Below are 46,192 nucleotides of genomic sequence, written 5' to 3'. Positions count from 1 at the left end.
ACGCTCCTCCATTTTTATCACCTGACAGCCTTTTAATCCTGGGATATTCATGATAGAATTCATAGTACACGCAACTCCATTCTTTTTGCTTGTTTCTGGACAATTCAAGTATAAAAGAATGACGGGGTTGCGTGTCTTTTTTTTGACCAAAATTGTATGAAAACCCCAACATTTATTATAGAGCCTTAATAAAAGGATGTGAGTGGGATGGAATTTTCTCTTTGCAGTCTGGATAGTGCTCTCCCTGTAGAAGTTACAATTGACGATGACAATGGAAGGTATACAATTCGTAAAAGCGATCGGAGCGGAGAATATTTTAATAGTCCGAAGGAATTAATTGCCTGGGTAAAAACAAACTTTCGCGAGGAAGAATTTTGCCACCCGCACGAATTTAATGGGATGCTAGCAAAGTTAGAAGAATATGAATTAACATACTAATGCGATATAGGCTAGGTCATTAGTTTTGGAGTTAATAATTACCCGAACTACTTTGTAATACTCTGAAAAAGAGTCCAACAATAGTTCGGGTTATTAATTGTTTAAGTTTAATCCTTTAGTATTAATCCAATAACTGTGTAACTAAAGATACCTAAAACTGATTCAAATACATTAACTTCTCATTTTTTACGATCGTAAATCCTAAATTCATAATCATATGGGTTCATTTCATCCTTGATACCTTTTTCAATGGAGACAAGATTCCATTCCTCTTCATTAAAATTTGGAAAATAGGTATCCCCTTCAAACTCTTCGTTAATAAATGTGATGTAGAGCCGATCTGCATAAGGAAATGTTTCTTTAAAAATTTCTGCTCCACCTATCACGAAAATCTCATCGTTTTGCTCTTTGCAGTAGTTAACAAATGCATCTATAGAATAAAACATGGTACAGCCTTTGCATTTATAATCCTGTTGGCGAGTAATAACGATATTCTCTCGGCCAGGTAAGATTCGTCCAATCGACTCGTGTGTTTTTCTCCCCATGACAATCGGATGCCCCATCGTTACCCTTTTAAAGAATTTTAAATCCTCCGGCAAATGCCATGGCAGCTGATTATTTTTTCCGATCAACCGATTTTTGTCCATTGCGACAATAAAGGAAATCATATACAGGTACCTCTCTTCTTAATTAAAAATTACACAGCAATGGGTGCTTTAATGGTAGGATGAGGATCATATCCAATGATTTGAATATCTTCCATAGTAAAGTCAAATACAGACTTTACTTCAGGATTAAGTTTTAATGTAGGAAGTGGTTTTGGTTCACGACTAAGCTGGGTCTTTACTTGTTCAATATGATTTAAGTAAATATGGGCATCACCTAATGAATGTATAAATTCACCAACTTGTAAACCACATTCATGGGCAATTAAATGGGTGAGAAGCGCATAGCTTGAAATATTGAATGGAACTCCTAAAAAGATGTCACCTGAACGTTGATATAACTGACAACTCAATTTTCCATCTGCAACATAAAATTGAAAAAGTGTATGACATGGTGGTAGCAGTGCTTCCCCATGTGAAAATTGATTTGCATTCCAGCTTACAACTAAGTGTCTACGGCTATCAGGATTGGATTTAATTTGTTCAATGACCTCTTTTAATTGATCAGTTGATCCATAAGGGCCTTGAAAACTTCTCCATTGTGCACCATATGCTGCAGGACCAATGGATCCCCATTTCTTTGCAAATTCATCATCCTTTAAAATCCGATTGCAAAACTTGTCTTTCTCCTCTTGATAAACTTTAGCAAATTCTTTATCTTGCTGTGAACGATGGGCAAAGTTTGTCATATCTGGACCATTATATTCCTCTGACTCTACATACTTTTTAAATGGCCACTCATCCCAAATATGATTATTATGTTGAAGTAAGAAGCGAATATTGGTATCACCTTTTATAAACCACAGTAATTCACTTACCACTAAACGGAAAGGAACCCTTTTAGTGGTTAATAAAGGAAAACCTTTATTCAAATCAAACCTCATTTGATAACCAAAAACCGATAAAACCCCTGTTCCTGTTCGATCATCTTTTTTAATGCCATTATCAAGTACATACTGACACAAGTCTAAATAGGCATACTCTGGATGTTGCAAAAAGAATCACTCTCCATTTCTATTGAAACACCAATGCTCTTCTAGAATATCATATAACTCTCCATCTAACACTGAAATCATGTAGGGATTAATGAAGACTTTCCATCAACTGATAGGTTAAAGGTGCCTTCGTTTTTAGTTGTTCCTTTGTTTGTTTATTTAAATAATACATGGCAAAGGCTTCAGCAAAATATTCCTCATGATATTGAAAGTATTCGTTATTAGGAAATAATTTTTCATACTCCTGCTTCCATATTTCATTAAATTCCTGAGTTTTACTTATATTATTAAATACGAGATTATCTATAGAATGGGCCAATTCATGTAATTCCAAATTCACTGACCCATGTCCATTTCCTTTTTCACTCGCACCAATTTTCACATGTACAACCTTAGATCCGCCAATACCAGGTACATCATCCCAAGTTACCTCGTTTTGATAGCCTCTCGGTGTTTTTCCTGACAAATGGCGGGTAGTCGTGTGATCCGTAAGTTTTCCAGAAAATAGATTTACGATGATACCCTCTTGATAAATTTTTTCAATGATTGATGACCTTATTGAACCAATTCGATTAATCATCAACGCAACATCTTTATTATTGAATGACTCACGTGGAAGATAGATTATTTCCTTTAATTGTTTTGGTAAATTGGGATTAAGAGATTGAAAGAGAACCGTATCACTAGGAAAATCGCCTAAAGCAACCCCTTCAATCGATGCCTGGGATGTTCGAATTGATAGAAGGTACAAGCTTATTATGAAAAATAGGATAACCCATTTACGCATGATTATTTCCCCGTCTTATATAATATAATATTATAATTATAACATGCTAAATAGATTGATAGTTTTCAATAAAAATAGGTAAGTTGAGGAAAATTGAAGAAGAGAGCAAGCCCTCTATTCAGCTCCAAATGACTTGCTCAACAAACAGAAGATAAAGTATACAAGACGGGACGGAATGGACGTACCTTAGATCGTTCTCGTAGTCAAATACTACTATTTATTTAATCGAGTAGGAGGGGGTGACTAACCCTCGACTCTTCCAATAGGAGTTGTCGAGGGTTTTGTGTAGAATGGGACTGCAGGCAATCCGCCAATATTTCTTGCGTGTATTGCCTCTTGAAGTCCCCCGTGGAATTCACCACTTCCTTCTTCTAGTAAGTCCTATCGGATTGTCTGCTTCAACACAGAAGATGAATGCCTAGCGATTCGTTCTCCTTAATTGTTCAGTCCTTCCTCTTCCATCTCGGGATTGAAAGAGTACTATGACTTCAGCTGACTTCTGACTGTTTAGCTATCTATCACTAGATAGGTTACCAAGGTTACTTGGCGTGCCAGCCAGACCTCCCCGGGTAAGAGTGTAATCTTTCCTTCCATCCATCTGCTTCATTTACTCTGTATCACCTTCGGCAGAAGGGGCTTCATTTTGATGTGCAAACTCAGCCAGTGATACCTAGCCTCATATGAAGTTCGTGTTCCTCAGACCGGAAGTTTGCCGCTCGCTTCCTTCAGATTCCGTGTCGCCACGGACACCCTTGCGTTAAGCTAACTGCTACTTCTGCCTTCGCAGCTCGGGACTTTCACCCTATAGATTACACCCATGCCGGGCGCACACAAAAAAGGCTACTAAAACTAGTAGCCTTCTATAAACTTTAAACTTGTAATCCAAAATTCCGGCATAAAGCAGCAAGTCCACCTGCAAAACCGCTCCCGACAGCGTTGAATTTCCATTCACCATTATGACGGTACAGCTCACAGATAACCACTGCTGTTTCTACCGAAAAGTCCTCTCCTAAATCAAATCGGAGGATCTCACGTCCTGTTTCTTCATCAACAACACGAGCAAAGGCGTTATTTACCTGACCAAAATTTTGTTTTCTTGCCTCTGCCTCATGAATAGTTACTGTAATGGCAATGCGTTGTACATGGGAAGGTACCTTTCTAAAATCAATACGAATTTGTTCATCATCGCCATCTCCATATCCTGTTCGATTATCTCCTGTGTGCTCAACTGCCCCGGACGGATCAGATAAATTATTATAGAAAACAAAATCTAAATCATTAATCACTCGACTATTTTCATCGGTCAAAAATGCGCATGCATCCAAGTCGAAATCATGTCCGCCATGGTAGCGGTTGGTATCCCAACCGAGACCGATAATAACTTTTTTTAATCCTGGATTCGTTTTGGTTAAATCAATTCTTTGTCCTTTCGTTAAATTGATGGCCAATTGTATCACCTCATCCTGAACTTTATTCGTTAACAGCTAACACCTTCTTAAACGGGTGCACAGTGTAACTAAGTATTAGCTGTACGAACGAACAACTTCGGCCAATCCAGTCGCATTTGTTCCATTACCAACAGCCGCAAATTTCCACTCGTTTCCATGCCGGTAAATTTCACCGACTACAAGGCATGTCTTACCACTATAATCATCGGTCAAATTATAATGAATTAATTCTTGACGGGTATTAGGATTCACGACACGAATAAATGCATTTCGGATCATTCCGAAGTGCTGTTTTCTTTTTACACAATCATAGATATTAACCACAAATACGAGTTTTTGAATATGAACTGGTACACGACTTAGATCAATCATAATTTGCTCATCATCACCGTCACCAACTCCAGTCAAGTTATCACCGGAGTGCTGTACGCTACCGTCTATACTTCTTAAGTTGCCAAAGTATATGACATCCTTGTTATTTTGCAGTTTATCATTGTCTCCCAACATGAGTACGGAAGCATCACAGTCCACATTCGGGGCACTGCCACCACCAAATAAAGTGCTAAAAAAGCCTCCACCACCACTTTTTTGAACAGGATCCCAACCTAAGCCTACCATAATTTTTGTCAGTCCCGGATTTCCTTTCGTTAAATCTACACGCTGTCCTTTTTGTAAATTAATAGCCATTTCTCTCACCTCATAAATATTACAGCTTTATCTTTTTAAAGTTTTCCTGGAGCTGTTCCAGGCGTTTTGTTCCTTCTTGGCGTAAACGTTTATTTTCTTCTTCGATTGCTTTTGTTTCCTGCAATCCTTTAAGGATTATGTTCCAAGATTCTTCAATCGTTTCCATTTTAATGCTCGGTCCACCAGCAAGTCTTGCAATATTGGTGCTTTGCTGTGAAATATTTTGTGCATTTCTAAGCAGCATCTCATTTGTTCGGCGATCAAGTTCACTCATAGAATCTGCAACCAGCTTTTGACGCTTAGCGGCAACTGCTTGAATTAAGCCATTTTTAAAAATTGGAATAGTAGTTACAAATGCAGAATTTATCTTACCTATCAATTTAGTATTTCCGCGCTGAAGCATCCTAATTTGTGGAGCCGTCTGCAAGGCTACCATTTTTGCCATTTCAAGATCATAGACTCTTTGTTCTAATGCCTCAATCGCGTTTCTTAGTGAATCCAGCTGCATTGAAGCTAGCTGATCACCTGAAGCAGCCCTAGTCTCCAGCTGAGGAAGTTGATGATTTTTCAATTCCTCCACCTTTATTTCACCTGCAACAATATACTTCTCAAGGGTCAAATAATATTGGTAGTTCTGTTCATACATTTCTTCAAGCATATTGGTGGCTTCGACCATTTCCTGTTTGTACTTAGAAATTTCTACGTACACCTTATCAATTTCATGACCCATCGTCTGATATTTTCCAAACAGCTTTTCTATCATCTTTTCGCCTTTTTTAAATAACTTGCCAAAAAGACCACCTGGTGTTTTTTGAAAATCTTTTGGATCAAACTTATCCATAATTCTGCCCAGTTGTTTCAACAGTTCACCGGAATCCTCAACCTTAGTCGTCCTCATATTTCCTAAAATTTGATCTGAAAAACGGGAGATTTGTTCTGCCGGTTCCTTCCCAAACTCCAATATTTGGATTTGGTCCCTCTCGTCTATTGACCGGGCTAAATTTTGAATTTCGGGTTCCTTTCGAAGTGCCAGCTTAATATCAGAAACCTTTATTTCAGTTAATTTATCTTCAGCAGACTGCAGAGTAATATCATTAGATGGATTTGGTGATAAATTCAATGGTTAGTCCCCCCTTAAATTTTTCAAGATTCCTTGGATAAGCCCTTTTTGAAAAATGGACGGCTCCTTATACTCCAAATCAAATACAACATCCTCTAGCCAGTGGATATCAAATAATTGGCTGTCCAAGTAATTCTCAATGTCGTTATGGCCAGTTGGATTAAATAGAATGATATCAATACCAAATTGATTAAGTAGTAGGATCAGAGCAGCATCTGACCTGGAAAGCGTTCCGGTTCGTTCATTATTAAAAATAATTAATTTAGGTACATGTTGAGAATAATCGAATTTCTCTAGCAACTGGATGATGTTTTTCGGCATAAACATGGATTGAGTAAACAGATAAATTTTAACTTCTTCCATGTTTTCCGTAGATAATCGTTTTAATCCTGGATTTTCACAAAGTCTCCTAATGGCTTCTGCCAAACCGTATTGTAAACCCTTTGGCAAATAGGAATAAGGCCAATAGTGTGCTTGAATGATTGTTTCCGGATTAATTCGACCATCATTTTCTAAAGCATTACGGTAATGAAATCGAAAGTCGCTTGAACTAGGAATTGAAAACGGAAGCCTTTGAATGAATAGGGTGTGCTCAAGTTGGTTAAGAGAATGAATTCTATCCCAGTACTCTTTTCTGTTTCTGCTAACACCTTGAATTTTTGCGAAAATAGAAGGTATTTTCACCTGTCCATTTTTCACCTCAAATTCAGGGCGAATCATCGCAATCTCTTTCCCCAGAATAAACAATTCATCGTAAGTCGTTTTCAAGGTCAATGATGACGGGATGTATTCTCTTAATTGCCATGGTTTATATAGACCTGAACCTTCCTGGTTTAATACCCTTTCAATTTCCTTTGAAGCTCGATACGCTACCGTTGTTTTCCGACTGCGCCTTTTCGTTGGAAATGGTTCTGGAGTTGACATTTTTGGGTAGCGGAATTCAAAAATATCATCTATTCCCATTCCTTCAAGGAGGTCTTTTCCTTCCGGATGAAAAATAACTATATCGCAACCTAGCTTAATTAAATAATAAATAAAATACTGATGACTTTTCTTAAAATCCCCATACCATAAAAACTTTGGCATTTCTTTTTCGGGATTAGCATCTTTGAGTAGAGGTTGTAGGTGGTTATATAACCACTTGACGAGATCCACAAGAACACGCCTTAGTTCGGAATTATTTAACCCATTGTTTTCCCGGGCAGCAAATAATTCCAATGTTTCCTTCATGGCTTCCCTCAATTTGCGGTGGACCGCCGGCACTCTGGATTTTAATATTAGCTCTTCTCCTTCTAGGAAAGCGGTAAATCGGTTGGGTGACAGTTTCTGTTCCTCGTTAATATTGATTACTCTCTGTATCGATTGAAAATGCAAATTATTTATTGCTTTATTCAAAGAATCCTTACTTAATAGTTGAAGATTTGTTTCCGGCGAGTGGACATAATCAAATAACTGATTATAATACTCATCCGTATCTATTGGAACCCCGAGGAATTTCCCCAACACTTGGCCAATTTGAATCGTCCCATTTTGCAACAAATAATTTGGTCGCTCCGGGAGCGGCTTTTTCAGCATCCCAATCCAATTATCGTATGTGAGGGATACCTGTCGGATGTTTAATTGATTGATTGTTGGTAGCAATCCAATTCCCTTCCCTCTGAAAACGAAAGCTTAATTTCAAACTAACAAATTATGTAAAATTTATTCTTCATCCTAACACAGTTAAGAAAATTGATACATTTGTATATACGGTTATTGATTGAAAATGTTTCGTCATAACAAGAATTTTTCACTTTTATTCACATTTTTCCTTGTCCCAACATAGTATTGAGTACTCAAGTTTAAGTAGGTGACTAACATTGCGATTTTTATATAAACGACCGCAGGCAGAAACAGTCCAAGAAGAATTAAAAACGGTTTTCGAAGTTATGGGATCAGAGCTTTTTATTTATCTCGATTTATTTCTGTTTAGTATTATTTTTACACTACTTCTTTCAACTGTTATAAAATCATTTACCATGGTCATTGTATTTCTAGTTACGTGTTATAGTATTTTTTCATGTCTTTATATACTTCTTTTCAAATTAAAAGTGGAAAAAAGCTAGGCTTTTTAGAGGAATCCCTTCATTAAAATAATTGTAAATTTCTATCCCCCTGCCCTGACCTCCAAATTTTTTCATTTAATCATTATTAACTAAGATTTATCAAACTACCTCTTGCCTCAGAACGATAACTGATCAACAGTTTAGAAAATTCCAGGCAATCATTTTGCGCCGTACTAAGGCATAGGCATATATAAAAACCATGGTCTAGCTTTACCACTAAATAAAAAATGGGAGGTTCCTTACGTTAACTCTCCCATTTAAATAGATACCTTATGACTGATTTTCATTGCTCGTTTTTTTCTTTTTATTCATAAAGTGAACAACAAATGTGGCTCCAAACGTTACTAATAAAATGACGAAGAATGTGACATGCCCTATATCAATGTGGAATACTTTCAACAACATTTTAATTGCAATAAATAAAATTAATATATACGCAGTCGTTTCAAGTTCTGGAATACGATCAATTAACGTAATAAAGATACCGGCAATGCCTCGCATCATTAAAACTCCAAGCATTCCACCTAATAATAGTACCCATACTTCTTCACTAATTCCAAATGCTGCTAGAACACTATCAACTGAAAAAGCAATATCCATTAACTCAACCGCAGCCACTGTACCCCAGAAAGTTCCAAATAAACGGATTAATAATCCATTTTTATTTATGCTGTGTTCTTCTTCCGACTCTGTCGCTAGTGCCTCTTTTCGTTTATCCATAAAGTATTTAATTGACAACCATGCCAAATAACCGGCACCTAATATTTTTACCCACCAAAGTTTAATTAAATAAACACCTACACCAATGGCGATAAATCGGAATAGATAGGCTCCTAATAATCCATAAAAGAGCGCTTTTTTTCGCTGCTTTTCAGGTAAATGTTTAACCATTACAGCTAAAACTAGAGCATTATCTGCTGAAAGTAAACCTTCAAGTATAACAAGCGTACCTATTAATCCCCAGGATACCGGATCTGTTAATACCTCACCCCACATTTCCCAATCAAAAAACTGTGCATAAGTATTTAAAATATCTTGAAAAACAGACATTCAAGTATTTCCTCCTAGATGTAACCAATTTTTCTAAAGACCAGCTAAAGCTGGTCCTTTCCTCTTTTCAAGTTAGCCCACCTGTAAACCAAAATCAGTAGCCAGTGCTGCTAAACCACCTTGATAACCACTGCCGATGGCACTAAATTTCCACTCACCATTGTGACGATAAAGCTCGCCCACAACAATAGCTGTTTCAATGGAGAAATCTTCTCCTAAATCATAACGAATTAATTCCTCTCCAGTTACTTCATTGAAAATACGAACATAGGAATTAGATACCTGTCCAAAATTTTGTTTTCGAATATCAGCTTCATGGATGGTAATGGTAAAAGCGATTCTCTGAATATTTGCTGGCACCATTGAAAGGTTTACACTAATTTGTTCGTCATCACCGTCACCTGCACCAGTACGATTGTCTCCATTATGTATAACAGCACCATTACCCCCTTTAGGATTATTGTAGAAAACAAAATCGGTTTCTGTAGTAACTTTCCCATTTTCTCCTAATAGAAATACAGAAGAGTCTAAGTCAAAATCATACCCACCGTCATATTTATTAATATCCCAGCCCAGTCCAACAACTACTTTTGTTAAACCTGGATTTGTCTTAGTAAGGTCTACTTTTTGTCCTTTTGATAAACTTACTGCCATTTTTACATTCCTCCTAATTTCGTAATAGTTTATTTACGAAATTTCCTTAAAAAAAGTTTCATATGTTCGTTATATTTCTTTCTATTGCTTTGTTGTCCATTCTTTAGTTAAGCTGATAAAAAACATATTATTTCGCCTTTTACAAAAGAAATGGACGAAACAAATTCGTCCTTTTTTATTAACAGTGTGCTTCAAACGCACCGAGCAAATTATTCATGATTGATTCCATCGGCATACCTTCGATGTCATGGCGTGGAATAAAGTGAACGACTTTTTTTCCTTTTAATAAAGCCATGGATGGGGATGATGGCTCAATGCCTTCAAAATACTCACGCATTTTTGCTGTTGCTTCTTTATCTTGTCCGGCAAATACCGTAACAAGATGATCTGGTTTCTTTTCGCTGTTTAATACAGCCTGTGTTGCAGCAGGACGAGCTAGCCCAGCAGCACAACCGCATACGGAATTAACTACCACTAAAGTTGTACCTTCCACATTTTCCATAAATTCCTCTACCTCTTCAGCGGTTATCAACTCCTTAAACCCAGCTCTTGTTAGTTCTTGCCGCATCGGCTGCACCATTTGTCTCATATATTCTTCATAAGCATTTAACATATTTATCACTCCGTTTCAATGATCGCTCTAAATATTACTATAGCTTTTACCCATTTTCCAAATTATTCACTTGATTTTCTCGCTTCCGTCATTTGCTTCCATACTGACCCTTTGGCATCCCCTCCCCCTTCAATCCGTTCAATAGCCATTTTTATTTGCATGCTTACCTCAAATTCAGGATCGTTCTCGGCCTGTTTTAACGCTCGAAGAGCTCGTTCGTCTCCCACCTCATATAAAAACATAGCCGCCCGCCAGCGGACCAATTTACTTGGATCCTTTAAGGCCTCCAACATTGCATCCTGTGCTTCGGGAAATCCTAAATCGGACAAACAATCTCCAGCAGTTCTCCTTACTGTAACCGTCTTATCTTTAAGCGCTTTATATAAAAGTGGTAAAACGGCTTTATCTTTAATCATTCCTAGATAAACAACTGCTAGTCTTCGAATGGATGGCTTTACATCTGACAAAGCTTTTTCAAGAACAGGCAAATCCTCTAGCTGAGGATCATCCATTTGTTCAAGTAGCTGGTATCGGTATTGCCAATCAGGGTGATTCAAATCTTCTAATGTCACTTTTCTCCAACGGTGTTTTGTTTTCGGTTCTGATTCCGATTCTGTTGTTTGTGCCTTTTTGACCAATTCCTCAAGTCGTTCTTTCGGATAAGCTGCAATCAATTCTTCAACTACCTCATGACCTACTTGATCAATATCTCCATACCTTACTCCAAAGTTCTTCCACTTTCTTAATAAAATATAGTTCTCTTCGGGTAGCTGTGCTTTTTCCCGCAAATTTAAAAAGTATTCAGGCATACCAAATCGTTTTTCAATAGAACCATCTGTCAGCTTTACTTGAAGGGGAATATCTTTAAACATTTGAACTTCAACTTTAATCTCCCCGAAATGACTGTCAATAGCTATTTTCGTATCTCCCTGTTCAACTGCTTTTTCGCCAAAAGCCATTCGAATCTTTGGCAGTAGCACTTTCCAATCATATTTTGCATTCCGTTCAACAGCAAGGAAATCTGCTACATGGTAAACACCTTTTACACCTTCTATTTCAAGGATTTTCTTGATAACATCAGGGGCATCTCCTGCTGTTTCTTTTTTATAATTATGGCTCTTGCCCATTGGAAGTTCTTGATCTAGAGTAATTTTCATTGTATTAGGGCTTGGTGTAGGCTCTATGGATATAATATTCAATTCAATCACCTTATTTTTATAATTTCTAATTTCAAGTTTAACATATTGAATAAGGTACATTCATATACAATGCTTTCAAATCGTTTTCACTCATTTTCTGCAAGCTCGGCTAAATAGGTCCATCGTTCAATTAAGTGCTCCAATTTCATATTTAATTCTGTTTCCTTCTTCATTAATTCCTCTAATTTCGCAAAATCACTACCTGCATTCGCCATCTCATTAACAACTTCTGCCAACAGACCTTCAGTTTGAGCAATTGTTTGATCGATTTCCTCCCATTCTTTTTTCTCCATATAAGTCATTTTTTTCTTTTTTACTTTCTCCTGAGTCTTCGTTGCAATCACTTTTGAAGGAGGTGTATTTTCTGTAGCAGATAAGGTGTTTTTTTCCATGTATTCACTATAATTTCCATAAAACGATTCTATTCTTCCTTCCCCTTTAAGGACCAAAAGTTGTTCAACAACCTTATCAAGAAAATAACGATCATGAGATACAGTGATGACAACTCCAGGAAAATCTTCCAAATAATCCTCCAATACTGTCAATGTCTGTGTATCAAGGTCATTTGTCGGCTCATCAAGTAGTAATACATTCGGTGCTGTCATCAAAATCTTTAATAAATATAATCTTCGTTTTTCTCCTCCTGATAGCTTTCGAATAGGTGTTCCATGGGTGTAAGATGGAAATAAAAAACGTTCAAGCATTTGTGCTGCTGTTACTATTTTTCCATCCGATGTCTCCACAATTTGAGCGGTCTCTTTGATATATTCAATCATTCGCATATTTTCATCCATATCTTCGCCTTCTTGTGTATAGTAGGCAATTTTCACCGTTTGACCCATGATGAACTCCCCATCATCTAATGGTATTCGTTGGGCAAGAATATTTAACAATGTAGATTTTCCGGTACCATTCTGTCCGATAATACCAATCCGATCTCCAGGTTTAACAATCAAATCAAACTGATTAAGAATCGTTTTCTTGCCAAATCTTTTTGAAGCATTTTTTAGTTCAAACACCTGTTTACCAAGCCTGCTTCCACTCATTGACAAATCCAGTTTATCCGCAGACGGCTTGCCACTAGAGATCTTTTTATTTAATTCTTCAAACCGTTGAATTCTAGCTTTTTGCTTGGTTGTACGAGCTTTTGCACCACGCCGGATCCATTCGAGTTCTTGCCTAAATAAGTTTTTTCTTTTTTCATACGTGGCTGCTTCATTTTCTTCACGAATCGATTTTGCTTCTAAAAAAGCAGCATAATTCCCCTTATAGCTGTATAGTTTACCGCCGTCCAATTCCAACATTCTATTTGTGACTCGATCCAAAAAGTAACGATCGTGAGAAACAAGGAGTATAGAACCTTTATATCTGCTCAAGTAGTCCTCAAGCCACTTAACGGTATCAAAATCCAAATGGTTCGTTGGCTCATCAAGTATCAATAAATCGGGTTCAGCAATCAAAGCTTGCGCCAAGGCGGCCCTTTTCTTTAGCCCGCCCGAAAGATGACCAATCTGTTGATTAAAATCATCAATACCCAATTTTGTCAGGATTGATTTTGCATTTGTGCTCGCATCCCATCCATCAATCGCATCCATTTGTTTTTGCAAGCGAAAAAGATCCTCTTGAACCCTTGTATCATTTGGGGAAATATTTAGTAATGTCAATGTCCTTTCGTATTCCCGCATAACCTTTAAGATTGGAGCATCTCCATCGAAAACCTGCTCAAGTACCGTTCGATTCGCATCAAAATCTGGCTGTTGGCTCAAATAAGCAATTGAATAGTCTTTTCCTGAAATCACTTTCCCTTCATCTGGGAGATCCAATCCTGCAACAATTTTTAATAAAGACGACTTGCCAGTACCATTTATCCCTATCAGCCCAACCCGATCATTTTCAGCAATGGTAAAGGAAATCTGCTTGAATAATTGTTTTTCTCCATATGTTTTTGAAATATTTTCAACTGATAGTATTTTCATAGTTCTCGTCCATTCCATTCACGATAAAATTGATCTAAAAATGCCTCCATCATTCTGTGACGCTCTTCAGCCATATTTTTCGCTGTTTTTGTATTCAATAAATCTCTCAATTTTAAGAGCTTTTCATAGAAATGATGGATACTAGTGGATTTTCCATTTCGGTATTCTTCTAAACTCATTTCTCGCCTAATCTGGATGCCCGGATCATAGATCGGTTGTCCCTTTTTCCCGCCGAAGGCAAAAACTCTAGCAATACCAATGGCGCCAATGGCATCAAGCCGGTCTGCATCTTGAACAATTTCTGCCTCAACCGTTTCTAATTTAGAAGCGTGACCACCCTTAAATGAAATTGTATAAACTATTTTTTTTATACGATCCTTTTCATTTGTTCCAATCGGCAAGGATTCTAGAAATGAATGAAGCTTTTGCTCACCTTTTTCCAAACTTTCATTTAGCTTTTCATCAGGGATATCGTGAAGTAATGCTGCCATTTCAATAATAAATGGGTCACCTTTTCCTTCTTTTCTACAAATATGTAATGCATTTCTCCGAACACGGTCCACATGAAACCAATCATGTCCTGTGGCATCATCCCCTAATTCTTTTCGAACAAATCTTTCGGTTTCTTCGATAATATTTTTTTTCACCTAGATCCACCTGCCTTTATCTATGATATTTTAACATAAAAAAATGACCTCAAAATATATTGAGGTCTTATTTTGTAACTCTCTATTTCATACCATTGAACCAACTAATGCCTAGGGTGTTTTCTCCTGCATGAACACCTATAACGGCTCCTAAAGGAGCTGTCGAAACTTTAAGTTCAGGATATGCTAGCTCCAGCTCACTGCGCCACTCATTTGCTTGCTCTTCGTATAGACCATACAATAGATATACTTCTTTAAAAGAATGTTTTTCATATGCTTGTTTAAAGTAATTTAAAATTCGTTCTTTTGCTTTATTTTCACTCCTAACCTTATCTTTAACAAATAAGGCCCCTTTATCAAAAGAGATGATTGGCTTTATATTTAACATACTGCCGAGGAAAAATTTTAACCCCGACAGCCTACCGCCTCGATGAAGCTGCTCTAAACTTCCGACTAATACGTAGGTTTCATTCGTATCTCTAATCTCTTCCATTTGTTTTATGACTTCTTGAAGATTTTCCCCTGCTTCTAGGAGTTCCATTCCTTTTTTCATCAGAGCTGACATTGGAAAAGAAAGAATATTGGAATCAACTACAGTAACCGGAATTTGCACCAGCTTGGCAGCTTGCTGACTAGATGATACTGTTCCACTTAGTTTTCCTGATAAGTGAACACTAATCACTTGATCATATTTTTTCTCCAGCTTTTCATACAATGCATGAAATGCCCCTACTGAAGGCTGAGAAGTTTTTGGAGGGCTTTTGAGCTGTTTTAACCTTTCAAATAATTGATTAGGAGTTAAGTTAATACCGTCCACAAATTCCTCACCATCTAAGATAACTGATAAAGGAACGCAATATACATCTGGATGGTTCATTAATTTTTCATCTAAATAGGCCGTGCTATCCGTAACCCAGGCAGTTTTTAGCAATAGAAATGCCTCCTCGTCATTATTAGTACCTACTACTAATAGTAACTTTTAAATTAAACGATGTAAATATTGTAAAAGGCAAAAAATGAAACCAGTTATAAAACTGGTCTCATTTAGCTCGAAGAAATTCATACAATCTTTCTAAGGTGATGAACATATATCTAGTCATTTCAAGTAAATCTTCCATTTGTTCTTCGGTAATCATTCTGTTAAAGTCAATGGTTACTACATTCTTGATTGTTTCCTGTCTATTTAATGGGTTCCATTTTACATGCTGTGTAATTGTTCTAGAATGTCCCCAAATATCTAAAATAATCGTTTCTATTGTTTGATAGTAATTGGTTTCATTAGGATGAAGTAGAGTAAAAAACAGTTTAACGAACGCACCTGAGAGCTTGCCTGAGTTGGATTCGGGGGTAAGTTCTGCTGCCAAATTGGAGATCCCTGAATGTAATTCTATTGTTGCTGATGTAGTTCTTTCGCTATCTTGAGGAAATGTAAAACTAATATTAAACTGTCGGGACATCTTGGCTATATTAACCCAATCATTTCTATCTATAATAATAATATCCCCAGCCATTTCATGATCATACAGGGCACCTTCAATAATAACCTTCATGTTATCAAAGGCTGTTGGATCAAACATTTACTTCGACTCCTTTAGAAAAGACCAAGCGCATTTCCTTTTTCATCTACATCCATCTTTAAGGCAGCTGGTTCCTTCGGAAGACCAGGCATTGTCATAACCTCTCCCGTTAAAGCAACAATAAACCCTGCACCAATAGATGGCTTAAATTCTCTGACGGTAATTGTAAAATCATACGGACGACCCAGTTTGGAAGGATCATCTGATAATGAATATTGAGTTTTAGCCATACAAATTGGTAAATTAGACCAACCAAACTTTTCAAACTCAATTAATTGCTTTTTCGCTTTCGCTGAAAACTCAACATCCTTTCCACCATAAACTTTTTGAACGATCGTTCTGACCTTTTCTTCTATAGAATCAGAAAGATCATATAATGGTTTAAAGTTATTTTCAGCTGATTCTATCGTTGAAAGAAGTCTTTTAGCTAATTCAAGACCACCCTCACCGCCTTTTTCCCAAACCTCAGTAATGGCTGCAGGGACATTTTCTTCTTTACACCATTCTAATAATGTTTGAATTTCTTGGTCCGTATCGGTCATAAATCTATTAATCGCAACAACTACTGGAAGGCCAAAACTTTTAATCGTATTGATATGCTTTTTGAGATTGGCAATTCCAATTGTCAATGATGCAGCACTATTTTCATCTGCTAGTTTATGTTTTGGAACACCATCATGCATTTTTAATGCGCGTATAGTGGCCACGACCACCACTGCAGCAGGATAAATACCTGCACTTCTTGATTTGATATGTAAAAATTTTTCTGCCCCCAAATCAGCACCAAAACCAGCTTCTGTTATGACATAATCAGCCAACTTAGAAGCAGTCATAGTGGCAATAACACTATTACAGCCATGTGCAATATTCGCAAAAGGACCACCGTGAATAAGAGCAGGTGTATGCTCAATTGTTTGAACCAAATTTGGCTTTACAGCATCTTTCAGCAATAAAGTTAATGCACCTTCAACCCCTAAATCCCCAACAGTCACGGGTTCTTTATGAACATTATAAGCAACCACTATTTTGGACAACCGATGTTTTAAATCCTTTAAATCCTTAGCCAAACATAGGACAGCCATTATTTCGGATGCTACTGTAATATCAAATCCATCCTCCCTAGGAACACCTTGAAGAGGACCACCAAGTCCAACAATTACCTTTCTTAAGGCACGATCATTTAAATCCATCACACGCTTCCATACAATACGGCGCTGATCGATTTTCAATTCATTCCCTTGCTGGAGGTGATTATCGATTAATGCAGCCAGGGCATTATTTGCTGTTGTGATTGCATGCATATCTCCGGTGAAGTGAAGATTAATATCCTCCATTGGCAATACTTGCGCGTATCCTCCTCCAGTAGCCCCACCTTTAATTCCCATCGTTGGCCCGAGCGACGGTTCTCGCATTGCAATCATTGCTTTTTTCCCTAACCGGTTAAATGCATCACCGAGCCCAACTGTTACTGTTGATTTCCCTTCTCCAGCCGGTGTAGGATTAATAGATGTCACTAAAATAATCTTTCCTGATTGCTTAGTTTGAAGTCTTGCCAATGCCTCATTCGAAATTTTAGCTTTGTATTTTCCATACAGTTCAAGGTCTTCCTCTGCTAATCCAATATTTTTAGCAATTTCAGTGATCGGCTTCATTTTTGCTGCTTGTGCGATTTCGATGTCTGACTTAACAATTGTTCCGATTCCCAACATAATCCCCCGCATTCAACATAAAATCAATCTACCTCTATATTGTAACAAAAGAGTATTTTCATTCCGACAAAAAAATTAGAGATAGGTTTACTCAAATGAATCTTCCAGTTTATTATAAGTGTATTAAATTTTTTAAATATTCATTGACTTATTCAATGTATCGTTGTATTAATGAATGTATCATACAACCAAATAAGGGGGGATTTTCAAGTGCCTATTAATATTCCAAAACTTTTGCCTGCTAGGGAGATTTTAGAAAAAGAAAATATTTTTATCATGGATGACGAACGAGCTGTCAGCCAGGATATTAGACCTTTAAATATTCTGATATTGAATTTAATGCCTGAAAAGGAAAAAGCAGAAACACAGATTTTAAGATTACTAGGAAATACACCATTACAGGTAAATGTTAAGTTTTTAAAGACAATCTCATACGAATCGACCCATACTAGCAAACAACATTTAGAACAGTTTTATACCACCTTTTCAAATGTACATCGTCAAAAATTCGATGGAATGATCATTACCGGCGCTCCAGTAGAGTTATTAGAATTTAACCAAGTTAAATATTGGACTGAATTAACTGAAATCATGGAATGGACAAAAACAAACATCACATCAACTCTACATATTTGCTGGGGTGCACAAGCTGCCCTATTCTATCATTATGGAATCGGAAAATTTGAGCTACCTCGTAAATGTTCAGGAATATATGCCCACCGCATTTTTGAACAAAATGAAATATTATTAAGGGGCTTTGATGATCATTTTTATGCACCGCATTCCCGGTATACCGATGTATCGATTGATGCCATTAACAACCATCCGGAATTAAAATTGTTAGCTGCTTCTGATGATGCGGGTCCCTTATTAATTGCATCCAAAGATAGAAAACATGTTATGATTACAGGGCACTTGGAATATGATTCAGATACATTAGCACAAGAATATAAAAGGGATTTAAACAAAGGATTAAAAATTCATATCCCTGAAAACTATTTTCCAAATAATGATCCTTCCCAACCTCCAGTTAATCGTTGGCGTTCTCATGGTCATCTCTTCTTTTCAAACTGGCTTAACTATTATGTATATCAGGAAACACCCTATATATGGGAATAAAAAACTCGTCATATTGAGGCGAGTTTTTTTGTCATTTTTAGATTAAATTCTACTTTCTTTAGAAATAATAAAAATGAATTGTAGAAAGGAGGACTTTCTCTGGAAACGATTGTCGCATTACATAGGAATCATTTTGGGGAAATCATCAGTTTCGTAACATCAGAAGGTAGAGTTATATCATACAAAAAAGCAATTATCGAGGCTGAAAATGGCTTACTAAATGGGGTACATACACATATTGACTCAGAAGGACACGTATCCCTATTACCTGATCATGCTCAAACCTTTGATCACTATCCGAATTTATTTTAAAAGCACCTGGCAATTTTTAACCAGGTGCTTTTTTCATTCAACATTTTCATTTTGTCTTTGAATTTCTGCTAGGGCTTCAATTCGGCTTGGTTCTTCTTCAAAAAATTGAACAAGATCACCAATCCGGTCAATGGCATCCCAGCTTAAATGGTGCTCAATTCCTTCCACATCTTTATATATGTTTTCTTCTTTAACACCAATAATTTTAAGAAATTGTTCAAGCAAGTCATGTCTAAAAACGAGGCGTTTCCCAATTTTTTTCCCTTTTGCAGTTAAACTAAACCCTCTATATTTTTCATAAACTAAATATTCATCTTTATCAAGCTTTTGAACCATTTTTGTTACTGAGGAGGGATGTACAGATAACGCTTCGGCAATATCAGATACCCTGGCGTATCCTTTTTCTTCAATTAAATTATAAATTTGTTCAATATAATCTTCCATACTCGGTGTTGGCATCCCTTACCCTCCAAATTCCGTATTCATAAAAAAGTTTCCTATTGACAATATACCTTCAAGTATTGAGCTTGCTCAAAAGGTTTATTTACGCTATATTATTTTAGCCTATGTTTAGGTTAGGGTTCAACCAATATCTTTATTTAAAAAATTTGTTTAAGGTTAGCGATAAGCTCTCAAAATCGCTTAGAAATATCATTACCTAGTATTTTTAAATAGTTCACGATTATGGCCACCTTAATAATACACTTGCTCCCATTTTGTGAATAAATAATAATGAGCAATCGGTTACCTTAGACAAGTAGTCATTTAATAATCAGGTCTAGAAATTGTAGTAGCAGCTAGGGATTTACTTGAGTGGATGATACAATAACCATTTTGCTGATCCATACTTTTTTAACACTTTTAACGTTCTACTTTTCAAGAAATTCCATCTTCCAACTAAAATATTCGTTATCAGGATTTTTCTCATAGCGTAAATTAGCGTTAAACTTATTCCCTTTTTTACTCGTTAGACCTTTGACAAAAACCACTCCATTTTTTAATAGACTCTTTACCATCGTTTTTGTAGGTTTCTTTTTCATAGCGGCTAAATATTTGTCATTTTTCCAAATGACAAATTTGCAACCGTTTTTCCAATTACTGCATCCAAAACCTTTTTGTCCTTCAATAATTCCATGTCCACAAACAGGACATTTTCCAAGAATCTCAACGGATTTCTTTTCCTTTGATACTTCATTTATTATGAAGTCTCTTTCATTTTTTATTGTTTTAACTGCCTCTGTTGTAAAATCAAAAATTAAATTCAAAAAACTTTCTTTACTAAACTTTTGCTTTTCAATATCAGATAATGTTTTTTCTAATCTACCGGTAAATTCTAAGTCAAATAATTCCTTTACCGGAAATGTTTCAACTAACTTTCTTCCCAGTTCCGTACATATTAAATTTTTATTTTGAATAGTAATATAGCCGACATCTTTTAACTTTTTAATGGTTTCAGCTCTTGTCGCTGGAGTACCAATGCTAAAACCACTTAAAATAGCTGCCATCATTTCTTCACTATCATCATCCTCTTTGTCTCTACCCTTACCACATGTTTCCATTACTCTTAATAATGTTTTTTCTGTATGATGCTTCGGTGGCTTTGTCACATGTGTGCTCAATTGGTAATCTTCAATACTAACGATCTCATTTATATTAATGAACGGTAATATAGTATCCTTCGATTCAACATTCTCTACTTTTTTCCATCCTTCAACTAACTGTACTTTCCCCTTTGATTTAAACAGTCCTTTTATTCCATCATTATTCACTTTGGTGATAATTTTCGTTTCTTCATACTCAGCATTAGGCATAAACTGCATAATGAATCGATTTTTAATCGCATTATAAATAATTTCTTCATCCCTCGATAATGATTTTGGAAGTAAATATGTCGGAATAATCGCACTGTGACTTTCTACTTTTGAATTATCAAAAATACGTTTCTTTTTTACAAAAGTAATTTCATTTTCATATGGTAAACCTTTTTTTAAATTATTAAGTACATTAGCTGCCTTATCTACTAAACTTTCTTCCAATACTACACTTGCAGTACGTGGATATGTAATATATTTCTTTTCATAAAGTGATTGAGCCACGTTTAAGACTTTATCAGAAGTCCATCCCTTATATTTACTAGTTATAAAACCTTGTAAGTTCGAAAGATTAAATAAATAGGGCGGATATTCCTTTTTTAATTCAACCTTTTTGTCAATGATTGTGGCGGTTTGTTTTTTTAATACTTGTTGGACTAATTCCAATGTTTCCTTATTCTTAAATTTATCCTCCTCATCTTCCACATAGATACCACTGTACTCATTACCATCCTTAGTTATAAATGTGGCTGTGAGTTTAAAATATTCTTCTGGTACAAAGTTTTCAATTTCCTTATCTCGATCATAAATAATTTTTAAAGTTGGTAAAAGCACTCTTCCAATGTTTAGCGCCTTTCCAGAACCTTTCTGATACTTCAATGTTGCTACAGAGGTTAAGTTTATCCCAATTACCCAATCTGCCCACTGACGGCTAATACCTGCGTCTAGAAGTGGCCTCATTTCTGTATTTAACTTTAATTTTTGAAGTCCTTTTAAAACTTCATCTGGAGTCCATTCGTTCAATAATAACCGATATACTTGTTTTTTTGTCTTGAGATTATAAATAATTGTATCCCCAATAACTTGTCCTTCCCGATCATAATCACAGGCGGATATGACTGAATCAACATCATTTCGTTTGATTAACTGGTATATTATTTTTAACTGCTTTTTTGCACCAAAATCTTCTTTATCTTTATTACGAGGATCACTTTTTACTTTATAGCGAAATTGAGAGGGGATAAATGGGAAGTTTTCCATTCTCCACCTTGTCATTCCCTCATCGTAATCTTTTACATCATAAAGTTGTAATAAATGTCCAAATGCCCATGTAACAATATAATCTTTCCCTTCAAAGTAACCATCTTTCCTATTTTTAATATTTAAGGCATCCGCAATATTTTTTGCGACTGATGGCTTTTCTGTAATAATCAATCTAACCATGAAGATACCTCCATCTCACCCCTTTATTGTTTCATTTATATAAACATGGAGCCAAGCTGGGTCCTTTTCTCTAATTTTTCAGGGGTCATGTATTTTTATCTTTAACAAAAGAACAAAACTATGCCCTTTATTTTATTCATTAATATAATTATAAGTAAAGAATGATAAATACATTGTAAAATCATTTTGTTTCAAAATATACTTTTGTAAAATAGAATAAAAATTCATCTGATTTTTTCAAAATAAAAATAATAATAAAAAAAGAGCAGCCGATTAACTGCTCCTCATATAGATTCATTTGAAAAGGGATTCTTTATTATACCAATTTTCCTCAGAAATAATATTTGATACGGTAATTATAAAAGATGGGATCCTTTCAATTTCAAAAATGATAGCACCAAAATTTTTGGTAAACAGGATAAAGGCACTGCCATGAGAAAACTTTGTTAATCTTGTTCCTATTTGCTGCAATGACATGAATATCGCTTGTTTTTCTGCATCTTCTATAGATACTTGCGGAGAGAATCGTAAGATCCATTCCACACCCTCTATTGTAAATCGGAACATAAATCCCACCCCACCCGAAACGTTATTAATTTACAATATGAGAGAGACAAGGATTTATGTTAGCCATTTTCCTTCTTGAAATATTTTTCATTTTATTGAGAATTCATCCTCTTTTCTTAAAAAAGACCTTTCGTTTCTTGACTGTCTATTTCCAATATTGTATATTTAAATCATCATGTAATCGAATACATAGCAAGTTCGCTGCGTTTTTTATTACATGGTAATTTTTATCTTTGGCACCTTTATTTGGTGTCTTGAAAGGCTTAGGAGGACGAAGTAAATGCAAAACGGTAAAGTAAAATGGTTTAACAATGAGAAAGGCTTCGGTTTTATCGAAGTGGAAGGCGGCGACGATGTATTCGTACATTTCAGCGCTATCCAAGGCGAAGGCTATAAATCATTAGAAGAAGGCCAAGAAGTTTCTTTTGAAATCGTTCAAGGAAACCGTGGGCCACAAGCTGCTAACGTAGTTAAACTATAATTTATAATCATGATGATTAAAGGCTGACCTAAGTCAGCCTTTTTATTGTTTCTTAAAGTCCGTATTCATTTAATTTTTTCCCAAATTCCTTAATTTTTTCCCCAACTGTACATTGTGAAATACAAAAACGATGGGCCGTTCTTTTACCACATTCTTTCTTTAATTGCCTGTGCACAAAACATCCTACACAGAATTCATTCATAATGTTTTCTACTTGGCTTAAAAGTTCCTTTCTGACATCTCGTTCCACAAATAAATCGAAACCTCCGTCTCCTTATAGAATAATTGTTTTTGCATAGATTTCCTTTCCTTCAAGCGCCTGTGTTGCAAGCTTATCCGCTTCTTTGTTATCTTTTCTGGATATAACTGTATAACGTGGCCTAATCCCCATTTTATTTATCTTTTCTTCGATTCGATCCAGCCAACGGTTTAGGACATCTTCATAGCATGGCCATTCTCCTTCAAGCTGTTTTAAAACAACCTGGGAGTCCCCTTTTATTTCACACGTTTTATATTCAACCCCCAATTCTTCCAAAATCCCTAATGCGAAATATAAGGCGGCATATTCTGCTTCATTATTCGTTTCCATTTCGTTGATTAAATTGTTGGCACGGATACGGTATTTCTTTTTTCCTTGATGATAAAAAATCACAGCACCAAGGCCAGCTTGATAAGTTTCCTTTTGAAATCCACCGTCAAAATAGAGGGTAATATCATGAGGTTCTTCCTCTATTTCTGTTAATAATTTTCTCATTTCCTTCATATTCCAGCTGACGCCCATTTCATCGTAAAAATACAAATCAGTTACTTTCCCATTACGTTCAAGCTCCTCACCCAACTGAATGGCTGATTCAGCAGAAATCCAATCCGAGGAGCATTGGACTTTCTCCTTATTCTTTAAGATTTGTTTCCATTCAATTCTATAATTCATTGCTTTCAGCCCTTCTTTAATTACTAACTAATTTCATTCTTTCTCACAATTTAAAGTTCCATATTTCACGTAATATTAAATACGAAAAATTATTTATCCTTATAGTGTTAATATATGATAAACTTCCATTTATATAAGATAAAGGAAAGAATCGGAGGCATATACCAAATGAAAAAAACAATTATTGCAGATTTTAGCTTACTTTTTGTTGCATTAATTTGGGGGATGACCTTTGTTCTCGTGCAAAATGCGATTGATTATTTAGAACCGTTTGCCTTTAATGGTATACGATTCTTTCTTGCAGCCCTATTACTACTAGCAAGTCTACTAATTTTTGATAAAAAGGCACTTAAACAATTCGATTTTAAAATCATTATTACTGGCATATTTATTGGTTTTTGGCTTTTCCTTGGCTATGTCACACAAACGATTGGTCTACAATACACCACTTCCTCTAAGGCAGGTTTTATAACTGGACTAAGCGTTGTACTAGTACCATTGTTTTCCATGATTTTATTAAAACAGATTCCAAGTAAAAACGCGATTTTCGGTGTACTTACAGCAACTGTTGGCCTGTTCTTTCTAACGATGATCGATGTGACAGCAATTAACAGGGGAGATGGATTTGTGTTTGTTTGTGCCATAAGTTTCGCCCTGCACATTATTTTTACTGGTAAATTTTCGAGTAAATATCCTACACTTTTATTGACTATTTTACAAATCTCGACAGTTTCAATATTATCCCTAATATCCTCTTTTATATTCGAAGATTGGAAAAAATCAATGAGTACTGACATGTTATTTACAAAATCTGTAATCACTGCGCTAATTATTACAAGTGTATTTGCGACAGCATTAGCTTTTTTTATCCAAACTAATTTTCAAAAATATACCTCTACAACTCGGGTGGCGATTATTTTTGCAATGGAGCCCGTATTTGCAGCCATTACAGGTTACTATTGGGCAAATGAACACCTATCTTCCAGTGCTATTATTGGATGTTTTCTCATTTTTACCGGAATGATCTTTGCAGAACTTCCTAAAAAGAATTTTTCCATTCTAACCAAAGACAAAAGTATAGAAGGATAATAAAAACAGAACTCCCTTTTCGAAAAAAGAGGAGTTCTGTTTGTTTTATATTGCAAGTAGTTCGTGGTCTTTTACAAACCTAATGGCGTCCCTTCTAGTATGAATTTGATTCTTCACAAACGTTTCCAGCAAAGATACATAAAAACTGCCATCAAATTTTTTTTGAGCTTTTAACGTTAATTCGATTGCAGTATTGATAATTTCATCTGATGCATTTGTATAATGCTTTCCAAAGTAAATAAAACCGACAACATCTTCTTGAAATTGAAACCCTTTCCCTCTCAAGTATTGCAAATATTCATCCACAGTTTGCATGGAAAAAACCAACCCTCTCCAACTATGTTGAAAATCCCTTTAAAATTTTAACTTAAATTTCGACAATTTTCTATCTTTTTCTGTGAAATGGTGTCCTATCAGTCCAACTAGAATACCTAGAACGGCTCCTCCAAGGACCTCTTCAGGTTCATGGCCTAACATTTCTTTTAATTTTTTTGGGGATTTTTCTTTAAATTCCATGCTTTCTTCCTTATGAATTTTCTCAATTAACTCATTTAAGGAATTAACTTTTAATGTTAATTCCCCTGTCTGTCTTCTTACTCCTTGGGCATCATACATAACAATCAATCCGTAGATTAGTGATAAAGCAAAGTCTACTGTCGATAATCCTCTTCTTAACGCGATAAACGTTGTTAAGGTAGAGACTCCTGCAGAATGAGAACTAGGCATTCCTCCAGTACCAAAAAACAATTCTGGTCTCCATTCCTTCTTTTTTAAATAATGAATTGGAATTTTTAATCCTTGAGCGAGCCCAATGCTTAGCAATGCTAAATAAACACCTTTGTTCATTTTATCCCCCCTTATGTTAGTGTGAGAAAGCGTGAGTTTTATTATTCTAACTGGAAATACTACAAACATGGAGGTGAATCAATGTGGGTAAAAAGAAAGGAGCAAGCCGGGGAGTAAAAGCTTCAGGTGTAAATCCACAAGGGTACGGCCAAGATGCTGAATTTGCTGAATCACCCAAAAGTGAACTAGAAAACAGAGCAAAAAAATCAAATACAAAAATTTAAATTTTAAAAAGTGCAAGTGCCTTTTTAACAGCAGCGTATGGATTCCTCCTAAAGTTTTCACATTGAGGTTTAACAACGCTATTGTTTCCAAAGTATTCCTTTTATTATTACCTAATACATTTCGGGAGAAAAGTGAAACGTCACACTGAGAACGAGCTTACACTATGGTCAAATAACTTATATTTTTTAAAAAACTGGCTGTCTAAATTTAAAGACAGCCAGTGAAATGTTGCGTTTAGGAAATATATTTTTCCTCCATCGGAAGAAGACGGTTGATGCTGCGAAGCTCTAAATCCATTAATTTTTTCATTGCTTTTTCTTTTTCAATTATTAGCAATGATTCTTCTAAACTACAGCTAACCGGGACATCACATTTAATTTCAGCCAACCTTCTATACAAATGGAGCATGTCCCTATCTTGCTCAATTTTTGTTTTTTGTGAATTAGTCAATTTGTTAAGGTTGGAAATAATACCATCAATATGCTCAAATTGTTGGAGCAATTTAAGAGCCGTTTTTTCCCCAATTCCCCGAACTCCAGGATAATTATCACTTGCATCTCCCATCAATGCCTTTAAATCAATTAATTGACTTGGGAAAATACCTTTTTCCTCGTAAAAAGATTGAGGGGTATGCACTTGGTAATTTCCAAAACCTTTTTTCAACATGATTACTGAGATCCGTTCATCTAACAGTTGTAAAATATCTTGGTCCCCCGTTAAGATGAAAACATGTACATGTTCCTTCATTTTTTTGGCAATCGTACCGATGCAGTCATCCGCTTCAAAGCCTTCCAATCCAATGTTAGGAATATTAAAAGATTCAACTACTTCTTTTGCTAAGTCAAATTGGGGGATTAATTCCACTGGAGGTTCTCCCCTATTTCCTTTGTAGTCCGGGTATAATTCTGTTCTAAAGGTCTTACTTCCCATATCCCAGCAAACGGCCAAGTGAGTTGGTTTAAATCTAGATACAGCGGTAAACATATGCTTTATAAAGCCGTGAATTCCATTCGTCGGAATACCTTTTGAATTTATCATATATTGGCCAGAAACAGCCGTTGCATAAAAGGCTCGAAATAATAGAGCCATACCGTCAACAAGCATGAGTGAAGGATTTTGTTGATTCATCATGGACCTCCCAAATCATTCGAAAATGGTATGTTGTTCATTATACCATAAAAAGCTTAATCTATTTTATTTTCATCATAGGAGATCCAATCGCTGAAGCTACCTACATAAAGCCTTACATTTTGAAATCCCGCTTCTTTTAAAGCTAAAAAGTTCGGACATGCTGTAACTCCTGAACCGCAGTATACGATGATTTGTTTGGCCGGATTAACGTCTGAAAAACGTTGCTTTTGTTCCTCTAAGGAATTAAATATACCGTTATTTAGCCCTTTTAACCAAGGCTTATTTATTGCCCCAGGAATATGCCCAGCTTTTTTATCAATCGGTTCTTCTATGCCTAAAAATCTTTTCTCCTCGCGTGAGTCAATTAATAAAATGTCATCTCTTTTGCCAAATACCGCGTCTCTAACTTCTTCCATAGAAGCCATTAATTCATGCTTTGGTTGGGGATTAAATTTTGCCATTTCATAGGATGGTATCTCAGTAGAAACTGGATAACCTGCCTTGGACCATTGTTTATATCCACCATTCAATACATAAACCTTTTCATGACCAAGGTACTGCAACAACCACCAAAAACGCGCTGCAAACGCACTCTCCCCATTGTCATAAGCAATAATTGTTTTCGTTTGATCAATACCCGCTTTTTCAAGTTTACGGCATAATACTTCGATATCTGGCATTGGATGTCGTCCACCGTGTACTTGAACAGGACCAGATAAGTCTTTTTCTAAATCAAAATAAACCGCACCTGGCAAATGGCCTTCTAAATACTCATTTTTCCCTTTTTTAGGATCTGATAATGTAAAACGGCAATCGACAATCCTTATGTTGCTGTCATACAAATTTTCTTTTAGCCATTCTTTCTCCACAACGTATTTCACGATCCTCACCCCTATTCGTTCTATTGGCCAATTTCACTTTGAATCTTTGTTAAAACTTCCACAGAAACACCACCGTCCAATGTCGCGAGAAGGCTTAAATAAAAATCATTTACCTGCTCTTTCATTTGATTTATAAGGAGGTTAAACTCCTCTGACAATTCTTCTGTGAAATGGTGGATCATCCGCTCCCCTTCTTTCTTAAGATAGTTATCTGCAGGAGAATTTAAGACATGGTTAAGCTCATCACTCATGAATTTCTTTTCATTTTTTTCAAAAAATGATCTTGGGTTATTAAAATATGATTTTGCTTTTGTAAACAAGTGTTGATCGAGATTTTGGAATGCTATAGGAAAATCAATTTCTTTTCCTTTTTTCTTTTCATAGATGGAGAAAGATAAATCTGGATTTATTTCTTTCAATTTTCTCACTAACGTTGATTGGTAATCCGACATAATCTTTTCTATGAACCGTTCTAGTCTTACAGTAGTAGCCCTCATTTCTTGTGCAAAATCAAAACCAAGACTTTCTAAAAATTCTTCCAATGCCGATTGCAAGGCTTTTTTCAAATTCCCTCCATCCACTCTTAATATCGAAGGATTAAAGGATTCTTTAAAGAAATCATTAAAACGGAAGAAGACACGCTGTTTTATATAATAAATTAATTCTTCAGCCTCCTGAAGAAGGTGATTCTTTAACGGTTCGACCGTTTCATTATTAAAGATCTGATTGATTGTGGATCTTTGTTTTTCTATATCCATACGTTTCTGCTCTTTAACAGATTGGTCTTCTTTCGCGCTGTGAATCAGTCGGTCAATTAATTCCCGAACACGATTGATTTCTTTTTGGGCAGAGGTAATTACCACATCTGTCAGGTCATGATTTATAAAATAATAAAACTCTTTCTCAAACCGGCTCATGCCCGAATTAAAGTCACTGTTATGGATGGTCTTCTCTTTTAGAGCATTCAAACTGGATAACGGATAGAGATGTGGTTTTCTAATCCCGTATTTAACAAGCTGCTCTGTGACATATTGAACCACTGCCTCTTTCTCTTCTTCATTTTCAGCAAGGTCAATTGCATTAATGATAAAGAACATTTTATCCAATTGGAAAGATTCTTTCACACGTCCCAGCTGGATTAAAAATTCACGGTCAGCTTTTGAAAATGCATGGTTATAATACGTAACAAAAAGAATGGCATCTGAATTTTTAATGTAATCAAAGGCAACACCCGTATGACGTGCATTGATGGAATCTGCTCCCGGTGTATCCACCAAGGTAATTCCCTTGCGAGTTAACTCACAATCATAGTAAAGCTCGATCCATTCAACAAAACAGGATCTTTCTTCTTTAGCTACAAATTCATGAAATTCAGTCACATTTGTTTGTAAGACGTTTCCAAGCCTATTCACATAAGTGTCATACCCTTTATTAAAAGCTTTTAGAAAGGCATAATGAGTTTTTTCTAATACCCCTTCCTGCCCTACCTCAATGAAAATCTGATCAATTAATTTAAACGCCTCCGCAAAATCCTTGGCTTGTAGATCAAATACCTTTAAGGAACGGTTTATGTCCTCTAACATCGACTCTCTTTCTTTAAATTTTACTAGGACTGTTCCATGCTGATAGTCTGCTGTTATAGGTTTAATTTTGTTGATAGCGGCTGTTGTAGGATTAGGCGAAACCGGTAAAACTTTTTCCCCTATTAATGCATTGGCAAAAGAAGATTTTCCAGCACTAAATGCCCCAAATAAGGCAACTGTAAATCCTTTATTTTCAAGCCTTGAAGCCTTCTCAACCAATTCGTTAGCAAGCTTTTGAAAACCCGGCAAATCCTGAATCAACTTCGCCACATGCTGAAGCTTCTTGACTGTCGCCTTTAAATGTTCCTCCGCATTTTCAACAGCTTTTCCTTCCTTCACAACCAAATTCTTTAGATGATCCGATTCAGGATGAATATCATTCGTCACCATTTTTTTATCTATTGTGCTAAGCACCGATTCTTGCACCGTAATAGGTTTAATTACTTCAAACTCTTCTTCTACCTTAGAAAAAAGATTGTTTGGATCTACAGAGTAAGTTTCGGTTTGGTTTAGCAGTTTATTAATGTCAGATTCCACTGCATTCAAGGTATCTTTGTATTTTTGAAGTTCAGAACGTGCTTTAATATATTTTTCAAGTTTCATATATTCTTTTTCATACTGCTGCTTTAATTTAACTGATTGCAGTTTCACCGCTTCTAACAATCGATTTCTAAATTCTGCCAATTCAAGTCTAGCCAATTTCTTAATTTCATTCGCAACATCTTCTGTGTAATGAAGTAGATATTCTCCAGATAAACGGGCGCCAGGCTTAACTGAATTAATTAACACATCTTTCTGGACTGCAATAGAGTAAGCTTGAGCCAAAACAAGCAGATCTCCTTGATCAAGCCCTTGTTCCTTTAACGTACGCAAAAGGAATTCACGTATATGCCACTCAACTTGAGTTTTCGTTTTATCTAATATATCCTGATAAAACTTTTCAAGTCTCGCCATTCTTTCCTCTTCGGTCTTTTTCTTGGCAAATAAGAAGCCTACTTTAAATTCCGGCTGACAAGCCTCTAAATAACCTTCAGCCAATGCCCTTGTTTCAAAAGGCATTAGATAGGCATTTTTTAATATTTGGCTAATTCCTTCATCAAATTCCTTTTCTTCATTTCTTCCATCTTCAGTGAATGTGTTTATATGTCCTTCTAGCCTCTGGTAGGTTCCTTCCAATTCTTCTTTTTCTTGCTCTGACAATTCAGTTAAAATGTTAATTAATGGATCCATCTTTTCTTCCATTTTTTTATTTAATTGTTGCAAATGATCTTGTGCAATCTTTTTTAAAGAGTGATACATGGAAGGTATTATTAATTCATCCTTAACCGCCAATTTATCATCAATAAATGACTTTAGATTTTGAAATTCATTGAATGGATGATCAGGGTTCTTTAGTGATGTATAAAAAATTCTAGAAGGACTTACTCCCCAAGATGCAAACGATTCCACTACACTTTTTTGAAAATCAAAAAAACTTAGTTCCTCCTCATTATGCTTATCAATTTGATTAACAATAAGGTAGATCTCTTTCCCCGCTTCCGTTAATTCCTTGGTAAACAGAAAATTCAATTCAGCCTGAACATGGTTATAGTCCATAACATAAAAAATTATGTCAGCTAGATGAATTGCAGACTCCGTAGCGATTCGGTGTGCGTCATCCGCTGAATCAATGCCAGGTGTATCCATTATGACAGTATTTTCCGGTAATTTGGAATGGCGATGACTAATCTCAATTGATTCAATAGCATCCCCATCTTTGCAATAATTTTTGACTAAATTATAATCATATGGAGCTAAATAAAGACGAGGTTTCTCATGTTTAAAAAACACTTTAGCATATTCATCACCGGATTTTACTGTTACTAAATTTGCACTGGTTGGGATCGGGCTTGAAGGTAGTAAATTTTCCCCAATTACCCGATTTATCATGGTTGATTTTCCTGCTGAAAAATGCCCACAAAAAGCAATTGAAAACTCTCGATTTCTAAGCTTTACAGCAAGCTGTTTAACTTTTTCAGCACTCAGAAAATCTTCTTTTTCTACATAGTATTCATGGAATGAAATCAATTTTTGTTTTAATGTTTCGACCGTTTCTTGTTGAACTGTTGTTTTTGCCATTTAAACTAATACCCCTTAAGAACGTTTTAATACGTTTATTTTATACGATAATTCAAACTTTTCCTATCTTGACATGTATATTCCCAAATAAAAACAAAAAAGCCGAAGACAAAAAAGTCTCTTCGGCTTTACTTTAAATAAGGTTATTGCGTAACATTCTTTAATACGTATTTCATAATAAATGCATAGATAATGATGGTCCCGCCTACGAACGCATAGGTCATATGTAGACACCTACCTTTTTAAGGTTGTGTTGAGAATGATTTTCATCCTTAATCAAATTTTATCACAGGTGATAATCATTTTCAATACTCCTCCGTATATGAAAACAATTATTTTACAATTTTCGGAATAAAGCGGTTGCAATCCTGAAATGCTCTTTTATATTCAGTTAAACTATTTAAGGCTTTCTCTTCCTCTTGTATGCGGATAGATAACAAGTACAGATTTATTATGGTAAATATTACGGATGTCCAAATGCATTGAAATAACATTGGAATCATCATAATCTCTGTGATTACAACTAAATAATTGGGATGTTTAATATACTTGTACGGTCCATTTTGTATTATTTTTGCATGGGGTTGTACAATAATTTTCGTATTCCAATATTTCCCTAATGTACAAATAACCCATATTCTAAGGATTTGTACAATGATAATGATCATCAATATTACCGGCCAAAATGAAGATAACCCTTGATTGAACATTATTTTTTCAACAATTAGTGAGATAAAGAATAATACATGGAGCAATACTATACTGCGATAATGTTTTTCTCCAAATTCTATAGCTCCTTGCAGCTTCATCCATTTCTCATTTTTTCTAGCAATTAAGAGTTCACCCATCCGCTGAAAGATAAGAATACAAATCATATAAATAAACGGAAAAATATCATTCATTCAAACCACCTTAACAATATTAATTCCGAACTAAATCCTGGCCCTAGAGCTACACAGAGTCCATAAGATCCTCTTGGGATTTTCTTCTCTAAATGCTGTTTAAGCACATAAAATATGGTCGCTGATGACATATTTCCATACTGTTTTAATACATACAAGGAATCCTCCAGCATGGATGATGGTAAATTTAAGGCATGCCCATAGGCATCTATAATCTTTTTACCACCAGGATGTGCGATAAAATAATCAATTTTCTTTAACTCAATATGATTTTTCTCCAAGAATGCATTCACATTCGGTTTTAGCCAGCTTTCTACAATATGAGGAATGTCCCTCGAAAAGATAACAAACAAACCATCGTTTTTTATGTCCCATCCCATTACATCCAATGAATTCGGCATCAACGTTGATTGGGTCGCCATAATCGAGGGAATCGTCTCTTTTTGCCGATACTGATCTATATTACTTTCATCACCGCATACTAAAGCACATGCCACCCCATCGGCAAACAGAGATGTCCCAATCAAATTACTTTTTGAAAGATCATTCTTTTGGAATGTTAAACTGCAAAACTCAACTGAAAGGACAAGTACCTTGGACTTCGGAAATGCTTGGCAATATTCATAAGCCCTCGATAGTCCAGCCACTCCTCCAGCACAACCAAGTCCCCAGATTGGAATCCTCTTTGTATGCTTATGAAATGGAAGGTGATTCATTATCCTTGCCTCTATACTGGGAGTGGCGAGTCCGGTAGATGTAATAAAAAAGATGGCATCAATTTCTTCATAAGGAATTCGATTTTTTAAAAAACTATTTTTGTTTAAACATGCTGAAATTGCTTTTGTCCCAAGGGTTACCGCTGCTTCAATAAATATACGATTCCGTTCCTCAAAACTATGGTTTTCGTGAAACCAATCAATATGATTTAATAAATGCCGCTTTTTAATCTCACCATTTTTAAAAACCGTCAGTAAGCGGTCGATATCCTTATAAGCAGCCCCGAATAGCTCTCGTACAAACTCTGCTACCTGTGATTGTGAAATTTGTACTGGCGGAATAACCTCTGCAACTGAAAGAATTGTGGGCATTCTCTCATTCTCCTTCATAACATAGGTAACAATAATTTCCCCGATTGGCTGTTCATTATTCAAAATAAAAAAAGCTTCCCCTACTTAAGGAGAAGCAAACGTTTTGAAGGTAGTTGTTGTTGTGCATTTTTATTATATCCTGAAATAAAAATACCTTCATTATATAAACATTTCCAATTTATTTATCTTTCAGGCTGCTTTTGTACCTCTATTATTATTTTATTTTTCACCAATTCTCCACAAACTTTACAATATTCTATTTTACTATATAAAAGACAACATTGATTGCAATAGTATTTCACCAATTAAACCACCACCGTTTCCAAAAAAAATAGATTATATGTTTATCATATTTTCATCCATTCTAAGTGGTGAGAAAAAATCTAAAATGTGAGGATACATATTTTTCTTTAGGCCCTTTTAATCAATTATCTGTATCACAGATAAAGTGTGATTGTTCACACTTTATTCATATTTACCTAGTACAAAAGTGATATAAATCACTGTTACATCAAGTTTTTAACATTAACATTGTAGTTACCTAAGGAATGAACAATTTGTGGATTTTATGGAATTTATCTTTTCCTTTCACAATTGTTTTGTATGATGAAAGTGAACTTAACTCAATTATTTTTACATGTTTTGAAGGGAGTGTTGATTATGGCGAAAACGGAACTAAAAACAAATCAAAAAACTCAAGTGGAAGATCGTTCTTCACTCAAGGGAACATTAGCATCCGTTTTCTTATTGGGACTATTTATCATAGTTTCATGGGTCAGTGTCTACTACTTATTCGTAGATCGTTTTTAATGATTAAGGGGGGAAAAGTTTATGCATATGCATAAATTTGAAAAAATTTGGCTGACTTTCGGTATAGGCTGTCTAGTCGTTTTTTTAACAGTCGTTGGCGTAAGCGCCTTCTACCTAGGGAATAAACCTGCGAGCTGTTTAACTACGATTGATCCTGAAAAGGTTACACAAACAAAGCCTTTTGATAAACCAGGACTCCATAAAGTCGAAGGAAAAGAATGGGATTATGAATTAGTTTTTGTTGCATCTGCCTTTTCCTATCAGCCTGCACAAGTAGAGGTACCACTAGGAGCAAAAGTTAAGGTGATTGCAACAACAACCGATGTTGTCCATGGTCTTGAAGTAGCGGGAACGAACATTAACATGATGCTTGAACCTGGCTATATCAATGAATATACAACAACATTTGATAAAGCCGGTGAATATCTAATCGTTTGTAATGAATACTGTGGGACTGGTCACCATTTAATGTTCTCAAAGATTGAGGTGGTAGAAAAATGATTAACGCAACAGCAGCAAAAATCAAGGTTGACCCTCGTGATGCTAAGCTTTCCATGGCACACTTCTTTGTCGCATTTACTGCACTTGCTCTCGGTGGATTAATGGGTCTCCTTCAAACGCTTGTTAGATCAGGCAAATTTGAACTACCTTTTGGAATTGGATATTATCAAGTACTAACTGTACACGGTGTATTAATGGGGCTAGTTCTTACAACTTTCTTTATTATGGGATTTCAATATGCTGCCGTCTCAAGAACTGCCGGCACTCATTCAAATGCAGCCAGACGTACAGGCTGGATTGGCTTTTGGTTAATGACAATTGGAACGCTTATGTCTGCCACAATGGTATTACTAAATGAAGCAACTGTCTTATATACATTCTACGCACCACTTCAAGCACATTGGATCTTTTATTTAGGCCTAACTTTCGTTGTAATAGGTAGCTGGATTGATGGTGCTGCACAAATTATGACCTATGCAAAATGGAGAAAAAACAACCCAGGACAACCAAGCCCTTTATTAAGCTTTATGGCTGTCATTAATACGGTGATGTGGATTGTTGCAACATTAGGGGTTGCTGCTACCGTTTTATTCCAATTACTGCCATGGTCACTCGGTTTGGTTGAAACAGTAGACGTGCTAATAAGCCGTACCCTATTCTGGTATTTTGGACATCCGCTAGTTTATTTCTGGTTACTTCCAGCTTACATGTGCTGGTATGCGATTATTCCAAAAATTATTGGTGGAAAAATTTTCTCAGATTCTTTAGCTCGTTTATCTTTTATTCTATTCTTGCTCTTTTCTATTCCTGTCGGATTTCATCACCAATTAACTGAGCCAGGTATTGATCCGGCTTGGAAATTTATACAAGTAATTTTAACTTTTATGGTTGTAATTCCATCATTAATGACAGCATTTTCTTTATTTGCTACATTTGAAAGATATGGTCGCAGCAAAGGAGCTACAGGACTATTTGGCTGGTTAAAAGTACTCCCATGGAATGATGCTCGATTTATCGTTCCTTTTATCGGAATGGCTTCATTTATCCCAGCAGGTGCAGGTGGTATTATCAATGCCTCTAACCAAATGGACCAAGTTGTTCATAATACAATTTGGGTAACCGGTCATTTCCATTTAACGGCTGCCACTTCCGTAGTATTAACGTTCTTTGGAATTTCCTATTGGCTAGTACCTCATCTTACTGGTCGAAAATTAACTAAAGCCATGAATAAATTAGGTATCATTCAGGCATGGGTTTGGTTTATCGGTATGGCTTTCATGTCAGGTGCCATGCACTTTCAAGGATTACTTGGTGGACCAAGACGTTCCTCATTCTCCACTTACGGCAACTCACAGCAAGCGCTTGAGTGGATTCCTTATCAAATTGCACAGGCAGTTGGAGGAACGATATTATTCCTTGGAATCATTTTAGTACTCATCATATTTATCAATCTTGCCTTCTTTGCACCAAAAGGGGAAGAGGAATTCCCAGTTGGGGAAGCAGAGAACTTATCAGAGAAAGCACCGATGGTATTTGAAAACTGGAAATTATGGCTTGGTATTACAGCAGCTCTCATTCTTTTTGCTTATACCATTCCATTTATCGATATTATTCAAAATGCACCACCGGGATCCAAAGGGTTCAAAACTTGGTAAAGCAATAATGAGGCTTCAATCTAACGGATTGAAGCTTTTTGTTTTTTTGGAATATTAATAAGCGTGACTGAAATTAAAATAATTATTGACCCAAGTGCTTGAATGATACCAAAACCTTCTTCATACAAAAAAACACCTAATAATGTCGCAACAACTGGTTCCACTGTTGCTACAATTGCTGCTTTACTTCCATCCAGCTGCTCAAGTCCCTTAGTATAAAATAAATATGCGATTACCGTAGGAACTAGACCCAAACCAACCCCATAAATAAATACATCCCTACTAAAGAGCATCATGCCCTTTTCCCATAGTCTTGTTAATGGTATTAATGCTAAAGAAGCTACTATAAAAGTATAATATGTAACTGTAAAAGGGGGATATTTTAATAAGGCAAATTTCCCAAATATCGTATATAAAGCATAACCAAAACCTGCTCCTAATCCAGTAATGATACCTATCATATTAATAGATGAAGTATCTCCAACCTGCACACCCGTGATGAGAATACACCCCAGAATTGTTCCGATAACAGAAACAACCTTAAGCCAATCCATTTTTTCCTTTAAAAAGAAATAAGATAAAACCGTGACAAATGCCGGTGCTGTATATAATAAAATTACAGCCATCGACAGGTTCATTTGATTTATGGAAGAAAAATAGCACCAATTAAACAAAACTATACTAAAAATTCCTGTCCCGATAAATAATTTCGCATCCTTAACTGAAATCACCATTTGTGATCGGTATTTTCTTATACCGATGAAGGTAAGCAACAAGGCTGCTATTACCACTCTTATAGTGACAATTTCCATAGAAGAAAACCCAATAAACGATAGTTTCCTTACAAAAATGGCAATAATCCCCCACAAAGAAGCACTTATGGCAATTAATAATATTGGTAGAGCTTTACTCAATTTCACTTATCTACCTTTCTACTATACTTCCCTAATATTTCTATTTTCACGTAAAATCCCCCCTTATATCTCAATTATTTTATCATACTTTTCAAAAAATAGGATTTGGGATGAATATAAAAAAAACAACAGAAATGGATTCTGTTGTAAAATAATTATAGAAAAAGAGGATGCATAGTATTATAAATGAATGTAACTAGAGAGGGTGTGACCTATCGAACACTTTGTGCCAATAGAAATTACTTTTTACTGATTGCCACTTTCCAGATTTCAGGGCCCTCTTCAAGGTATTCCCAAGTGAACTGCTCAGGTCTCTCCATCATAAACTGATAGAGAAGTGGTCTTGGATCGTGATCATTAACAATTTGCATTGTTTTACCAGATGCTAACTCATCAAAGGCTCTAAAAATGGTTGGATGTTTTTCCTTTGGGGGATAATCTGGTACATGAATTACTTTTTCATAAGTTTCCATTATATTCACTCCTTCTATGTAACTTCTTTCCCATTATAAATAATACTGTTCCTTTATTTAGTGAGTTCTGTCACACCAAAAACATGATCTTATGCATACTTAATTGCTTGGAGGTAATCTTTTGAAAGAGTTAATCGGAACATGTCATTCTTGTTCAAAAGAAATTTTCTGTTTAGAGGGATTTTTTAATGGAGTAGTTACAGATGAAAAAAGAATCTATTGCTTTCAATGCTATGCAACGTTGCAAAGCGACACCGACAATCCGCAAATTAATTAATGCGGATTGTTTTTTAATATTCATTCACAAAATTGTCATAATGAGAATGGTTTTCATTTATAAACTATGACACGCATCACATTTATAACAGGATTCCACTGTTACAATGTAGTTAAATAATAGGAATTATAAAGAAAGAGGCGATTTATCATGGCACAAAAAATCGTTGAACTGGATGTTCGTGAGGATTTAAAAAATAAAATTGAACCATTTCAAAAAATTATGGATGCTGTAAAAGAGTTAGAGAAAGATGATGTTTTTATTTTGCATGCACCATTTAAACCAGTACCTTTATTTGCGGTATTAAAAGCAAAGGGCTTTACTCATGATGCAGTAGAAATCGAAAAGAAACATTGGAAAGTAACATTTACTAAGAAAAATTAAATGAAAGAAAGGGGATCTATTATGATTCTTGATAATCGTGGGTTAGAACCTCCTCAGCCAATGATTCGTACTTTGACTGCATTAGAAAATTTAAAAGAAGGCGAAGTTTTAACAATTATTAATGACAGACGACCGATGTTTCTATATGAACAACTTGAAGAATTAGGTTATCAACAGCGAACAGAACAACAAGAAGACGGAAGTTTTAAAATTGAAATCTTCCGTTAAGAAGGTGAAGAAATTATGTTTCCGCAAAATTTAGGGAGTGAGACAAATATAAAACTCCCCTTTTCATTTATTCTTTTTAGTTTAGCCGCTCTAGTCTTTTCACAGGTCATGTTGCTCATTGGCGGTCAAATAATAGCAAACGGTAGTTTCAGAATTCCACCCATTTGGTCAGCGGCCCATTTATTAATCCTTGGATGGGCATTAATGGTTGCCATGGGGGCAATGTATCAACTAGTACCGGTTGCATTCTTAACAAAAATATGGAATGAAAAATTTGGGTTTATTCAATTTTTTGTTACAGCAGCAGGTATCACTAGTTTTTCATCCATGCTATATTTGTCCCCTCAATACGCGATGATTCCTGGGATCCTTACACTTGTGGGGATACTTATGTTTTTATTTCAAATGATGATGACTTTAAAAACCCAAAAATCCCCCAATATTTTAACTGCCTTTGTAGGCTCTGCATTATTTTGCTTACTCTTAACAATTGGTTTAGGGATCACATTACTATACATGATGAAAACGGGTGCTGGTTCAGAATATTATACGTCCATATTTAAGAGTCATCTGCTATTAGGATTAGCAGGTTGGTTTACCCTCTTAATTTTTGGATTTTCTTATAAAATGGTGCCCATGTTTTCACTTTCCCATGGTTATCCAATGACCCATGCTAGATATGTTTATGGAATATATATCACAGGACTATTTACTACACTCATTTCCTTTTTCAATGGTCAATATTTCTTGCTCATAACCGGTTTTCTTCTATTATTTATCGGCTTTTCTACTTTTAGTTGGCATATTAGCATCATAATCAAAAATAGAATGAAGAAAAAATTGGATAAACCATTTATGTTTGCATTAGCAGCCATTGGATTTGGAAATGTCATTCATTTAACTGCCTTAATTCTACTTTTAAGTCGTCATTTTGAAAATTTAGCAGGTCCAATCATCTACACTTATATTTTACTTTGGATTGTACTAAGTATTGCCGGATATTTGTATAAAATTGTTCCTTTTCTATGGTGGACGTATAAATATAGTAAGGATATTGGTAAAACAAAAGTTCCTACCTTAAAAGAGATGATGAATGAAAAAATAATCTCTCCAACTTTTTTTCTATTTATTGTTAATGTTTTCATAGTATTTTTTGCCATTATATTCAAACAAACGATATTTTTCACTATTGGGCAATTTTTGCTTTCTATTACATTTATTATCTTTGCTATTTCTATTGTTAAAGTTCTAAAGAAATAAAGGGGTGTTTTGTATGTGTTTAGAAGATAAAATTCTTGAAGCATTAAAAAGTGTTTATGACCCAGAATTAAGTATAAATGTAGTTGATTTAGGTTTAATTTATCAAATAAATATTTCCGATGAAAAAGATGTTACCATCAACATGACCTTAACAACACCAGGATGTCCACTCCATAACAGCATAACAAGCGGAGTCCGTCATTGTGTAGAAGCGATTGAAGAAGTTAGGAATGTCAAAGTTAACCTAGTATGGCAGCCTGCATGGTCACCGGATAAAATGACTGATGAGGGCCGCAGGGCTTTAAACAGATAGAGAAAATTAAGAGGGTATTCACCCTCTTTTTGTTTTACTCTGAACCTTTTCTGTAGATTTCCATTCTAAGTGCTCATATTCCGCACGCGTACCTCCCCCTCCAAACAATTGAGTGAGAAAAATGTAGCCTAAAACTTTGTGCAAAAAGTAGATTGTTCCTTTTCGGAAGAATTTTGTCACCACGACCAATGTTACGAAGGAAAAAGGAAACCAGAAAACTTATTTTTACACAGACGGCTAAAGAACCTTTATAATGCTTCTTATGCAAAAGGAAATGACACAAAAAGAATCCGTGTTACCTTGAATATTTAGAAACAATAACTCATCAAACGTTGGTATCCAATAAATTATTAAAAATAGAGGCTGAACCCCTAAAAAGTCGCTTATTGGCACCTTTTGGGTCAGCCCTATTCGATTTCATTCACTACTGGACATGTCGGTAATACGTCGAATATTTTTTCAACAATATCAGATTCAATATTTTTATCCATTAATATATGAATCGTACCTTGATCTTTTTCACTTCTGATCAATCGGCCAATTCCTTGACGAAGTCGTAATAACATGTACGGCAAATCTACTTCAGAAAAGGGATCTGTTACCCCTTCCCTTTTTGCTGTAAATACAGGGTCATTGGGTGGGAAAGGAAGTGAATAAATCAAAACATTTTCAAGTGATCTTCCAGGTATGTCAAGTCCTTCCCATAAATGGATAGAACATAACACAGACTGTTCTTCATTTTGAAATTTTGAAACGAGGTTGCTTATTTCCTCATCTCCTTCAAAATAAATAGTATAAGGGAGTTCTGTTTTTAACTTTTCCTTGACTAATTCCATTTCTTCTTTGTTATTGAACAGAACTAATGCCCGTCCCTCTGATTGACGAATGTTCTCAATCAGATAATGAATTTTCTTGTCATTATTACCTTCTTTAAATTTCGTTACAAATATCTTCATTTTTTCATCATAATCAAACGGCGAATCAACAGAAAAAGATAGATAATCACTAGCACCCAAGCTTGTTGCAATATAATCAAAATTCTTCTGATTTGACAGTGTTGCCGATGAAAAAATATAGGGCTTTTTATTAGAAAATACTTCTTCACTCATAAATTCTTCTACCATTCTTGGCATGATAACCAATGTTCGCTCCCCGCCCTGTTGTTCGAACCAGGAGATCCCCTTAATATCTTGTAGAAAAAGAGAAAGTGAATAGGTAATTTGATCTAAATATTCCTCAACAATTTTTAAATCATACTCATTAATAACATATAATTCACTTTCAAACACCAGCTCCTCTTCCAGTTCCTGAAGAGTGGTCAATAGCCGGGAGCAGTGTTGGATGACTATTGCGTTTTTTTGAATGGCTTGTTTTTCAGAGCCGGTGTTGGTGGAAAATTGAGCGATTGTATCAAAAAACACTTCATTCTCACATAATGCCTTTTCAATGGTATGTAATGTCTTTTCCCGAACATCATTTTCCATTAGCCTTGTAAGCAAGTTTTCAAGTGTATAATCCGTAAATCGATAGCTTAATGCTTTCTGAGCTGCATATTCAAGGAGGTGCCCTTCATCAAATACAACCGATGAGTGTTCAGGTAGCAAAGGAAGCTGTCCTTCACGTATCCTAGCGTTTTTCGTCCAAATATGTTCCATGTAAAAATCGTGAGAACAAATAATCAAATCCTTTGAATGGCGATAATATTCCCGATTTAGTGTAAGACCGCATCGATGGCGTTTGTCACATGAAAAACAATCCTGTAGAGGATCCCAGCTAATCTTTCTCCAAGTTTCATCAGATAAGGAAGGATAATCTTTCCTATCCCCATACTTTTCAAACTTTTGCATTGAACCTGTCATGTGAACAAAATCCGGTAATTGTTCATAAATCGATGCCGTTTCATCGAAATCGTCAGCATCTCTCATATGATCAAGTTTTTTTAAACATAGGTATTGATCTTGGGATTTAGCAAGTCGAACATCGATTTGTAACCCAAGAACCTGTTCCAATTTAGTAATATCCCCTTCTTTTTTAACAAGCTGCTCGATTAACGTCTCATCTGCGCAGGCAATGACCCCTGGCCTATTCGTATAGCGGGCATACATAATTGCATATAACAGGTATACAATCGTTTTCCCTGTACCGACACCAGCTTCGGCAAACATAATCCTTCTGTCTTTAAAAGCCTTTTCCAACTGAAAAGCCATGTAGATCTGTTCGTCACGAAGTTCAAATCCCGCTTCCGGTAAAATTTCATAAAATACATCGCCAATCCATTCGCTAAATTTCTCATAGAATGTTTCACTTTTTGAAATTGTAAATGGCAAACGGTTTTGCATTATATCCCTCCCCAAAAAAGAATAGCGCCTGTAAGACGCTAATCATTTACAGTTTTCACTTATTGATAGGAGGTTTTTTCCCCCAATATTGATAATAGTCTGTTTTAATAAATCCATTAAAAAGCTTTCTTTTCTTAGTAGCCGGTTTTCCATAAAAATGTTCAAAATCCTCATTCGAGGTGAGGATATAAATAGACCAAGTATCTAGCTTACTAAATGTTTGACCCATTTCTTTATACATCCGCTCTACGGCTGCTTTCTCTCCCAATCTTTCACCATAGGGAGGATTTCCGACAATTACTCCATATTCTTTATCAGTAGTAAAATCCTTTACTTGCATTTGTTTAAATTGAATTAAATCACCTAATCCTGCTTCAAATGCATTTTGCTGAGCTATTCTCACCATTCTGTGATCTATATCAGAACCAATAATTTCAAGTGGCTGGTCGTATTTAGCCAAATCCTCAGCTTCAGTTCGAACATCATTCCAAACTTTCTCCGGGATCCATTTCCATTGCTCAGAAACAAACTCCCTATTAAAGCCCGGTGCAATATTCTGTCCAATCATCGCAGCCTCAATAGGAATGGTTCCAGACCCGCAAAATGGATCGACAAATGGACGTTCAGGCCGCCAATTGGTGAGCATGACAAGGGCTGCCGCCAGCGTTTCCTTTAAAGGTGCCTCCCCTTGATCTGCCCGATAGCCGCGCTTATGAAGTCCACTTCCACTAGCATCAATCGTAATGGTAGCTACATCTTTTAATAAGGCCACTTCAATTCGATAAAGTGCACCTTTTTCCTCAAACCAATTTGTTTTATAATGCTTTTTCAATCGTTCCACAACGGCCTTTTTTACAATTGCTTGACAATCTGAAACACTAAAAAGCTTTGATTTAACAGATTTCCCAATAACAGGGAATTCCCCATCCTCTGGAATAAATTGCTCCCAAGGAAGAGCCTTTGTTCTCTCAAATAATTCATCAAAAGTGTGTGCTTTAAATTCACCAACTTTTATTTTAACCCGGTCCGCGGTGCGCAACCATAAATTACTTCGAGCGATCGCATATTCGTCTCCGTTATATGTAACTTTCCCATTTTCCACTTGACAATCATAACCAAGTGCTCGTACCTCTTTTGCAACTAAAGCTTCAAGCCCCATCGCTGCAGTCGCAATAATTTGATATTTTCCCATTGTTTCACCCTTGTATTGTATTTATTAACTTCCATTATTGTCTAATTTCAGCAGGTAAATTCAAACCAGTTTATACAAATAAAAAGCCCTCCCATATAGGAGAGCTGTAAATTTTTATCCTATTATTAATAACGTTCTATAAGCCATGTTCTGTTCCCAAGTACTTCAAGCGGCATTTCAGCCTCGTACTAAGGCGGTAATCATCTATCTACAGATTCAAACGAATCTGTCCTTCTCCTCGTTCATTTCCTCAGAGAAGGTGCCCCTACCATAATTTGGGTTTCTCGCTCGTGGGGTTTACCCGTTCCACCCTTCTCATTTCTAAGAAGGCATCGTCACTGTGGCACTTTTATAGGTAATCATACCATATCCAAAAGGACTTAGGTACTTTCCCAGCCGTCAGCTGGACTAAACCAGCTGCCCTAGCTTATGAATTCGCTAGGCACGAACACTACAAGCATCTCAGCTTGTGCGAGCATGGACTTTCCTCTACAATTTGCATACGCTCATTGCAGCGATTACCCGAACGTTATTAACTTTACATTCCATATTATATGTATTTAATTATGATTTTTCAATGGTTATTACTTGGAAATGTAAGAATACATTGTTAATCGTATAATTTACTTCCAAAAACATGCTTTTCTAGATTGGATAAACGCTTTAAAATGTCAAAGTTTGTTGTTCCAGCAGGTTGTGCAACAGGCTGCCTTTTAGTTGCCTCTTCAAGCTGTTTACGTAGTCTCAAATTTTCCTGCTGAAGTTCTTCAATTTCTTGATGGAACGTTCCATAGTCTTTAATAATTAAATCTAAAAATTTATCCACTTCTTCTTGTTTATAACCACGAACTGCGGTTTTGAATTCTTTTTCCAATATATCCTTTGCCGTTAATTTAACTTTATCTGATAGCATTCAAATCACCTCAAGTTTAGCCAATCATTACCTATTATTTTTTCAAAAATATTCGTTTTTGTCAATTTTCAATTACATGGAAGTAAACATCAAAAATCGACTTGTTTCATTTGCCCTTCTTCGACAATCATTTGCAGATCATAAAACGTAATAAGGTCGATAGGGTATTCATTTTTTTCCTGATATTTCAATCCAAATTCAAATATATATTTAGGGGTCCCCTCTTTATCCTGATCATAAAGCAATAACAGCCCATCCGATTTTTCAATCATAAATTGATTTTTCAAGTGGAATTGCCACGGATTTTCATACTTTTTTTTGGTTACCGAATTAACAAAATCAGCTTGTGCCAAAACAGTATGATACCACTCCCGGTTGTTTTCGTTCCAAGATGCTTCTTGTTCTAAAAATGGAGTAATAACCGCCAACTTAAGATCCGGATATTGAACCTTTAGGTCAAGGACAACCTCTGCGGCCCAAAGTTCTGCCCCTAGTTGTCCACTAATCAATATCCATTCCAAACCTTCATCTAGTTTTGACAGCAATGCCTTCTTAAACGCAGCTTTTATGTAATAAACGGACGGGTCGTTATTTTTAAATATTCCTAATTCATATGGTTTATAACCTGATATGGCTAATACCTTAATCAAGGACGGCCTCCTTATTAAAATTTTTCATAATTGGACAAACCTTTTTTTAAAATTAGCATAACATATTAATAAATAATACATGAATCGAGTAGGAGGGAGCGATTAACTCCCGTCCTCTCACACCACCGTACGTACGGTTCCGTATACGGCGGTTCAATTAAGATAATTGACGCAAGTCTTTATAACTTCCGTGAATAGCTGTTCTCTTTATGCCAGTGGTCACTCCACCCTCCAAGAGGTCTCCCACGGGATTCACCGCTTCCTCCCTCAAGTGAGGTACTACGTTTTCTGTGTTCATCATGACT

47 protein-coding genes and 1 other RNA gene are annotated in these 46,192 nt (G+C 35.8%); 13 read left to right on the top strand and 35 right to left on the bottom strand.

The features are described 5' to 3' along the window. Nucleotides 1-207: 207 nt before the first annotated feature. A complete protein-coding gene (locus tag GZA11_RS09510; protein WP_163183581.1) occupies nt 208-438 on the top strand; it encodes a hypothetical protein in 231 nt (76 codons plus the stop codon). Nucleotides 439-617: 179 nt separating this feature from the next. Here GZA11_RS09510 and GZA11_RS09505 read toward each other — a convergent pair whose 3' ends face one another. From GZA11_RS09505 to GZA11_RS09430, 16 genes are all read right to left on the bottom strand, one after another. Next, nucleotides 618-1,106, bottom strand: a complete 489-nt coding sequence (locus GZA11_RS09505) for a dihydrofolate reductase (protein WP_163183580.1) — start codon at nt 1,104-1,106, stop codon at nt 618-620. Nucleotides 1,107-1,135: 29 nt separating this feature from the next. Continuing rightward, nucleotides 1,136-2,098, bottom strand: a complete 963-nt coding sequence (locus tag GZA11_RS09500) for a thymidylate synthase (RefSeq protein ID WP_163183579.1) — start codon at nt 2,096-2,098, stop codon at nt 1,136-1,138. Between the two features lie 88 nt (nt 2,099-2,186). Next, a complete protein-coding gene (locus GZA11_RS09495) occupies nt 2,187-2,885 on the bottom strand; it encodes an anthrax toxin lethal factor-related metalloendopeptidase (RefSeq protein WP_163183578.1) in 699 nt (232 codons plus the stop codon). 869 nt (nt 2,886-3,754) lie between these two features. Continuing rightward, complete coding sequence (locus GZA11_RS09490; RefSeq protein WP_038535716.1) at nt 3,755-4,333, bottom strand: TerD family protein; 579 nt, start codon at nt 4,331-4,333, stop codon at nt 3,755-3,757. A 75-nt stretch (nt 4,334-4,408) separates the two neighbouring features. Beyond that, complete coding sequence (locus tag GZA11_RS09485; RefSeq protein WP_038535719.1) at nt 4,409-5,020, bottom strand: TerD family protein; 612 nt, start codon at nt 5,018-5,020, stop codon at nt 4,409-4,411. 19 nt (nt 5,021-5,039) lie between these two features. Continuing rightward, nucleotides 5,040-6,140 carry a toxic anion resistance protein gene (locus tag GZA11_RS09480; RefSeq protein WP_038535721.1) on the bottom strand — a complete coding sequence of 367 codons (1,101 nt, stop codon included), beginning with the start codon at nt 6,138-6,140 and terminating at the stop codon, nt 5,040-5,042. Nucleotides 6,141-6,143: 3 nt separating this feature from the next. Then, a complete protein-coding gene (locus tag GZA11_RS09475; RefSeq protein ID WP_163183577.1) occupies nt 6,144-7,781 on the bottom strand; it encodes a YceG family protein in 1,638 nt (545 codons plus the stop codon). Nucleotides 7,782-8,515: 734 nt separating this feature from the next. Continuing rightward, nucleotides 8,516-9,295: a TerC family protein gene (locus tag GZA11_RS09470; RefSeq protein WP_163183576.1), complete on the bottom strand. Its 780-nt coding sequence runs from the start codon at nt 9,293-9,295 to the stop codon at nt 8,516-8,518. A 72-nt stretch (nt 9,296-9,367) separates the two neighbouring features. Continuing rightward, the gene (locus GZA11_RS09465; protein ID WP_038535726.1) at nt 9,368-9,949 is read right to left on the bottom strand and encodes a TerD family protein; all 582 of its coding nucleotides are present in this window, start codon (nt 9,947-9,949) and stop codon (nt 9,368-9,370) included. 178 nt (nt 9,950-10,127) lie between these two features. Beyond that, entirely contained in the window at nt 10,128-10,562 is a 435-nt protein-coding gene (locus GZA11_RS09460; protein ID WP_163183575.1) for a BrxA/BrxB family bacilliredoxin, read from the bottom strand. A gap of 62 nt (nt 10,563-10,624) precedes the next feature. Then, nucleotides 10,625-11,761 (bottom strand): conserved virulence factor C family protein, encoded by a 1,137-nt coding sequence (locus tag GZA11_RS09455; RefSeq protein ID WP_038541742.1) that lies wholly within the window; start codon nt 11,759-11,761, stop codon nt 10,625-10,627. Nucleotides 11,762-11,847: 86 nt separating this feature from the next. Next, nucleotides 11,848-13,737 carry an ABC-F family ATP-binding cassette domain-containing protein gene (locus GZA11_RS09450; RefSeq protein ID WP_163183574.1) on the bottom strand — a complete coding sequence of 630 codons (1,890 nt, stop codon included), beginning with the start codon at nt 13,735-13,737 and terminating at the stop codon, nt 11,848-11,850. Continuing rightward, nucleotides 13,734-14,384: an HD domain-containing protein gene (locus tag GZA11_RS09445; protein ID WP_038535729.1), complete on the bottom strand. Its 651-nt coding sequence runs from the start codon at nt 14,382-14,384 to the stop codon at nt 13,734-13,736. Before GZA11_RS09445 ends, GZA11_RS09450 begins: the two co-directional genes overlap by 4 nt. A gap of 82 nt (nt 14,385-14,466) precedes the next feature. After that, on the bottom strand, nt 14,467-15,315 hold the full coding sequence (locus GZA11_RS09440) for a DegV family protein (protein WP_163183573.1): 849 nt from the start codon (nt 15,313-15,315) through the stop codon (nt 14,467-14,469). Between the two features lie 109 nt (nt 15,316-15,424). Further along, complete coding sequence (locus GZA11_RS09435) at nt 15,425-15,961, bottom strand: hypothetical protein (protein ID WP_163183572.1); 537 nt, start codon at nt 15,959-15,961, stop codon at nt 15,425-15,427. Between the two features lie 14 nt (nt 15,962-15,975). Then, nucleotides 15,976-17,670 carry a formate--tetrahydrofolate ligase gene (locus GZA11_RS09430; protein WP_204317762.1) on the bottom strand — a complete coding sequence of 565 codons (1,695 nt, stop codon included), beginning with the start codon at nt 17,668-17,670 and terminating at the stop codon, nt 15,976-15,978. 210 nt (nt 17,671-17,880) lie between these two features. Between GZA11_RS09430 and metA the strand changes: the two genes are divergently transcribed. Both metA and GZA11_RS17050 read left to right on the top strand, forming a co-directional pair. Next, on the top strand, nt 17,881-18,789 hold the full coding sequence (metA, locus tag GZA11_RS09425) for a homoserine O-acetyltransferase MetA (RefSeq protein ID WP_038535736.1): 909 nt from the start codon (nt 17,881-17,883) through the stop codon (nt 18,787-18,789). Nucleotides 18,790-18,888: 99 nt separating this feature from the next. Then, a complete protein-coding gene (locus GZA11_RS17050; protein WP_081905163.1) occupies nt 18,889-19,101 on the top strand; it encodes a DUF3892 domain-containing protein in 213 nt (70 codons plus the stop codon). A 33-nt stretch (nt 19,102-19,134) separates the two neighbouring features. Here GZA11_RS17050 and mntR read toward each other — a convergent pair whose 3' ends face one another. The 3 genes from mntR to GZA11_RS09410 all read right to left on the bottom strand — a co-directional run bounded on the left by mntR (nt 19,135) and on the right by GZA11_RS09410 (nt 22,703). Then, the gene (gene mntR, locus GZA11_RS09420; RefSeq protein ID WP_038535743.1) at nt 19,135-19,560 is read right to left on the bottom strand and encodes a transcriptional regulator MntR; all 426 of its coding nucleotides are present in this window, start codon (nt 19,558-19,560) and stop codon (nt 19,135-19,137) included. Between the two features lie 410 nt (nt 19,561-19,970). After that, nucleotides 19,971-22,136 (bottom strand): type IA DNA topoisomerase, encoded by a 2,166-nt coding sequence (locus tag GZA11_RS09415; protein WP_163183570.1) that lies wholly within the window; start codon nt 22,134-22,136, stop codon nt 19,971-19,973. 294 nt (nt 22,137-22,430) lie between these two features. Beyond that, on the bottom strand, nt 22,431-22,703 hold the full coding sequence (locus GZA11_RS09410) for a hypothetical protein (RefSeq protein ID WP_038535747.1): 273 nt from the start codon (nt 22,701-22,703) through the stop codon (nt 22,431-22,433). Between the two features lie 280 nt (nt 22,704-22,983). On the opposite strand from GZA11_RS09410, the gene cspD reads away from it, so the two are divergent. Beyond that, a complete protein-coding gene (gene cspD, locus GZA11_RS09405) occupies nt 22,984-23,184 on the top strand; it encodes a cold-shock protein CspD (protein WP_038535749.1) in 201 nt (66 codons plus the stop codon). Between the two features lie 52 nt (nt 23,185-23,236). On the opposite strand, the gene GZA11_RS09400 is transcribed toward cspD, so the two are convergent. Both GZA11_RS09400 and GZA11_RS09395 read right to left on the bottom strand, forming a co-directional pair. Further along, nucleotides 23,237-23,434 carry a zinc-finger domain-containing protein gene (locus GZA11_RS09400; protein ID WP_038535751.1) on the bottom strand — a complete coding sequence of 66 codons (198 nt, stop codon included), beginning with the start codon at nt 23,432-23,434 and terminating at the stop codon, nt 23,237-23,239. A 24-nt stretch (nt 23,435-23,458) separates the two neighbouring features. Further along, on the bottom strand, nt 23,459-24,115 hold the full coding sequence (locus tag GZA11_RS09395) for a reverse transcriptase-like protein (protein ID WP_038535753.1): 657 nt from the start codon (nt 24,113-24,115) through the stop codon (nt 23,459-23,461). Nucleotides 24,116-24,283: 168 nt separating this feature from the next. Here GZA11_RS09395 and GZA11_RS09390 point away from each other — a divergent pair, with 168 nt between their 5' ends. Beyond that, a complete protein-coding gene (locus tag GZA11_RS09390) occupies nt 24,284-25,204 on the top strand; it encodes a DMT family transporter (protein ID WP_163183569.1) in 921 nt (306 codons plus the stop codon). Nucleotides 25,205-25,249: 45 nt separating this feature from the next. Here the strand turns inward: GZA11_RS09390 and GZA11_RS09385 are convergent, their stop codons facing one another. Further along, the gene (locus tag GZA11_RS09385; RefSeq protein WP_038535757.1) at nt 25,250-25,519 is read right to left on the bottom strand and encodes a DUF6123 family protein; all 270 of its coding nucleotides are present in this window, start codon (nt 25,517-25,519) and stop codon (nt 25,250-25,252) included. A 39-nt stretch (nt 25,520-25,558) separates the two neighbouring features. Further along, nucleotides 25,559-26,050, bottom strand: coding sequence for a divergent PAP2 family protein (locus GZA11_RS09380; RefSeq protein WP_038535759.1), 492 nt, complete (start codon nt 26,048-26,050; stop codon nt 25,559-25,561). Between the two features lie 83 nt (nt 26,051-26,133). Between GZA11_RS09380 and sspL the strand changes: the two genes are divergently transcribed. Then, nucleotides 26,134-26,274, top strand: a complete 141-nt coding sequence (gene sspL / locus GZA11_RS09375; protein WP_038535760.1) for a small, acid-soluble spore protein L — start codon at nt 26,134-26,136, stop codon at nt 26,272-26,274. 235 nt (nt 26,275-26,509) lie between these two features. Here sspL and GZA11_RS09370 read toward each other — a convergent pair whose 3' ends face one another. The 5 genes from GZA11_RS09370 to GZA11_RS09350 all read right to left on the bottom strand — a co-directional run bounded on the left by GZA11_RS09370 (nt 26,510) and on the right by GZA11_RS09350 (nt 33,978). After that, entirely contained in the window at nt 26,510-27,403 is an 894-nt protein-coding gene (locus GZA11_RS09370; RefSeq protein WP_038535762.1) for a 5'-3' exonuclease, read from the bottom strand. Nucleotides 27,404-27,459: 56 nt separating this feature from the next. Continuing rightward, nucleotides 27,460-28,287, bottom strand: coding sequence for a sulfurtransferase (locus GZA11_RS09365; RefSeq protein WP_038535764.1), 828 nt, complete (start codon nt 28,285-28,287; stop codon nt 27,460-27,462). Nucleotides 28,288-28,307: 20 nt separating this feature from the next. Then, the gene (locus GZA11_RS09360) at nt 28,308-31,988 is read right to left on the bottom strand and encodes a dynamin family protein (protein ID WP_163183568.1); all 3,681 of its coding nucleotides are present in this window, start codon (nt 31,986-31,988) and stop codon (nt 28,308-28,310) included. Nucleotides 31,989-32,320: 332 nt separating this feature from the next. Continuing rightward, entirely contained in the window at nt 32,321-32,890 is a 570-nt protein-coding gene (locus GZA11_RS09355) for an isoprenylcysteine carboxyl methyltransferase family protein (RefSeq protein ID WP_163183567.1), read from the bottom strand. Next, nucleotides 32,887-33,978, bottom strand: a complete 1,092-nt coding sequence (locus GZA11_RS09350) for a type III polyketide synthase (RefSeq protein WP_163183566.1) — start codon at nt 33,976-33,978, stop codon at nt 32,887-32,889. The genes GZA11_RS09355 and GZA11_RS09350 overlap by 4 nt, the downstream gene beginning before the upstream one ends. Nucleotides 33,979-34,638: 660 nt before the next feature. On the opposite strand from GZA11_RS09350, the gene GZA11_RS09345 reads away from it, so the two are divergent. Genes GZA11_RS09345 through GZA11_RS09335 form a run of 3 tightly spaced genes read left to right on the top strand, consistent with a single transcriptional unit; the run spans nt 34,639 to nt 36,944 of the window. Further along, complete coding sequence (locus GZA11_RS09345; RefSeq protein WP_081905042.1) at nt 34,639-34,788, top strand: cytochrome c oxidase subunit 2A; 150 nt, start codon at nt 34,639-34,641, stop codon at nt 34,786-34,788. A 21-nt stretch (nt 34,789-34,809) separates the two neighbouring features. Beyond that, nucleotides 34,810-35,289: a cytochrome c oxidase subunit II gene (locus tag GZA11_RS09340; protein WP_038535770.1), complete on the top strand. Its 480-nt coding sequence runs from the start codon at nt 34,810-34,812 to the stop codon at nt 35,287-35,289. Next, the gene (locus GZA11_RS09335) at nt 35,286-36,944 is read left to right on the top strand and encodes a b(o/a)3-type cytochrome-c oxidase subunit 1 (RefSeq protein WP_163183565.1); all 1,659 of its coding nucleotides are present in this window, start codon (nt 35,286-35,288) and stop codon (nt 36,942-36,944) included. Before GZA11_RS09340 ends, GZA11_RS09335 begins: the two co-directional genes overlap by 4 nt. A 20-nt stretch (nt 36,945-36,964) precedes the next feature. On the opposite strand, the gene GZA11_RS09330 is transcribed toward GZA11_RS09335, so the two are convergent. Continuing rightward, complete coding sequence (locus GZA11_RS09330) at nt 36,965-37,864, bottom strand: DMT family transporter (protein WP_235924947.1); 900 nt, start codon at nt 37,862-37,864, stop codon at nt 36,965-36,967. Nucleotides 37,865-38,097: 233 nt separating this feature from the next. Further along, on the bottom strand, nt 38,098-38,331 hold the full coding sequence (locus tag GZA11_RS09325; RefSeq protein ID WP_038535775.1) for a DUF2249 domain-containing protein: 234 nt from the start codon (nt 38,329-38,331) through the stop codon (nt 38,098-38,100). Nucleotides 38,332-38,758: 427 nt separating this feature from the next. Between GZA11_RS09325 and GZA11_RS09320 the strand changes: the two genes are divergently transcribed. The 4 genes from GZA11_RS09320 to GZA11_RS09305 are packed head-to-tail and all read left to right on the top strand — an operon-like array spanning nt 38,759 to nt 40,793. Next, nucleotides 38,759-38,992 carry a DUF2249 domain-containing protein gene (locus GZA11_RS09320; RefSeq protein WP_038535777.1) on the top strand — a complete coding sequence of 78 codons (234 nt, stop codon included), beginning with the start codon at nt 38,759-38,761 and terminating at the stop codon, nt 38,990-38,992. A 21-nt stretch (nt 38,993-39,013) separates the two neighbouring features. Then, a complete protein-coding gene (locus GZA11_RS09315; RefSeq protein WP_163183564.1) occupies nt 39,014-39,220 on the top strand; it encodes a DUF2249 domain-containing protein in 207 nt (68 codons plus the stop codon). Nucleotides 39,221-39,235: 15 nt separating this feature from the next. Continuing rightward, nucleotides 39,236-40,480: a hypothetical protein gene (locus GZA11_RS09310; RefSeq protein WP_038535781.1), complete on the top strand. Its 1,245-nt coding sequence runs from the start codon at nt 39,236-39,238 to the stop codon at nt 40,478-40,480. A 13-nt stretch (nt 40,481-40,493) separates the two neighbouring features. Continuing rightward, entirely contained in the window at nt 40,494-40,793 is a 300-nt protein-coding gene (locus tag GZA11_RS09305; RefSeq protein ID WP_038535783.1) for a metal-sulfur cluster assembly factor, read from the top strand. Nucleotides 40,794-41,200: 407 nt separating this feature from the next. On the opposite strand, the gene GZA11_RS09300 is transcribed toward GZA11_RS09305, so the two are convergent. From GZA11_RS09300 to GZA11_RS09280, 5 genes are all read right to left on the bottom strand, one after another. After that, nucleotides 41,201-43,132, bottom strand: a complete 1,932-nt coding sequence (locus tag GZA11_RS09300; protein WP_163183563.1) for an ATP-dependent DNA helicase — start codon at nt 43,130-43,132, stop codon at nt 41,201-41,203. A 55-nt stretch (nt 43,133-43,187) separates the two neighbouring features. Beyond that, nucleotides 43,188-44,324, bottom strand: a complete 1,137-nt coding sequence (locus GZA11_RS09295; protein WP_038535787.1) for a THUMP domain-containing class I SAM-dependent RNA methyltransferase — start codon at nt 44,322-44,324, stop codon at nt 43,188-43,190. Nucleotides 44,325-44,458: 134 nt separating this feature from the next. Next, an RNA gene (rnpB, locus tag GZA11_RS09290) (RNase P RNA component class B) lies at nt 44,459-44,854 on the bottom strand. A gap of 80 nt (nt 44,855-44,934) precedes the next feature. Continuing rightward, on the bottom strand, nt 44,935-45,237 hold the full coding sequence (gene gpsB / locus GZA11_RS09285) for a cell division regulator GpsB (protein WP_038535789.1): 303 nt from the start codon (nt 45,235-45,237) through the stop codon (nt 44,935-44,937). 89 nt (nt 45,238-45,326) lie between these two features. Then, the gene (locus GZA11_RS09280) at nt 45,327-45,884 is read right to left on the bottom strand and encodes a DUF1273 domain-containing protein (RefSeq protein WP_200878234.1); all 558 of its coding nucleotides are present in this window, start codon (nt 45,882-45,884) and stop codon (nt 45,327-45,329) included. Between the last annotated feature and the right edge of the window lie 308 nt (nt 45,885-46,192).

Source organism: Neobacillus sedimentimangrovi (assembly GCF_010614825.1).
In the GTDB taxonomy this organism is placed as follows: domain Bacteria; phylum Bacillota; class Bacilli; order Bacillales; family Cytobacillaceae; genus Neobacillus; species Neobacillus thermocopriae.
The sequence above is the reverse complement of the archived record's forward strand: the minus strand, read 5'-3'. Positions and strand labels throughout refer to the sequence as shown.

Excerpts from the sequence above, each read along its gene's own strand:
- GZA11_RS09345 (WP_081905042.1), top strand. The coding sequence starts at position 34,639 with ATGGCGAAAACGGAACTAAAAACAAATCAAAAAACTCAAGTGGAAGAT.
- GZA11_RS09325 (WP_038535775.1), bottom strand. The coding sequence starts at position 38,331 with ATGGAAACTTATGAAAAAGTAATTCATGTACCAGATTATCCCCCAAAG.
- GZA11_RS09485 (WP_038535719.1), bottom strand. The coding sequence starts at position 5,020 with ATGGCTATTAATTTACAAAAAGGACAGCGTGTAGATTTAACGAAAGGA.
- GZA11_RS09460 (WP_163183575.1), bottom strand. The coding sequence starts at position 10,562 with ATGTTAAATGCTTATGAAGAATATATGAGACAAATGGTGCAGCCGATG.
- GZA11_RS09395 (WP_038535753.1), bottom strand. The coding sequence starts at position 24,115 with ATGAATTATAGAATTGAATGGAAACAAATCTTAAAGAATAAGGAGAAA.
- GZA11_RS09305 (WP_038535783.1), top strand. The coding sequence starts at position 40,494 with ATGTGTTTAGAAGATAAAATTCTTGAAGCATTAAAAAGTGTTTATGAC.
- GZA11_RS09450 (WP_163183574.1), bottom strand. The coding sequence starts at position 13,737 with ATGAAAATACTATCAGTTGAAAATATTTCAAAAACATATGGAGAAAAA.
- GZA11_RS09415 (WP_163183570.1), bottom strand. The coding sequence starts at position 22,136 with ATGGTTAGATTGATTATTACAGAAAAGCCATCAGTCGCAAAAAATATT.
- gpsB (WP_038535789.1), bottom strand. The coding sequence starts at position 45,237 with ATGCTATCAGATAAAGTTAAATTAACGGCAAAGGATATATTGGAAAAA.
- GZA11_RS09335 (WP_163183565.1), top strand. The coding sequence starts at position 35,286 with ATGATTAACGCAACAGCAGCAAAAATCAAGGTTGACCCTCGTGATGCT.
- GZA11_RS09340 (WP_038535770.1), top strand. The coding sequence starts at position 34,810 with ATGCATATGCATAAATTTGAAAAAATTTGGCTGACTTTCGGTATAGGC.
- GZA11_RS09510 (WP_163183581.1), top strand. The coding sequence starts at position 208 with ATGGAATTTTCTCTTTGCAGTCTGGATAGTGCTCTCCCTGTAGAAGTT.
- GZA11_RS09470 (WP_163183576.1), bottom strand. The coding sequence starts at position 9,295 with ATGTCTGTTTTTCAAGATATTTTAAATACTTATGCACAGTTTTTTGAT.
- GZA11_RS09465 (WP_038535726.1), bottom strand. The coding sequence starts at position 9,949 with ATGGCAGTAAGTTTATCAAAAGGACAAAAAGTAGACCTTACTAAGACA.
- GZA11_RS09295 (WP_038535787.1), bottom strand. The coding sequence starts at position 44,324 with ATGGGAAAATATCAAATTATTGCGACTGCAGCGATGGGGCTTGAAGCT.
- GZA11_RS09435 (WP_163183572.1), bottom strand. The coding sequence starts at position 15,961 with ATGTTTGATCCAACAGCCTTTGATAACATGAAGGTTATTATTGAAGGT.
- GZA11_RS09350 (WP_163183566.1), bottom strand. The coding sequence starts at position 33,978 with ATGCCCACAATTCTTTCAGTTGCAGAGGTTATTCCGCCAGTACAAATT.
- GZA11_RS09410 (WP_038535747.1), bottom strand. The coding sequence starts at position 22,703 with ATGTTCCGATTTACAATAGAGGGTGTGGAATGGATCTTACGATTCTCT.
- GZA11_RS09315 (WP_163183564.1), top strand. The coding sequence starts at position 39,014 with ATGATTCTTGATAATCGTGGGTTAGAACCTCCTCAGCCAATGATTCGT.
- GZA11_RS09385 (WP_038535757.1), bottom strand. The coding sequence starts at position 25,519 with ATGCAAACTGTGGATGAATATTTGCAATACTTGAGAGGGAAAGGGTTT.
- GZA11_RS09300 (WP_163183563.1), bottom strand. The coding sequence starts at position 43,132 with ATGCAAAACCGTTTGCCATTTACAATTTCAAAAAGTGAAACATTCTAT.
- GZA11_RS09390 (WP_163183569.1), top strand. The coding sequence starts at position 24,284 with ATGAAAAAAACAATTATTGCAGATTTTAGCTTACTTTTTGTTGCATTA.
- GZA11_RS09430 (WP_204317762.1), bottom strand. The coding sequence starts at position 17,670 with ATGTTGGGAATCGGAACAATTGTTAAGTCAGACATCGAAATCGCACAA.
- GZA11_RS09360 (WP_163183568.1), bottom strand. The coding sequence starts at position 31,988 with ATGGCAAAAACAACAGTTCAACAAGAAACGGTCGAAACATTAAAACAA.
- GZA11_RS09380 (WP_038535759.1), bottom strand. The coding sequence starts at position 26,050 with ATGAACAAAGGTGTTTATTTAGCATTGCTAAGCATTGGGCTCGCTCAA.
- GZA11_RS09310 (WP_038535781.1), top strand. The coding sequence starts at position 39,236 with ATGTTTCCGCAAAATTTAGGGAGTGAGACAAATATAAAACTCCCCTTT.
- cspD (WP_038535749.1), top strand. The coding sequence starts at position 22,984 with ATGCAAAACGGTAAAGTAAAATGGTTTAACAATGAGAAAGGCTTCGGT.
- GZA11_RS09495 (WP_163183578.1), bottom strand. The coding sequence starts at position 2,885 with ATGCGTAAATGGGTTATCCTATTTTTCATAATAAGCTTGTACCTTCTA.
- mntR (WP_038535743.1), bottom strand. The coding sequence starts at position 19,560 with ATGCCAACACCGAGTATGGAAGATTATATTGAACAAATTTATAATTTA.
- GZA11_RS09370 (WP_038535762.1), bottom strand. The coding sequence starts at position 27,403 with ATGAATCAACAAAATCCTTCACTCATGCTTGTTGACGGTATGGCTCTA.
- GZA11_RS09355 (WP_163183567.1), bottom strand. The coding sequence starts at position 32,890 with ATGAATGATATTTTTCCGTTTATTTATATGATTTGTATTCTTATCTTT.
- GZA11_RS09320 (WP_038535777.1), top strand. The coding sequence starts at position 38,759 with ATGGCACAAAAAATCGTTGAACTGGATGTTCGTGAGGATTTAAAAAAT.
- GZA11_RS09505 (WP_163183580.1), bottom strand. The coding sequence starts at position 1,106 with ATGATTTCCTTTATTGTCGCAATGGACAAAAATCGGTTGATCGGAAAA.